This window comes from Peribacillus loiseleuriae (genome assembly GCF_001183985.1).
Lineage (GTDB): Bacteria > Bacillota > Bacilli > Bacillales > DSM-1321 > Peribacillus > Peribacillus loiseleuriae.
On the sequence record NZ_LFZW01000002.1, the window covers coordinates 115,343 to 173,013 of the forward strand.

General features: G+C 35.4%; 47 protein-coding genes and 2 pseudogenes (1 of these 49 cut by a window edge). 30 read left to right on the plus strand and 19 right to left on the minus strand.

The window, feature by feature from the left end:
* Positions 1-590: 590 nt before the first annotated feature.
* Positions 591-803 (plus strand): hypothetical protein, encoded by a 213-nt coding sequence (locus AC625_RS24230; protein ID WP_049683984.1) that lies wholly within the window; start codon positions 591-593, stop codon positions 801-803.
* 220 nt (positions 804-1,023) lie between these two features.
* On the opposite strand, the gene AC625_RS24235 is transcribed toward AC625_RS24230, so the two are convergent.
* Positions 1,024-2,400, minus strand: a complete 1,377-nt coding sequence (locus AC625_RS24235; RefSeq protein WP_049683985.1) for an amino acid permease — start codon at positions 2,398-2,400, stop codon at positions 1,024-1,026.
* Between the two features lie 339 nt (positions 2,401-2,739).
* Between AC625_RS24235 and yppF (AC625_RS24240) the strand changes: the two genes are divergently transcribed.
* Positions 2,740-2,937 carry a YppF family protein gene (gene yppF, locus AC625_RS24240; protein WP_049683986.1) on the plus strand — a complete coding sequence of 66 codons (198 nt, stop codon included), beginning with the start codon at positions 2,740-2,742 and terminating at the stop codon, positions 2,935-2,937.
* Positions 2,938-3,191: 254 nt separating this feature from the next.
* Here the strand turns inward: yppF (AC625_RS24240) and AC625_RS24245 are convergent, their stop codons facing one another.
* The 6 genes from AC625_RS24245 to AC625_RS24270 form a co-directional block, all read right to left on the minus strand.
* Entirely contained in the window at positions 3,192-4,121 is a 930-nt protein-coding gene (locus AC625_RS24245) for a nucleoside hydrolase (protein WP_049683987.1), read from the minus strand.
* A 23-nt stretch (positions 4,122-4,144) separates the two neighbouring features.
* The gene (locus AC625_RS24250) at positions 4,145-5,326 is read right to left on the minus strand and encodes a NupC/NupG family nucleoside CNT transporter (protein ID WP_049683988.1); all 1,182 of its coding nucleotides are present in this window, start codon (positions 5,324-5,326) and stop codon (positions 4,145-4,147) included.
* A 128-nt stretch (positions 5,327-5,454) separates the two neighbouring features.
* Entirely contained in the window at positions 5,455-6,384 is a 930-nt protein-coding gene (locus AC625_RS24255) for a pseudouridine-5'-phosphate glycosidase (protein ID WP_049683989.1), read from the minus strand.
* The gene (locus AC625_RS24260) at positions 6,368-7,342 is read right to left on the minus strand and encodes a carbohydrate kinase family protein (RefSeq protein WP_049683990.1); all 975 of its coding nucleotides are present in this window, start codon (positions 7,340-7,342) and stop codon (positions 6,368-6,370) included. The genes AC625_RS24255 and AC625_RS24260 overlap by 17 nt, the downstream gene beginning before the upstream one ends.
* A 93-nt stretch (positions 7,343-7,435) precedes the next feature.
* A complete protein-coding gene (locus AC625_RS24265) occupies positions 7,436-8,350 on the minus strand; it encodes an EamA family transporter (RefSeq protein ID WP_049683991.1) in 915 nt (304 codons plus the stop codon).
* 241 nt (positions 8,351-8,591) lie between these two features.
* Positions 8,592-9,701 (minus strand): carbohydrate kinase, encoded by a 1,110-nt coding sequence (locus tag AC625_RS24270; protein WP_053178210.1) that lies wholly within the window; start codon positions 9,699-9,701, stop codon positions 8,592-8,594.
* A 929-nt stretch (positions 9,702-10,630) separates the two neighbouring features.
* Here AC625_RS24270 and AC625_RS24275 point away from each other — a divergent pair.
* Positions 10,631-11,104 (plus strand): hypothetical protein, encoded by a 474-nt coding sequence (locus tag AC625_RS24275; protein ID WP_049683992.1) that lies wholly within the window; start codon positions 10,631-10,633, stop codon positions 11,102-11,104.
* Positions 11,105-11,235: 131 nt separating this feature from the next.
* Positions 11,236-11,697: a hypothetical protein gene (locus AC625_RS24280; RefSeq protein WP_049683993.1), complete on the plus strand. Its 462-nt coding sequence runs from the start codon at positions 11,236-11,238 to the stop codon at positions 11,695-11,697.
* A gap of 482 nt (positions 11,698-12,179) precedes the next feature.
* On the opposite strand, the gene AC625_RS24285 is transcribed toward AC625_RS24280, so the two are convergent.
* Both AC625_RS24285 and AC625_RS24290 read right to left on the minus strand, forming a co-directional pair.
* The gene (locus AC625_RS24285; protein WP_049683994.1) at positions 12,180-13,835 is read right to left on the minus strand and encodes a helix-turn-helix domain-containing protein; all 1,656 of its coding nucleotides are present in this window, start codon (positions 13,833-13,835) and stop codon (positions 12,180-12,182) included.
* Positions 13,835-14,320: a hypothetical protein gene (locus tag AC625_RS24290; RefSeq protein ID WP_049683995.1), complete on the minus strand. Its 486-nt coding sequence runs from the start codon at positions 14,318-14,320 to the stop codon at positions 13,835-13,837. Before AC625_RS24290 ends, AC625_RS24285 begins: the two co-directional genes overlap by 1 nt.
* Positions 14,321-15,611: 1,291 nt before the next feature.
* Here AC625_RS24290 and AC625_RS24295 point away from each other — a divergent pair.
* A complete protein-coding gene (locus AC625_RS24295; RefSeq protein ID WP_049683996.1) occupies positions 15,612-16,733 on the plus strand; it encodes a hypothetical protein in 1,122 nt (373 codons plus the stop codon).
* 993 nt (positions 16,734-17,726) lie between these two features.
* On the opposite strand, the gene AC625_RS24300 is transcribed toward AC625_RS24295, so the two are convergent.
* Entirely contained in the window at positions 17,727-18,629 is a 903-nt protein-coding gene (locus AC625_RS24300; protein WP_049683997.1) for a hypothetical protein, read from the minus strand.
* Positions 18,630-19,129: 500 nt separating this feature from the next.
* Between AC625_RS24300 and AC625_RS24305 the strand changes: the two genes are divergently transcribed.
* The 9 genes from AC625_RS24305 to AC625_RS24345 all read left to right on the plus strand — a co-directional run bounded on the left by AC625_RS24305 (position 19,130) and on the right by AC625_RS24345 (position 28,220).
* On the plus strand, positions 19,130-20,380 hold the full coding sequence (locus AC625_RS24305) for a ParM/StbA family protein (RefSeq protein ID WP_049683998.1): 1,251 nt from the start codon (positions 19,130-19,132) through the stop codon (positions 20,378-20,380).
* A 57-nt stretch (positions 20,381-20,437) separates the two neighbouring features.
* Positions 20,438-20,917: a hypothetical protein gene (locus AC625_RS24310; RefSeq protein WP_049683999.1), complete on the plus strand. Its 480-nt coding sequence runs from the start codon at positions 20,438-20,440 to the stop codon at positions 20,915-20,917.
* A 605-nt stretch (positions 20,918-21,522) separates the two neighbouring features.
* Positions 21,523-21,912 (plus strand): GntR family transcriptional regulator, encoded by a 390-nt coding sequence (locus AC625_RS24315; protein WP_049684000.1) that lies wholly within the window; start codon positions 21,523-21,525, stop codon positions 21,910-21,912.
* Positions 21,905-22,804 carry an ABC transporter ATP-binding protein gene (locus AC625_RS24320; RefSeq protein WP_049684050.1) on the plus strand — a complete coding sequence of 300 codons (900 nt, stop codon included), beginning with the start codon at positions 21,905-21,907 and terminating at the stop codon, positions 22,802-22,804. Before AC625_RS24315 ends, AC625_RS24320 begins: the two co-directional genes overlap by 8 nt.
* On the plus strand, positions 22,779-24,749 hold the full coding sequence (locus AC625_RS24325) for a DUF6449 domain-containing protein (protein WP_049684001.1): 1,971 nt from the start codon (positions 22,779-22,781) through the stop codon (positions 24,747-24,749). Before AC625_RS24320 ends, AC625_RS24325 begins: the two co-directional genes overlap by 26 nt.
* A 21-nt stretch (positions 24,750-24,770) precedes the next feature.
* Positions 24,771-25,292 carry an RNA polymerase sigma factor gene (locus AC625_RS24330; RefSeq protein ID WP_049684002.1) on the plus strand — a complete coding sequence of 174 codons (522 nt, stop codon included), beginning with the start codon at positions 24,771-24,773 and terminating at the stop codon, positions 25,290-25,292.
* A 670-nt stretch (positions 25,293-25,962) separates the two neighbouring features.
* Entirely contained in the window at positions 25,963-26,817 is an 855-nt protein-coding gene (locus AC625_RS24335; protein WP_049684003.1) for a carbon-nitrogen hydrolase family protein, read from the plus strand.
* A 39-nt stretch (positions 26,818-26,856) separates the two neighbouring features.
* Positions 26,857-27,546, plus strand: coding sequence for a GNAT family N-acetyltransferase (locus AC625_RS24340; protein WP_049684004.1), 690 nt, complete (start codon positions 26,857-26,859; stop codon positions 27,544-27,546).
* A gap of 2 nt (positions 27,547-27,548) precedes the next feature.
* Entirely contained in the window at positions 27,549-28,220 is a 672-nt protein-coding gene (locus AC625_RS24345; protein WP_049684005.1) for a hypothetical protein, read from the plus strand.
* 326 nt (positions 28,221-28,546) lie between these two features.
* Here the strand turns inward: AC625_RS24345 and AC625_RS27115 are convergent, their stop codons facing one another.
* Both AC625_RS27115 and gnd read right to left on the minus strand, forming a co-directional pair.
* Positions 28,547-28,717, minus strand: a complete 171-nt coding sequence (locus AC625_RS27115; protein ID WP_180320167.1) for a hypothetical protein — start codon at positions 28,715-28,717, stop codon at positions 28,547-28,549.
* A gap of 132 nt (positions 28,718-28,849) precedes the next feature.
* On the minus strand, positions 28,850-29,758 hold the full coding sequence (gnd, locus tag AC625_RS24350; protein ID WP_049684006.1) for a phosphogluconate dehydrogenase (NAD(+)-dependent, decarboxylating): 909 nt from the start codon (positions 29,756-29,758) through the stop codon (positions 28,850-28,852).
* An 823-nt stretch (positions 29,759-30,581) separates the two neighbouring features.
* Here gnd and AC625_RS24355 point away from each other — a divergent pair.
* The 3 genes from AC625_RS24355 to AC625_RS24365 are packed head-to-tail and all read left to right on the plus strand — an operon-like array spanning position 30,582 to position 36,323.
* Entirely contained in the window at positions 30,582-33,338 is a 2,757-nt protein-coding gene (locus AC625_RS24355) for a response regulator (protein WP_049684007.1), read from the plus strand.
* 38 nt (positions 33,339-33,376) lie between these two features.
* The gene (locus AC625_RS24360) at positions 33,377-34,219 is read left to right on the plus strand and encodes a CheR family methyltransferase (RefSeq protein WP_049684008.1); all 843 of its coding nucleotides are present in this window, start codon (positions 33,377-33,379) and stop codon (positions 34,217-34,219) included.
* Entirely contained in the window at positions 34,191-36,323 is a 2,133-nt protein-coding gene (locus AC625_RS24365; protein ID WP_049684009.1) for a PAS domain S-box protein, read from the plus strand. Before AC625_RS24360 ends, AC625_RS24365 begins: the two co-directional genes overlap by 29 nt.
* Before the next feature lie 215 nt (positions 36,324-36,538).
* Here AC625_RS24365 and AC625_RS24370 read toward each other — a convergent pair whose 3' ends face one another.
* Positions 36,539-36,901: a winged helix-turn-helix transcriptional regulator gene (locus AC625_RS24370; RefSeq protein ID WP_049684010.1), complete on the minus strand. Its 363-nt coding sequence runs from the start codon at positions 36,899-36,901 to the stop codon at positions 36,539-36,541.
* 274 nt (positions 36,902-37,175) lie between these two features.
* On the opposite strand from AC625_RS24370, the gene zwf reads away from it, so the two are divergent.
* The 6 genes from zwf to eat all read left to right on the plus strand — a co-directional run bounded on the left by zwf (position 37,176) and on the right by eat (position 44,642).
* Positions 37,176-38,636, plus strand: a complete 1,461-nt coding sequence (zwf, locus tag AC625_RS24375; protein ID WP_049684051.1) for a glucose-6-phosphate dehydrogenase — start codon at positions 37,176-37,178, stop codon at positions 38,634-38,636.
* A 234-nt stretch (positions 38,637-38,870) separates the two neighbouring features.
* Complete coding sequence (locus tag AC625_RS24380) at positions 38,871-39,902, plus strand: glyceraldehyde-3-phosphate dehydrogenase (protein ID WP_049684011.1); 1,032 nt, start codon at positions 38,871-38,873, stop codon at positions 39,900-39,902.
* A 1,078-nt stretch (positions 39,903-40,980) separates the two neighbouring features.
* A complete protein-coding gene (locus AC625_RS26240; RefSeq protein ID WP_082191318.1) occupies positions 40,981-41,112 on the plus strand; it encodes a GapA-binding peptide SR1P in 132 nt (43 codons plus the stop codon).
* 148 nt (positions 41,113-41,260) lie between these two features.
* Positions 41,261-41,908 (plus strand): 3-hexulose-6-phosphate synthase, encoded by a 648-nt coding sequence (gene hxlA, locus AC625_RS24385; RefSeq protein ID WP_049684012.1) that lies wholly within the window; start codon positions 41,261-41,263, stop codon positions 41,906-41,908.
* A 289-nt stretch (positions 41,909-42,197) separates the two neighbouring features.
* Positions 42,198-42,773, plus strand: coding sequence for a hypothetical protein (locus tag AC625_RS24390; protein ID WP_049684013.1), 576 nt, complete (start codon positions 42,198-42,200; stop codon positions 42,771-42,773).
* A gap of 504 nt (positions 42,774-43,277) precedes the next feature.
* Positions 43,278-44,642: an ethanolamine permease gene (eat, locus tag AC625_RS24395; RefSeq protein ID WP_049684014.1), complete on the plus strand. Its 1,365-nt coding sequence runs from the start codon at positions 43,278-43,280 to the stop codon at positions 44,640-44,642.
* 431 nt (positions 44,643-45,073) lie between these two features.
* Here eat and AC625_RS24400 read toward each other — a convergent pair whose 3' ends face one another.
* Positions 45,074-45,661 carry an IS200/IS605 family accessory protein TnpB-related protein gene (locus AC625_RS24400; protein ID WP_053178212.1) on the minus strand — a complete coding sequence of 196 codons (588 nt, stop codon included), beginning with the start codon at positions 45,659-45,661 and terminating at the stop codon, positions 45,074-45,076.
* An 829-nt stretch (positions 45,662-46,490) separates the two neighbouring features.
* On the opposite strand from AC625_RS24400, the gene AC625_RS24405 reads away from it, so the two are divergent.
* Positions 46,491-46,670, plus strand: a complete 180-nt coding sequence (locus AC625_RS24405) for an IDEAL domain-containing protein (RefSeq protein WP_049684015.1) — start codon at positions 46,491-46,493, stop codon at positions 46,668-46,670.
* 750 nt (positions 46,671-47,420) lie between these two features.
* On the opposite strand, the gene AC625_RS24415 is transcribed toward AC625_RS24405, so the two are convergent.
* Positions 47,421-47,873, minus strand: coding sequence for an OsmC family protein (locus AC625_RS24415; RefSeq protein ID WP_049684017.1), 453 nt, complete (start codon positions 47,871-47,873; stop codon positions 47,421-47,423).
* Positions 47,874-48,740: 867 nt separating this feature from the next.
* Here AC625_RS24415 and AC625_RS24420 point away from each other — a divergent pair.
* Positions 48,741-49,013 (plus strand): HU family DNA-binding protein, encoded by a 273-nt coding sequence (locus AC625_RS24420; protein ID WP_049684018.1) that lies wholly within the window; start codon positions 48,741-48,743, stop codon positions 49,011-49,013.
* Between the two features lie 88 nt (positions 49,014-49,101).
* On the opposite strand, the gene AC625_RS24425 is transcribed toward AC625_RS24420, so the two are convergent.
* Complete coding sequence (locus tag AC625_RS24425) at positions 49,102-49,974, minus strand: hypothetical protein (protein WP_049684019.1); 873 nt, start codon at positions 49,972-49,974, stop codon at positions 49,102-49,104.
* A gap of 193 nt (positions 49,975-50,167) precedes the next feature.
* On the opposite strand from AC625_RS24425, the pseudogene AC625_RS28700 reads away from it, so the two are divergent.
* Both AC625_RS28700 and AC625_RS24435 read left to right on the plus strand, forming a co-directional pair.
* Positions 50,168-50,788: pseudogene (locus AC625_RS28700) on the plus strand (divergent polysaccharide deacetylase family protein).
* A gap of 234 nt (positions 50,789-51,022) precedes the next feature.
* Positions 51,023-51,799 (plus strand): polysaccharide deacetylase family protein, encoded by a 777-nt coding sequence (locus tag AC625_RS24435; protein WP_049684020.1) that lies wholly within the window; start codon positions 51,023-51,025, stop codon positions 51,797-51,799.
* Between the two features lie 1,112 nt (positions 51,800-52,911).
* Here the strand turns inward: AC625_RS24435 and AC625_RS24440 are convergent.
* Both AC625_RS24440 and AC625_RS28705 read right to left on the minus strand, forming a co-directional pair.
* Complete coding sequence (locus tag AC625_RS24440) at positions 52,912-53,964, minus strand: copper amine oxidase N-terminal domain-containing protein (protein WP_049684021.1); 1,053 nt, start codon at positions 53,962-53,964, stop codon at positions 52,912-52,914.
* A gap of 311 nt (positions 53,965-54,275) precedes the next feature.
* Positions 54,276-54,830: pseudogene (locus AC625_RS28705) on the minus strand (site-specific integrase).
* A 301-nt stretch (positions 54,831-55,131) separates the two neighbouring features.
* On the opposite strand from AC625_RS28705, the gene yppF (AC625_RS24450) reads away from it, so the two are divergent.
* Together yppF (AC625_RS24450) and AC625_RS24455 are read left to right on the plus strand one after the other, a co-directional pair.
* The gene (gene yppF, locus AC625_RS24450) at positions 55,132-55,353 is read left to right on the plus strand and encodes a YppF family protein (RefSeq protein ID WP_049684022.1); all 222 of its coding nucleotides are present in this window, start codon (positions 55,132-55,134) and stop codon (positions 55,351-55,353) included.
* A 367-nt stretch (positions 55,354-55,720) separates the two neighbouring features.
* Entirely contained in the window at positions 55,721-56,113 is a 393-nt protein-coding gene (locus tag AC625_RS24455) for a hypothetical protein (RefSeq protein WP_082191320.1), read from the plus strand.
* 419 nt (positions 56,114-56,532) lie between these two features.
* Here AC625_RS24455 and AC625_RS26245 read toward each other — a convergent pair whose 3' ends face one another.
* Positions 56,533-56,643 (minus strand): YjcZ family sporulation protein, encoded by a 111-nt coding sequence (locus AC625_RS26245; RefSeq protein ID WP_082191321.1) that lies wholly within the window; start codon positions 56,641-56,643, stop codon positions 56,533-56,535.
* A 611-nt stretch (positions 56,644-57,254) separates the two neighbouring features.
* Here AC625_RS26245 and AC625_RS24465 point away from each other — a divergent pair.
* Positions 57,255-57,671, plus strand: partial view of a class I SAM-dependent methyltransferase gene (locus tag AC625_RS24465; protein ID WP_049684054.1) — the 5' portion only. Its footprint extends 327 nt past the window's final position; the window shows 417 of its 744 coding nt (coding positions 1-417); its start codon is at positions 57,255-57,257; its stop codon lies beyond the right edge, outside the window.

A 57,671-nucleotide genomic window follows, 5' to 3' on the forward strand; every position in this document is an offset into this window, starting at 1 on the left:
AAGAATTGAGTAAAAATAAAGTTTGTTATTAATCCTGCAGCGGTCTAGATCATGGCTAGAAAAAACGGTAAGGCCATCAGACTAAAACAAGCACAGTTAGAGCGGAATCAATAATTATCGCTAATACAGAAACGAACAATCCAAGTAATAACATTGTGGCTTAGAACGCTTTGCATCCTTTTTCTACTTGTTATGTACACATTTTCAAAAAATAGCGCTTCTATCTAGCATTCAGCAAAAAATTGGGAGGACCCATTTTTTTTAAAACCTTCTAGAGAAGCATCACTAATGAATATAAAGAAAAATATATTGTTATAGAGCAAGGTAATTTAGTTAGTCACAACTAAGATTGCCTTTCACCAGGGAACCTTGCTCCTATTTTTAGCTGGGGAATGACAATTAGAATGAATAATTATGTCTTGTGTCACTCAAGTTTCAAGAGCGGATGCCATTGGATTTAAATGGGTATGTGCAGATTCTTGTTCATGACAAAAAACTTTTCTTATCTGTTTAATCAGATATAATATATTCATAGAATCATTACGTTTAACTTGTCTAATTTTCTAAGAGTATATACAAGGAGAGCTGCAATGAATAAAAATAAACTATTACAAAATCTTCTTCATACCAATCGAGGTAATTTATTTTCAATAGAAATTCCTAAGGCAACTGAAATGGATCAAAAAATGATTGAGGAATGGATTATAGAATTAGAAAGAGAAGGAAAAATTAAATTGAGAGAGCTTGTACAGCAAGAGTCCTCCATTTATTTGCATGGAATCCTTAAGTATGCATCCGATTAATTAACTGTTCTCTTTTGTCCTCATATGCTCGGATAGGAGCTTTTGTTATGGTGGTAGATGGGGATACTTTCGTTGATATATTAACGATTTTCTCAGATTGTTAGAGTCTCTGTTTCCTAATATATCTGAAAACGGACACCGTTCTATTTTTTAGAACGGTGTCTACTCTTTTATTTAACTATTTAAAATTACATGGGCGTGAATTTTTTTCCGTTGCCTTTTATCCTATTATCTTTCCCTGATCCACATGATTCACCTTCGTTTTCCGCATCTTATAAATTGCAATCAGCAAAATAAACCAAACAGGAGTTATGAACAATGCAACTCGAGTATCTTCCGCCAATGCAAGCACGACAAGAACGAACGCTAGAAAAGTAAGAATCAAGTAATTGGAAAATGGGTAAAGTGGCAATTTAAATTTGTTTACTTTCGCTAAATCTGGTCTTGTTTTGCGGTACTTCAAATGGCTAATGACAGTAATTCCCCAAATGAAGATGAAACATACCGTAGAAATACTTGTAATCAACGTAAATACGCCTTCTGGCATTACATAGTTCAAAACAACAGCTATCAGAATGACAACAGTTGAAAAGAATAATGCATTGGAAGGTACTTTACGGGAAGTAAGTTTTGTAAATGGTATAGGTGCATTTTTATCATTGGCAAGTGAGTATACCATCCGGCTTGTACTGAAGATAGCGCTGTTACATGCTGAAGCTGCGGATGTTAGAACGACAAAATTGACAATACCAGCAGCTGCAGCGATACCAACCGCCACGAAGACTTGGACGAATGGGCTTTCCATTGGATTAATGGCATTCCACGGATAAATACTCATTATGACAATAAGTGCGCCAATGTAGAAAATGATAATCCGAATGGGGATATTATTGATTGCTTTTGGTATCACCTTTTCTGGGTTTTCTGTTTCACCTGCTGTAAGTCCTACAAGTTCAATGCCAACAAACGCAAACACTACCATCTGGAATGAGAGGATAAAGCCATTTATACCATTTGGAAACATGCCTCCGTGGCTCCATAGATTCGTGAAACTGGATGCCCCTGAATTAGTAGAAAAGCCTTTAATAATCATGAAAATACCGATCACAATTAGTGCTAAAATCGCGATGACTTTAATTAATGCGAACCAGAATTCCATTTCGCCAAAAAGTTTGACGGTTGCAAGGTTCATCATTAGCAAAATGACAAGTGCAATTAATCCTGGCATCCACTGTGGGACATCGGGAAGCCAATACTGGGTATAGAGACCAACTGCTGTTAAGTCGGCCATTGCGATTGAAATCCAGCAAAACCAATAGGTCCAGCCCGTGATAAATGCGGCCATATTACCTAAATAGTCATTTACAAAGTCAACGAAAGAGTTATATTCCAAATTGGATAAGAGTAATTCGCCTAGTGCGCGCATAATTAAAAAGCAAATGACGCCTGTAATCATGTAAGCAAATAAAATCGATGGCCCTGCTAAATGAATAGATTTTCCTGCTCCAAGAAATAATCCCGTTCCGATTGCCCCGCCAATCGCGATTAGTTGTACGTGCCTATTTTTTAGACCTCTCTCCAATTTTTGTTCCTGCATACGATTCCCCACTCTCTTTTTTAGGTTGTTTGCAATTTTACCATATTAATGCCTCAATAAAAGTTTACCATATTATCAGTCAATTCGACACTTATTAGAAAACGCTTACATTTTCATGAACAGAATATTCAAAAAATATTTAGAAGATATTCTTTAGCCAAAACTATTCCCAGTTCTATTACCCTCGTTAGAGTAATCGTTAATGAACTTTGTTAAAATATTGTAAAAAAATGTCGTAAGTTTGAATTTTCAAAAAAGAAAAGATACAACAATCTACATGTTATACTTTTCAAGAATGAATACATGTTTTAAAAACAAAGATGAAATGAGTGGATTACTATGTTAGTAGAAGACTTAATACATCGTTTTGAACTTGTAAAGAAAAGAAACCCCTTACATGCCAATGAATTATTAGACTATATTCAAAAAGGGTATATTTATGGGGAATTATCTATTGTTGAATACAAAAAACTTTTTTTTGAACTAGACAAGCTGGAAGCAGAAAAGCCAATGTCATTCTTTATAAAAACAATATAATTATGAAAAAGCTACAGTATATTTAATAATCTAACAAATGACTCTTTTAATTATTCCTGGTCCTGATAAACATTATTAGAAAACAGGAACATCTTTATAAGACGCATTAAACAATCTATAAAATAGGTTTTGTCTATCGCTTCACAATTGTAAGATATCGTTAATAGCCTTTACTCTCGTTGAGTAAAGGCTATTTTTTCGAGTTTCTACTATTGAAAAAGCAATACTCAAATTACTACCTTCTCCATTGGGCTCTAGTATTTTTTAAGTGCTTCAATCATTAGTTTCCAAAAACCTTCTACATCAAGTTCTAATCCAAACTTAGCATTTACTGGTCTGCCAGTGACCCCGTGTAGATCAATTAACGTGGTTCCTGCCGTAAACTCTCCTTTCGTTTCTACGGTAACGTTTACATCTTTCGTCTTAAACAATTCTGGTGCAACACAATAAGCTACAGTTAATACATCGTGTACGGGTGCTCCATCAAAATCGAACATCTCTTTATATGTGGATGCAAAGAACACTAATAATTCACCCACAATTTTTGCAACATGGTTATCAATTTTATTGACTTGATCGATCACTTCTTTCGTTGCTAAAGCTTGATGGGTGATATCTAACCCCATAACGACGATTGGCATTCCACTATCAAATACTTTTTTTGCGGCTTCTGGATCCGCCCAAATGTTGAATTCAGCAGTCGGTGTCCAGTTACCAAATGTTCCACCACCCATAAGAACGATTTCTTCAATATTGTCCTTAATTTCTGGCGCTTTTGTTAAAGCTAAAGCAATATTTGTTAATGGTCCTGTTGGAAGAAGCGTAACAGGCTCTTTTGATTCTTTTACCAGTCTTATGATTGTATCAGCCCCATGCTCCTCGCTCCAGCTACGAGAAGGTTCGGGCAATTCTGGACCGTCCAACCCTGAATCGCCATGAATACCAGGTGCGGTTTCTCTGATTCGAATCAATGGTTCGCTTGCCCCTTTTGAAACCATAACATCCGGTCGTGAAACTAAATCACAAACTTTTAATGCATTCATCGTCGTTTTTTCAATCTCTGCATTTCCGGAAACCGTTGTAATCGCCAAAATTTCCAATTCCGGTCGTGCAGCAGCTAAAATAATCGCAATTGCGTCATCATGTCCTGGATCACAATCCATAATAATTTTTCTTGTCGTCATAATCATTCACTCCTATTTTAAATTTACATGACAATACCCATAATTGTTCCCGAAATAACGGATGCTAATGTCGCACCTAACAATAATTTTAAAGAAAATTTTGCAACATGGCTTCCTTGTTTTTCACTGATTGATTTGATTGAACCTGCCACAATACCTACAGTTCCAAAATTCGCAAAACTTACTAAGTAAACGGATACAATGGCAATGGTTTTATCGGAAAGATGGTTTGAAATTTCACCAAAATTCAACATGGCAACAAATTCATTGGTTATAAGTTTTGTAGCCATAATTCCACCTGCTTGTACAGCTTCTGCCCATGGAACACCCATTAAGAAAGCGATGGGTGCAAAAATATACCCAATAACCGTTTGGAAAGAGACTTGAAATACGCCTACAAAAACCACATTAATCAATTCCATCAAGGAAATAAATCCTAATAGCATCGCAGCAACAATTATAACAATTTTAAAGCCATCCATTACACTTTCTCCAATCATTTGGAAGAATGGAAGTCTTTCTTTTTCTTCAATTTCAATTAAATCTTCATCCTCGTCTAAATCATATGGGTTAATAATATTAGCAATGATGAGTGCACTAAAAATATTCAATACAACAGCCGTTACAACATATTTTGGCTCTAACATGGTCATATAAGACCCAACCATCGCCATACTGATTGCACTCATTGCTGACGTACAAATCGTATAAAGTCTTTTTGGTGATAAGAGTGGAATTTGCTTGATAATGGTTAAGAACACTTCTGGTTGTCCAAGTGCAGCTGTAGATACAGCAAAATAGCTTTCTAGTTTACCCATGCCTGTTATTTTACTTAAAATTAAACCGATATATTTGATGAAGAATGGTAATACTTTTATATAATTTAGTATCCCTATTAAAACGGATATGAAAACAAGCGGTAATAACACGGAAAGGAAAAACGTAAATCCACCTTCATTCACCATATCACCAAATACAAATTGGATTCCTGAATTAGCAATTTTCATTAATTTTTCAAAAAATACGCCTACTTTAGTAATCGCAATTAAACCGATACTCGTATTCATCATGAAGTAAACTGCAAGGATTTGCACAGCCAACATAATCAGAATACGCTTATATTTTATTTGTTTTCTATTGTTACTGACTAAAAAAGCAACACCAAAAACAAGTAAAATTCCTGTTAGTAAGAATATAAAATTCATATTCAAGCCTCCTTCTAAATGGAAACGTTTACAATAGTTTCTAAAAAACAACTTCTATAAAGTCTAGTTGTTAACAAGAATCGAAGACAGCTAACTTTATAGAAGTTGAGTTTATGCTAATGACGAACTTAGTTTAGTACTAATTTAGTTTTGTTGTTAAAACTAACTGCTATTTCGGCTCCTACTTTAGCATTATGTTTGACTAATTCGATATTGGCATCAAGGCTTTTACCGTTAGTTAATTCTTTTATTTTTCCTAGCAAGAATGGTGTACTATCTTTACCAATAATATGATTTTCTTCTGCTTGTTTGATTGCTTCACCGATAATTCCATTAATATACTCTTCATCCATCGCAAATTCTTCAGGAATCGGGTTCGCGATTACTGCTCCACCATTAAGATTTAATTCCCATTTCGCTTTTAATGTTTCAGCAATGACATCGATTGAATCCGTAGAGAAGTTTAATTGATATTCACTATTTCTAGTGTAGAATGCTGGCAGGCACTCTGTTTCATAGCCAATGACAGGTACCCCTTTTGTTTCAAGGTATTCTAGTGTAAGCGATAAATCTAGGATTGATTTAGCACCTGCACAAATGACAGCTACATCTGTTTGAGCTAATTCTTCAAGGTCAGCTGAGATATCCATCGTCGTTTCTGCCCCTTTATGAACTCCGCCAATACCACCTGTTACAAAGATTTTGATGTCTGCTAAATCCGCGCAAATCATCGTTGTCGCAACAGTCGTTGCTCCTAGTTTTTTTGTAGCAATGATTTGAGCTAAATCACGTCTTGATACTTTCGCAACACCTGAGCTTTTACCAAATAACTCTAATTCATCATCTGTTAACCCAATTTTAATTTTCCCATCAATGATCGCAATTGTTGCTGGAACAGCCCCGTTATCACGGACAATTTGTTCCACTTCGCGAGCCATTTTTACGTTTTGAGGATAAGGCATACCATGAGAAATAATGGTAGATTCTAAAGCAACGATTGCTTTTCCTTCCTCTTTTGCTTGTAATACCTCTGCTGATAATTCAATATACTCTTTCATTTAAAAATTCCTCCATATCCAAAATAAATTGTTTTTTTGATAATTCTTGTCTAACCGTATGTTTTGACATAATTGTTTTATGTGCATTAACCAAACCCGAGTTTATAATGCAAGCCAATTCTTTCTTTTGTAACCAGGAATAAATCACCCCTGAACAAAATGAATCTCCTGCACCTGTAACATCAATAACCATAGGTGTTTCGACAGCTGGGTAATAATGAATCTCTCCATTTTCAACTCCTGCCATCACACCTTTTGATCCGTTTGTTACAATCACATTTTTTACCCCTAACTCTAACCAACTCATTACTGCGTTTTCCCAATCTTTCTTATCGTTGATTTTGATATTCATATAAGTTTCTGTTTCATCTTTATTTACGATGAGCCAACTCACTGCACTCAAAGTTTTTGGAAGCCTATTCATTTTCGGCGACGAAACAGGGATAATAACTAATGGAATACTATGGATTGATGTGAAGTCACAAAGAAATTCAATGGTTTCCACAGGACAATTTAAATCCACCAGAATACATTTAGCTTTGATAAAAATATCGGTGTTTTTCATAAGCAGCTCAGGTGTAATGTGATCAAAAATATCCATATCTGCCAAGGCAATCGATAAATCACCATGCTCATCTAAAACGGCTGTGTAGGAACCTGTTGACGAATTTTCAAACTTAGTGACATGATTTAAATTCATAAAAGGTGAAGATAACTGGTAAATATCCAGCCAATCTGGATCATCCCCTCTTACCGAAAACAAAACAACATCTTCGCCTAATCGCCCTAAATTTTCAGCAATATTTCTTGCTACCCCACCAACTGCCCTTGAGGATTTTACTGGATTAGACGTTTGGTAAACCCTTTCATTTTTGATATATAATTTTTTATCAACATTTGCTCCCCCTATACAGATGATCGGGGACCTTCGTTTTTCTTCATGAAAAGTATTCGTCAAGCTCAACACCTCCCTCTTAAAAACATATGTTTATATCGTAAACATATGTTTAGTATACGCTTACAAATTGAATTGTCAATATCTTTTTAAAAATTAGTTTAGAATACTATTCTTTTCATTTTTATTTTTCCCCACCCACACATTTTCAGTTATTGTAGGTATACATACCCCAATAAGAATGATGAGCACTCCCACCATTTGCACAAATGTAACCGTTTCATTTAACAATAGGACGGATACAATCATTGCGATTGGCAATTCTACAGCACTTAATATGGATGAGACGCCTAACCCCACTTTTGGAATAGCTATACTAAATAAGAAAACTGGAACAACCATTCCAAAAAGACCCAAAGCTAACCCAAACATCCAAAGCCCTTCACTAAACAACGTCCCATCCCAAATGATTTGTGGAGACTGGAAAACAGATGTTGTGATCAAAGCAAAGAAAGAAACCAATACTAAACGATTAGAAGTCGTCATCTTTGCACTTGATTTGCCATTAAAAAATAAGAATAGTGAATAACAAAGGGCTGCTCCTAATCCCCACAACCAACCTTGGATAGGGATTGTCGATAAATCGACATCTACTAAACCAGCTGCTGGTATCGTTCCGACAAACAATAAAATGAGAGAAAAAGACTCCATCCGACTAGGAAATTTCCGGCTTGCAATACACGAGATGAACATACCTATCCAGGTAAATTGGAATAAAAGAACAACTGCTAAAGATGCTGGTAAATAATTCAAGGACGCGCCGTACAAAATATTAGTTAGCCCTGTTAAAATACCAGCAGGAATAATACTTTTCATCCCTCTCAGATTCACTTTTTTCCCTTGACTAACAAATATACAAACAGCGATAGCAAAGCCAATCACAAATTGACTTGTAACTGCTTCCGAGGCTGAAAACCCCTCACGCATTGCCAGCTTTATGATGGTTGAAACGATGCCATAACTACAAGCCCCCGTAACTACCAACAAGGGATACAAATAGCTCTTTCTCATTGATTTTCTCCCCTTTCATGTCTTAAGTAGATCTATCTAAGTAACACCTCAATTCTTAGAAAACAAAAGTTTATCACACAGACATTTGTTAGTAAATGCTCTATCCCCATTTTTCACGCACAAAAAAAGCCGATACTTCCCTTGACATAAGGAAATATCAGCTTATTCTAAATTCTTTCGCTTCACTTTTTCTTTTCTTTTGCCAAAAAATCAAACAACTAAATCACCTTAACATAGTGAATCAAGGGGTGTAATTATTATTAATGCTATTTTCCACAAGCGAATATAGTTGATCTGCTGTCAAATCCGCATTTGTGTCCCAAGTCTGTAATGTGATAGCTGAAGCTGCCATACCTAAACGTACAGCTTGTTCAAAAGTTTCATCATGACTCATACCGAATAGAACACCGCCTATTAACGATTCCTCTGCTCCAGCAAAATTCAAAATATCTGTTTGTATTGGAGGAAGATGCTCTTGTTTTCTATCATGATCCGCCCAAAATACACCCTGCCTGTCCAATATGACAATAACTTGCTTGACGCCTCTTTGTAGTATTTTCTCACTTGCTTTTTTACAGTCTTCAATCGTCTCAATCTCCATTTGGGACAAGGCAGCTGCTTCTTCACGATTCGCAATCAGCAAATCTATGCCATGTAAATTATAAGGCAGCCGCAACGCCTTTGGTGCTGAAACGGGATTCACCCATAAAGTCAGCTGTTCTTTTTCGCACCTTTTAATAAGATAGGTCAAAGTTTCTTCTGGAAGATTGGAGTCAGCAAATATTATATGAGAGGATGCCAGATGCGACCACCGAGCTTCAATAAATTCAATGCTAAACTGGTCATAAATTTGCATATCAGCTACAGCAAGAATCTTTTCACCCGTATCAGTAAGAATCGAGGTATAACTCCCTGTTTTCTCCATATTTATCGCCAAACATTGGCTAACATCTACTCCATAGCGCTTTGTTTCTTCCAAAAGCCATCTTCCTTCTTGATCATCTCCAATTAAAGTGATCAATGACACTTGGCAACCTAGCCTGCCCAAGTTCTCTGCTACATTTCGAGAAATCCCCCCACAAGACTGTCTAACCGTTGCAGGGTTGGAAGTACCATACTGAATTGGCTTCAAAGTTTGTGACTTCCGATCTATATTGGCCCCACCGATACAAGTAATTCGTGATTCTTCCCGTACAATGTAAGCACGTCCAAGTATTTCTCCTTTTTTCGTTAAGGTGGATATATATCCAGCCACCGCTGATCTGGAAAGCCCAAGTTTTACTGATAATTCTTGCTGAGAAATAAATGGGTTTTCTTTAATTAAAGACAAAATGTGCTGATCCTTGACCATGTATTCCCCTTCCCTTTATACAACATCTATTGTTAATATTGAGTATAATACTTATCATTCTTCGCATGCAACAGATTAAAGGGACTACTTATTCAAAATTATTATTTCATAGTTCGAAAATACTATATAACAAAGCTCAAAAATAAACAGTAAAAAAGCAACAATTGAATTAATTTGTAGCTTTTTTACTGTTTATTTTACTTGGTAGAATACGATTGATTATAGGTACATTTTTCAAGATTCTCCTTCTCCTCTTTCTATTCTATTAAGCATGGAAAAGTGACCATTAGATACATAGAAAAATAGTCTAGAGGAAGGCAAAGTGGGAGGAAATAAGATGAAAGATCCTATCCACCCATGTCATTTAAACGACTTCAAAAAAATTAGAAGATCCATAAACACAACAGTGAACACCATTCTAAAATGTCATCACCTGTTTTGGTCATGAGTATGGGTTTTCTAGTACTCCTCTTTTATCCATTTAATATTGCCTATTTCCTTAATATCAAGATAATCGTTGATCTATAGAAAGAGTAAACCGCAATTGTAAACTAAACTAGTTTAATCTAGACTAAATTAAACTAGTTTATATATGTAAATTTTCCGAACGTATGACGATAGTCCTGTTTTTAAAAGGAACTCCCTTACCCGTTTTGTATGTACCTTGTTATCGCACTTCTACCTTAATTAGTTTCACTCCTGCTTTTTTCAACTGTTTTGTAACATCGTCATTCTTCTTTTTATTCGCCATCATCTTCTCTTCCTCTCTTCTGTAAATTCGTATTAGCCATTATGCCATTATTCTAGGAAAATATACAAAAGAGGTTTAAAATCCCTCCTTCTTCTCTATATATCTTATAAAACATGGATAAGTGGAAATGTGACCATAAATAAGCTAGATTCGAAATGTACGAGAGGGAGGATGGGAAGTGAAGAACTTAAACTCAAGATTTCAGGATAAGTCATTTAAAAAAACTATTTCAACAAAGGATGAATCGGAAAGTCCGCATAAGAGAAAGCGGCAAACACATTCAGATAAATGCCATAACATCAAATTCCCAGTAACAACTGTCATGCAGATGAAGCTGCGTACTTATTGTAAGCAAATGGGCAGAATTTATTATACCCAAGATGGACAAGCCTTAAGTCAGACCGTTTTTAATACCTCACTTTTACAGTTCGGGTTGCATCACATCGAAATTGTAGATTGGAACCAACACTATAAAGATACTAAAACGTATATGCATACCATGCTTAAGGAACAGGTACACCAGACAATCGGGGGGCCATATGGTCTAGCCATTCAAAAACAAGTATCTGAACGAAAGGTTGTTGTTTTTATTATGGCAAGCGTCTTACTCTGGATTGAAAAGGGTGGTTCTCTTGAAAAAATCTTACAGTAGCCTAAATCTTTTGCAGTAAAAATTAACAGGAACGTCTTCTCCAAAAGGTTTCTTTGAATATATCTTTAACAACCGAAAGTACCTAACCCTTGTCATTGGGTATTATGATTATTTAAGAGGAAAAGTGTTCATTGAAGACAGCTGGATATGTACGAAGATGTGCCACTAGGTTTCGAGTTAGCTGTCTTGATTCACTTACTCTATCGGACTTCATAACCCACATCAAAAAAGGAACGCAATTTAAGCAAGTAGCAAGATTCCTTCTGTCAGGAAAAGTGAATTATTTAGGAAAGAAAAGAACGGAGAAACGAGTCATGAAGGCATTGATGGAGCATGTGTTTTCCTATGAATCCATTGAAGAAGAGATTATCGATGTAAAACCAGAGAAAGAAAAGGAAGCCCATCTCACGATTCGAATAAAAGACTCCGAAATATTAAGAGGTGAAATCTTCTTACATGACCTCTCCCCTTTCCTAAATGAGCAACATATAACGATTGAGGACTTATTGACGATCCTTTATTTAGACTTCATTAAACAAATAAAGGAACATGGGAATTCGATGATAGTTCAAAAAACATCCTGTTTCACCTGAAGTCTCACCAGTGAACGACGGCATAATGATAATGCGTCGGTGGTGGATGAAAGAGGAAGATGGAGAAAGTTCTCATGCAAGCCAAAAAGAAAAAGAATTAATTATTTTCGGAGCTATGAATGCACCAACAAGAGGTCATTAACAATCCATCGATCGGCTCAAAATTAAGAGAGGACTTGAAGGAATTTCGTTCTTTTTTGACAGCGGAACAAATACAAAAGGAATGACGTATTACTAGAATTGATGTCCAGATAAAAGCTTGTAATCTCCGATCACGTTAAACGATAAGAGACTACAAACCTTAGTTTTTTATATGTTTGACAGAAAAAGAGGTGCCTCTTTTGGGCGTTGCTCTGCACAAAATTGAAATGGGAGTCTTCTCGCCTGGAATGATAAAACATACTCAGACAATAGAAATCAAAAAAAGTAATAATTTTTTCATCTAAACTGGCTATAAACAAAAAATAAGCACCGTTAAATGCTTATTTTCCATGTAGCCATTCCTTCATTTTTTCTAAACTACCTGTGTAAGGACGTTTAATCAAGTTTCTTTCATATCGAGACAAGGTACTATGGGAAATACCCATTTCCTTAGCCGCCTCTAAAATGCTTAGCCCTCGGTCTGCTCTTTCCTTATTGATGGTTTCAGGAGTCACCTGCTTTTTTTCATTCATTTCTATAGTTACTGCAGCCTCACTCTCTGTCATGCCCTTCAACATCGTCGATAAATTCACGGTATCATGGTCCGCGCTCTCCATCAACAATAAATTCCTGTCGTCAACCAACCCACTGATATCAGTGGGCGGAATGATTTGGACGCGCGCCTTCAACCAGGTAGTAGCGAACCAGTTTCGTTCTTGCTCAATTTGCTGCTCAATCCCTTTGTCCTTGTAGCTCCACCCCTTAATAATGCCGTCATGCTGCAAGGTGTCTAGTATTTCTTCAAATTGCTCTTTGATTCTTGAACCATATCGTGGATTCACGTCCAAGTCCATCACTTTTAGCAGACCTTTTTCTCCACCGATATAATAGGCCCTTAGATAGTCCGCGCTCTTTTGACGAATTCTCCATTGCCAGGATAGATAACGTGATAACCGTTTATGGTACCTTTGCTTCGTAGGATGGTATTCGAGAGTCTTCAATGCCAGTAACCCGCTACTCTTTTGAGATCCGTACAGAAAGTTTGCAAGCAATTCCCCTGGACGAATGCTACATTCATAAATACCAATCGGGTTGTCTCCACGGTAAGCCACTGTCACGCTATCTACCAAAAATAAAGGATTAAACTGCACTTGCCCGATTTCCTCAAAGTTCCCCTGATCCTCATTGATAAATCTCAAATTCTCTCGCTCAATCCTAATCCATATCGTACTGAGAGCTGCCAGCCTTTTCATAATGTCATCCCGTTCTTTTTTTCGGTAAGAGGTTTGGTAGCCGTCAGGGTCTTCGTTCCTTCCTTGCAACCTTCTTAAATTCAAAGCATCATCTGTGTGAAAATGAATCATTTGGTCTTTGTGAGTAGCCTGCTGCATCCACAAAATCGAGACGATATCAAAAATATCTGCCGTTAAATCATCCATCGACGTGATAGCTTGAGAGGTAAGGTTTTTCCATTGTTCAATCGCGGCATTCGATTTTATCTTCAAATAGTCATTTTCTGCCCTTACTTGGGCCGTTGCTTCTAGTGCTTTTTCTGAAATTCTAGCAGTGGGAATAGCCGTAGCGATGTCAAATTCATTTTTACTAATGGTATCCCTCAACTTATGGAACAATAAAGCTGATCCGGACTCGGCAAAACTTTGATTTAACATGGAATTTATTACTTCCCTATTATTGGATTTTGGAGCATAGGGGGCATTCTCTTCATCGGTAAACCGAATGTATGGAAGAACAAAATTTCTAATTTCCTCTAAATAATCATAAGCCCATTGTTCCATGCTCTCGAATTCCAAGTCATGTTCTTTCACTAATCGTTCCATAATCACAAAAAATGCCTTTAAGGATTGAGATGGCTGAGAATTCTCTTCACTTGCCATCAAATTTTTTATATCAATGTTCCATCCGACATAGAGTTGAGGATAATCTGGGAATATGATGTTAGTGACATTCAATATTCTCCTTTGCAAAATATTAACCATTATTCTTCACCTCGCCCTTCTTTAGTCGGCTCTATGTATTCATATAGGTACTGTTGAATATATTCATGAAAAACATCCGTTTCTATGATACCGTAATCATAAAGAAAACTAATGGTTTCAAATGATAGGAACTGGGCAATCGGATTTTTCTCCAAGATGGCTTTTTTTAGCTGTTGGACGTCTTTTTCCTTATACATGATATACTTTCCCTTATGTTCCTTAAATTCTTCAGGTGAATAGCAAGTTTCTATGAAAGTATGATTATGCTTACATTCATATATAACTCGATGATCGCTATAATAAGTCGTTACACCAGATTCCTTTCCGGCTTTATAAGATACAATCTGTTTTCTAAGCCATATAGGACCACTCGATAAACTCACTAGTGGTTTAGGCAATACTCCACGGAGATGATAGGTGGAGACCTTTCTACGATCCCACCCTAAAATTTCCCCTGCTTCTTTAACGCCTACCAAAAAACTCATACCTATTCCCCTTCAATTTTAATGTTAAAATAATTATGAGTGAGGCTTGTTGCATTTGTCAACATGATTAACCATTGTTTTATATGTCAAATATGGCTGCTACATGTCTAAACATACGCAATATTAGATTGTGCAACTTTTTTCAGTTTGACGTTTCCTCTCACAATGCGCACATTCATTTTCTAGATCCTTTTTTGAAAAATTAACCACTGCTCCCACACGACTCGAACTTATTCTTAATTAACTCCAATCTTGCACACCTTTTGCAGGAAGTGCAACTTTCCTCCAATTTGACGTTTCCTCTCACAATGCGCACATCCCGTTATTTCTTAGGCTAGATCTTATCCGTTGACTTGTTCAACCTTAAAACTATCAACACTTCTATATAAGTAAAAAGGTAATTCCCTTTGACGTTTCCTTTCACATTATGCACAATGACAGACCTTTGAAAATCAAGACGAGGTTTTTCTCTACCTATACAATTCCCCAGAAAGCATCGTGCCTTCTTTCACTGGAAACTTCACCAATCATCATATGTGCAACTTTTCTCATACTTGACGTTTCCTCTCACAATGTGCACAATGAATGGCGATTGAAAATCAAAATGAGACCTTTTCTACTCATACAATTACCTAGAAAGTATAGCCCCTCCTTTCAATGAAAATTTCACCAATGATCATATGTGCAACTTTTCTCACACCTGACGTTTCCTCTCACAATGTGCACATAACACTCAATGAGGCTCGGCTAACCTCTTCTTTGTCTACATAATTGACGCTGATGATTGAAATAAAACTTGAATCATACGATCCATAGAAGGGATAATGCACTAAATAATTATTAAATCCATTCGCATTTTATCAAAATTTAAGCAAGAATTCCCCATTTTCATGTATAAATAGCGAATATTGAACATTATTTCTCACTTTTTGTTTAAAAACGATGGATAATGACGTTTCCTCTCACAGTAACTTGCACAGAATTCTATGTAGATTTCATTATTTTGATTTTTGTATCCATCTATTTTTTTATAGAAACGTTGCTATATCAACGTTTCTATTCATTTTTTTAAGAATCAAATCATGACGTTTCCTTTCACATCGTGCACAAATCGATTATCAAAATGACGTTTCCTCTCACACAAAAAATTTTCGTCTTTTTTCAAACCCTTGTGGCGCAAGGGTTTGGCGGCTATTGTGCAACTTTAAAATCCCTTAATAAAGGGCTTCGTTTCCTCGTTTTCCATTTTGCTATAATCAACTTAAGATCATAGTCGAAAGGAGGGCCAAAAATGACAGAATCCAAAATAAGTATCGAAGGTTTTAGAATGCACCAAGCTATCTTGGATGAGTTCCGTTTTATTCGTGATCAATCATTTGAGCGCCCTCCTGCTTCTGCCTATGTTGTATATATGACCATGTTAAAGCAAATGCATATAGAACAGAATCAACGTGGCATGCTTAAAGAGTACAACCTTTCTGCCTGGTCAAAGAAATTAGGAATCTCTTACTCCACTCTTTGGGGAGGAAAGCGTTTTTTAGAAGATCATCATTTTGTTAAAGAGGAAATCCGCGAAGGGTTGCCTGTTTTGATGTTAAAAGATGTTGAAAAATATAATACACCTGAACATAATGGTGGGGTTCTTAATTATCTCATCATTCCTCATGCTCTTTTTGAAACCAATATCTTAGCTGAATTCGTACGTACGTCCAACCCTGAAGGAATCGAGCTACTTTTATCCTTGCTTAACCAGTTCCGTACCGGCATGTCTTTTAGCAAGACTAGTGAAATTGAAAAAATAAAACAAGAACGGACGATGAAAACACTCAAACTTCAACTAAACAAAAATGCAAAAGGAGTTCGTAAAACATTAAGCGTTTTAGAGGCTCTTTTTTCCATTGAATTTACAGGGGTTGAACTTCGCAAAAAGCAAATATGGATTAAGAAAGTCTCCTTTTCCTTGAAATCGGAATGCGTGGAAGAGAGTACGGATGAATTCAATGTGAGCCCACTTTTGGCGAAATTATCGAAAGAACTTACTTATTTCTTCGAGGGACATCAAATTAAATATAAACCAAGAGACCAAATTGATGTCATGATTTCCTTTAAACAGGAAGTAATAAAAAAATTGAATTATCTTAAAGATGAAGATGAAGTACACTACACCGTAAGAGATCAATTCATAAAAAATTTCTTTTTGGAAACAATTGATCAGATCGGAGCTCATATACATACGGAAAAAAATCGAAAAGGATCCTTCCATTTTTACTCGATTGGTGCCTTTTTCAGAATGGCCTTTAGAAAGTATCTTCCTGGAGCATTAAACAATATTCCTTATGGCTTGATCTCTAATGCCAAAATCAGGGAGCACACCATAACCGGCCAAATTCCAGAGCTCGATGGTGTAATTTAATAGAATAGCTTAGCCATGTGAAAAAAATTGACATTCACATGGCTGTTCGAATTAATTAAAAATAAAAAATAAAAGTCTTCCCTTTAAAAAAAGTCTTCCCTCCTTTTTTCTTTCACTGATTTTAGTAGACTTTCCAAGGGGGATCTTTTTTTACGCTCAAAGCATTCCGAATATATACTTGTGGATTAGTGGATATAGTAGATGTAGTCTTGTGAATATGTAAATTATCCAAATAAAAACTTGTGTAAATGTGAATTCTTTATTATTCTATTTGTGGAAACCTGGAAATTCTGTTATTCTCTTTCACCTTAAACGACTAGAACCCTTCTCTAACAAAGGATTTGCAATACAGTATTAAAAATGCTTATTAATACTGTATTTTTTATTAAATATGTTCTTTTTACTAAATATGATTTTTTTACTAAAAATATCTTTTACGATAGAAACCTCATATAAACAATTCAAATTAATAATTTATTGTTTTATAAAGGTAAATAAATGTGAATTTATAGTTTTAAAATAATGAGTATATTAATTTGTTCCTGTACAGTTCCTTATTTTTAATACAATATTGAAAATCCTCTCTTTCATAGAATTCACGATTATGCAGCTAAAGATTCTCTATATCTTATCTCTACTATGCATCAATAAAAAAAGAGTAAAGCATATAAGACTTTACTCTTCACACTCAAATGAATATTCAAATTTAGGACTTCCCTTTTACAATTGAATAAATATCTTTCCATACCGCTGAAAAATATTGAAAATTCTCAAAGTTTTTTTCAATTTCCACACTCTAGAAAAACGTAAAAACGAAAGAAACATCAATATCTTTAATCACAATGTACAAAAGGACACTATCTCTATGACGGTTTCTTATTAAATGTGCATAGCGTAGGTAATTTGCACAGAATTACAACTTAGAGAGCAGATTGTAGTCAGTTGAGTAAAATCCCTTCTAAATGTACAAAAAGTGGGTATAGGAAATGTCGATTAATCCTCAATAGTTTGTAGAAGTAATTTCCTTTCATTTGTTAAACGAGTTGTCTCAACTTCTAACCTTTTTTCCAAAGCAATTACTTCTGTTTGGATTTCGCTAATCTCCTGTTTTAATATATCGATTTGCATAGTAAGTTCCACTTCTAAATTATCAGCTTTAATGAGCTTTTCATCTACTAGAATCTCTGTTTCTATTTGTTCTGGATCATATGCAGCTTTTTTTGAAAAAAGTGAGAAAAGACCAGTTTTTTTATTAAGTTCAAAACTTTTCCGTAAAATATTACCTGCTTGTCGATCCATTTTTCGATATAACCGATGATTTTTTATCTTTTCATCTATTATTTCAATTTGTCTCTCTCGATCGGCTTTTGATGTAGTCCCTTTTAGCAGGTCCACTTCAATTTGACTAATCGTATTTTGAAGTGCGTGGGTTTTCATAATCACATTCTGTCTTCTTTCAAATTCAGAAAATAATTGATCCAGAATCTCATCATTATATTTGTTTCCTTTTGCACGCCCGCTATTTTGCTGCGGGATAGATTTTAGCGCTAATTTAACTTGAATATCGGAAATAGACTCTCCTCTTTCAATTGCTAACAAAACCATATGGATTTTAAATACACTAAGGTATGGTAATCTTTTCTTTCTGCCTTCTACATAGATCTCCAAATACCCTTCCAGCATTCTTACATAATATCTTAGCGTTGAATTAGCGATGTGAAAAAATTTATCGGAGCAATCTGTCGTTGAATACATCGTATTAGGATCCAATGCTAAAAGCTCTTCATCGTATAGTTTCGAATTGTACACTTTGTCCAAATGTAATGAAGCAAATAAAGCATCGGAATGAAGTGCTTCAGTAACAAAGTTTTTATTACTATTGAGTCTATTTGACACGGAACCCCTCCTTTTAACGCTAGTTTAACTTTATCTTATTATTATCTATAAAACATAATCTAATATTAAGCGTTAAAGTATCGTTAAATACAGTTTACCTATTATACAAGGGTTAAGCAACTATATCTGTAATAGCAATGAAAAAAGAAGTAAACTAGTTTAGACTAGTTTACACAGGAAAAATTTAATTTGGGTGTTTTATTTAGAAAATCGAAATATAGACAACGTTAAGTAAACGGTAGAAAAAAGAAATTAGCGTTGATCATCTTTAAACACGCGTCATAAAATGACTGCAATTTACCGCTAACGTCAATTTATCGGTAGTTTAAATAATGATAAAACTGTAAGGGTGTATTTAATTTAGATTATATTTGGTGTGATTCGCGTTAAAATAGCGGCAACGTCAACTTATCGCCAAAAAAACATTGACTTTGAGTGAGGGGGTAGATATATTGGATAATAAAGTAGACTAGACTAGATTAGTCCAGGGGAGGAAGACCATGACAAAACTTGATTTCTTATTTAAGAAGGATTATTTAATAGCAGGAGTAGATAGTGGAAACATTTCTAATAAAATTACGTACATCGATCAAAAAGGAAACGTTGTTTCTTTAAATATAGCGAGCATCATAGGGGAAAACGCGGAGACCACAGCTGAAGATATGCCAGATGAAACCAGGGATAAATTGTTTCCCGATGATATGATTCTTCATTTACATATCAAAAGTAATGCCTTGCCTAAAAATCGAACGAATGCCTATTACACAGTTGGGGAATATGCACAAATTGCTACGAATAACAAAGATAACTTAAGAGAAACAAACAGTGATGCCAGAGATAAACTTGGAAATGAAATCCATGTCGTGACAACTTTAGCAGGATTAGCTTTAGCTGCTTGGAAATCTGGTAAAGGAAATAAAGTTGAGGTTCCTTTGAGTTTTGGGCTTCCAATCGAAGAAGCTAAACAAGCATCTGCTGAAAAAATCAACCTTTACAAAGGTACGCATGAAATTACTGCAGTAAAAGGACCTTATAAAGGGGAAACCATAACGATCAATATTACCGATGTCCAACTTAACGTTGAGGGGGTAACAAGCTATTTGGCTTTGGCTTTCGACCTAGTAGATGGCGAAGTGGTAGAAACTGAGTTCTCATCGCAAATTCAAAATGAGTTTGCGATAGCAGACCTAGGAGCTGGAACATTGGATTTAGCTTTGTATGATGAAAACGGCCTAAACTCAACCAAATCCACAAATTATTCAATTGGTACAAATAAATATATTGATTCAATCATGAAAGAGGCGGCAAGCCTTAAAGAATTTGACAGCATACGAGCCCGTTTTGAAAGAGTTGGCAAAACACCTAAAATTTCATTTACACGTGAAGAATTCATGAGAAAATTTATTAAGCCTGAAATTGAAAAAATGATTAAAAAGCCTAAATATACTCCTGTATTTAAAGCAACTTGGCAATCTAAAACAGGAGATATCACGAAAATCGTTGAAAAATATACACAAGAATATGCGGAAGAAGTAAAAGATAAAATCATTCGATATTTCGTCGATACAAATGTGGGACAGATGATCATTGTCGGCGGCGGACTTCTATTTGCCCATCAATATTTAGAAGAGCTTAAAGATGAAGATTGTCTATTTCCTCCTAATATTGAGGAAGCTAGTTTCTTTACCAGTAAAGCGTATCTCTTAAAAAATATCATTGCCGAAATTGAAAAACAAACAATAGAGGCATAAGAATTCTGAGAAAAGGAATGGCACACTCTTCGGCATTCCTACAAGGTGGTGGTAACATTGTCCAAGGGGAAAATGGTTCCAGGTAAAGGATTTCAATATACCCCTAAAACTACGATTGAGTGGGCTGATGAGTTTAATGAGTTATTAAATAATTATAGCAGCCGAAATGAACTTATGAGTACACTTTTAGAAGATGGATTAAGGGTTAGGAATGGATTGTATAAGGAAAACGGTATTTTTATTCCCATGGGAACCTTTACTAATGATCAATTAGCCCTACTTAAAACGGAAGAAGGGAAGAGAATCCTATATAATGTCGTTTCTTTAATGTTGGGGAATCCTGAAAGTGCGACTTTTGTACATCAAATGGTGCAGCCGACTTCTTCTGAAATTAAGCCTGTTTCTCGGCAAATTAAGTCAACGGACGTGATAAAGGACGGCGAAATCGCTGAGGAGGCTAATAAAGGTGTAACAGAAACAAATGAGGCTCTTTCTAAATTGTTGAAATTGGGTAGAATGACGAATTTAAAAGGTTGAAACATTAGTCTATTTCTTTCTTAAAGCTTTGCAATATTGGAGACCAACAATATGTTGGTCTTTTATTTATGGTTATTCATCGATATGGCCTATATTAATTCTTTTTTTCAGGATTATTTAAAGTTCAGTCTTGACGACCACTGTTATTTCAGTTTATATACATTTCTGGATTAAGAAAAAGAGACTTGGTGTCAAGGCATGGAATACCCTATCTTTAGGCATGTATCTAAATTATTATTTAATTTAGATAGTAGCAAAATTAGATAAAACGTAACGGAATTAAATGATGAATAGAAGACAGCTCTCTTTTGTTAAAGGGGGCTGTTATTTTTTTTTTAGAATTGAAAGGAAGTTGGTCAGATTCCCTTCAGAAAGTATGAACGGATTAGATATTTGTTCAAAAGAAGGTCAGTATAGCATCATTCTTGTGAGTTATTTGTAAGATTACCATATCGCATGTGAAATTCCGTCTTTTAAACTTCAAGTATCATTTAGTTAAATCACTAAAAAAAGTAAATAATACTTGTTACTTCCAAAAAAATGATGTAAAATCTAACTGTACTAATACTCGCAGTACAGTTGGTGCGGAATGAGGGTGATTATGATTGTTTGAATTAGACATGAGAAGCAGACAGCCAATCTACGAACAGTTGGTTGATAAATTGAAGGAACTCATTATTAGTGAAGTGTTGAAACCTGATGAGCAGCTTCCGTCCGTTCGTACTTTGGCAGGACAGTTAACCATTAATCCTAACACGATCCAGAAAGCGTATCGGGAGCTAGAAACACAAGGGTATATCTACTCAGTGAAGGGAAAGGGAAGCTTTGTGAATCCAATTAGTCTTGTTGAAAATTCTGATAAATTAGTAAGCGTAATAAAGGAACTAAAAAAACTACTTTCTGAAGCTATGTATCTTGGATTGAAGCCGGCGGAGCTAATCGAGCTTATTCATGATTTGGAGTCGTCGATAGGGGGAGGGAAAAATGATGATTGAATGTAAGGAGGCATATAAAAAATATGAAGGAAATGAAGCTGTTCAGTCAGTTGATTTACTGGTGAAACAAGGTTCAATCTATGGTCTGTTAGGTTCGAATGGTGCTGGAAAAACAACACTATTAAAAATAGTAGCTGGCATACTTAAACAAGATAAGGGGGATGTTTTGATTGATGGAACGCCTGTATTTGAGAACGTTGATATGAAGAAAAAAATTATATTCCTTCCAGATACTCCATACTTTTTTTCTCAATATACGTTAAGGACCATGGCTAATTTTTATTCATCCATTTATCCTGATTGGAATGAGGATCGATTCCAAAATCTTCAGGGTATTTTTGAAATCGAGATGGATAAGAAGCTTCATAAATTTTCGAAAGGGATGAGGCGTCAAGCTGCATTTTGGCTGGCATTCTCGGCTATGCCGGATGTACTGATTATGGATGAGCCATTTGATGGCCTGGATCCAGTCATAAGGAAAAAAATAAAAAATCTTATGGTACAGGATGTCGCTGAAAGAGAGATGACCGTTTTAATCTCCTCACATAATTTGCGTGAAGTAGAAGATATTTGTGACCATGTTGGTATTCTACATAAGGGGAGTGTTCTACTTGAAAAAGATTTGGATGATTTAAAATCAGACGTCCATAAAATACAGGTTGCTTTTAAAAATGAACCAAGAGAAGAATGGCATCAAGAAATGAAAATCCTTCAATATGAACGTAGAGGGAGCGTGTGGCTATGTGTGGTGCGTGGCAAAGAGTTAGAGGTAAAATCATACTTTGAGAAGTATAATCCGGTCATCTTTGACATGCTTCCGCTCACATTGGAAGAAATTTTTATTTACGAAATGGGGGAAGTCGGCTATGCCATCGAAAACATCTTGGTTTAATAAAGAAATTTGTATGCAAATCTTCCGAAATATGGGCTGGGTCGGCATCGTTTATTTTCTAGGGTTAGTTTTTGCACTTCCATTAAAAATGCTGATGATGCATACAAATGACGAATACATATATTATCAGGAAATAAAAAATCCATTTTCTTATCTTTTTGAAATTCAATATGGACTAATGTTGATTATTCCTGTGCTTCTAGCAATCTTTTTATTTTTGTACGTACATTTGAAAGATTCAGCTGATTTTCTACATAGTCTACCCATTAGTAGAAAAGTTTTATTTAATCATTATGTAGGAATGGGAGTCGCATTTTTAACAATCCCTGTTCTTGTGATATCTTGCACTGTTTTCATTTTAAGAAGTGTACTTGATGTAGGGATGTTTATTTCAATAGAAGAAATTCTAATTTGGACAGGAATTACCTGGTTATTTCCTTTATTTATTTTCTTTTGTGCGGTTTTTGTGGGAATGATTACTGGTATGGCCATTCTTCAAGGTGTCCTCACATATCTTTTATTGTTGTTTCCAACGGGTATATTGGTGTTAGCGGCCTTTAACTTTAAGTATTTTTTACATGGCTTCTCTTATGAGTATTATCTCACCTCAAAGGTAGAAACCTATTCACCAATCCTCTATGGAGCGTCTTTTGAAAACCGCGCGATGAGTGTCCCTGCTGCCCTTCTGTTCAGTGGATTAATCGTCGTCCTTTATTTTGCTTCACTATGGTTGTATAAAAAGCGACATATAGAAGCAGCCTCAAGTGCAATGGCGTTTCGTGCTATTAAACCAATTTTTATCTATGGTGTGGCATTATGTGTGATGCTTTTCTGTGGAATGTATTTTGGTGAAACGCAAAATAGTACAGGATGGCTTATTTTTGGATATATTGCTGGCTCTTTGCTCGGGTATTTCGGAGCGAAAATGATTATCGAGAAAACATGGAGGGTTTTTGGTGAATATAAAAGATATCTCTACTTCGCAGGATCAGTCGGATTAGTATTAGTATTGTTTCAATTCGATTTTACTGGATTTGAAAAGAAAACTCCAGAATTTAGTGAGATTAAACAAGTGTATATAGGTAATAGTGTTTATGGATATGCAAATAGTGACGAGTTAGGTCAAGCAAAATATTTAAAGAAAAGAGAAAATATTCAAAATGTCCTTGCTCTACACAAAACGCTTATTAATGAAGAGGGGAAGACCAGGAAAGGAAATAGGTATGACGATAATCTGTTTTTCTTTTACGAGTTGGAGAATGGCAAGAGATTAGTTCGCCAATACAGTGTGCCTAAGAATCATTCTCTAACGCATCTTTTAAAACCAGTCTATGAATCAACTGAATATAAAGAATTGATTTATCCAATATTGAGCTTAGATGAGACAAAGATTGATAAAATTGCCATTTCTTCAAATGCACCGGTAAATAAAGGGACCTCCATAACGGAGCAAAAACAAATTCTTGATAGTATAGCTGCATTAAGAGAGGATTTACGAGCTGAAACATATGAAGAAATGATGGATAAATCAAGAGCTTATTCGAGTATAGAACTATTACTTAATAATGATAAACGTCTTTATATGGAATGGATGCCTGACTATGAAAATTTTGAAAGATGGCTTAAACAAAATAATATGCTAGAAAACTCAAGAGTTACAGCGGATGATCTTTACCAAGTTTGGATAGCTCCGCGTAAAGATATTGATCAGAATTTGTTACATGCTTATAGCAACGACGAACTAATAAAAGAGTTTAAATCAAAAGAATCAGTGTTAAAAGTCGAAGATAAGCAGGAAATAGAAATGGTTTTGGAAAACAGTAAATGGCCTAGTGACGGAGAATATGTCATATTGTTTGTTTATGAAAAAGGTAACTCTGTTGAAGTCATGGATTTTATTCATAATAAGATGCCTGACTTTATCATGGACTATTTTGAAAAATAACGAAAAGATTGGATGAGGAAGATGACGAATTGTGAGCTGCTAGATGAAATTTTTGCTGAAATGTATCAGCGATATTCTAAAAAGCTCTATAAAATGATCTTTAATATGACGAAAGATGCTTTTCTTGCAGAAGACATTGTACAAGAAACGTTTATTAAAGCTTTTTGTAAAATGGAAACAATCATAGATTCTGAAAAAATAGGTGCGTGGCTGACTGTCATTGCTAAAAGAACGGCCATTGATTATTTGAGGAAAGAAAATCGATATTTGATTTCACCACTTGAGGATGGTCAGCTTTTCGTTGAAACGATTAATAATTCTGTAGAACAGGCTGCAGAATTCATGGAGATAATGGAGGCTGTCCAATTGCAAATAAGCGGGTGGGATTCGGCTAAAAGAAACGTGTTTCTATTAAAATCCTTTTATGGCTTAAAAGAAGAAGAAATATCCCAACAAATGAATATAAAAACGGGTACGATTAAAACATGGATTTTTCGTTCAAGGAAATGCTTGAAGGAACAACTAAGGGGGAAGTTGTATTAAATGCAATTCATGAACTTGCAGCAAGCTTAAAACGATCATTTTGAATGATAGTAGGAATGCTACTAAATGGTATGTCCATTTGGGGAATTGCTTTATTAATTAAAGAGGGGATGAAAGCAATAAGAGAGGGAAAGTATGTTGTTGATTCAATGGAAAATCTCTTAGAAAATTAGCTCGAAAGTGATGATAAATGAATAGAAGAGATTATAAAAATAAATTACTGCATCAGAAAAACCCTCTTTTTACTGAAGTGGTTTTTTCTGATGCAATAAGATTCCTGATTGTAGCCAAGAAATGTAGAAAAGACCTTATAAAATGTAATTTTGGGAGTTCAAGCTCCTATCATATGTTTTCAAGGTACATCGGTCAAAAACAGTTTTTGAAACGATAAAGGTCATTTGATGGTAGTAGATCGTGTCATACATCCTTTCAAGAAAGGATTGTTTGTATCTAATTTTCCGAAATTTCGTATCTGATAAATTTCATTTAGAGTAAAATGGATAATCATTTTAGTTTATATCTGTAAAGTATACTTTTTATCACTATATAACATTAAAGTGTGTACTTGTTAAAAATCATAATGTGTCTAATAATAACAATAGCAACCATCAATGTAGCATCATGGGCGGACAGTAGCGTCTATAGAGTGATGTTAAGATAGGAGGAAATGATGAAATTAAGAGTCTCAGCGGTGCAATACCATCTACATACAATAAGCTCGTTTGAAGAGTTCGCCAAGCAAGTAGAACATTATATTAAAACAGCTGAAGAATTTGACACTGACTTTATTTTGTTCCCAGAATTCTTCACTACTCAATTAATGTCTATTGGGAATAAACAAGGACAATCTTTGACGATTCAAGACCTTCCAGATTTTACAGAACAATATCTATCTTTATTTAAAAAGTTAGCGATGCAAACAAATATGCATATTATTGGGGGAACCCATGTCATCCGTAAAGGAGGCAAATTATATAACGTTGCTCATTTATTTTATCCAGATGGAAGAGTGGCAGAACAGGCAAAGCTGCATCTTACACCAACGGAAATCAAAGAATGGAATATGGCTCCAGGCGAAAAATTAGAGGTATTTGAGACGGATAAAGGTACCATTGCCATGTTGACTTGCTACGATATTGAATTTCCAGAAATCGTTCGAATGGCGAAGGCTAAAGGCGCAGACATTATTTTCAGTCCTTCTTGTACCGATGACCGACACGGATTCCATCGTGTTCGTTACACCAGCCATGCAAGGACAATCGAAAATCAAGTCTATGTCGTAACGACAGGCACTGTAGGAGCGCTTCCTACGGTTGACTTTATGCGAGCGAATTTTGGCCAAGCGGCAGTGCTTACGCCAAATGATATTCCTTTTCCACCACGTGGCATTCTAGTAGAAGGGGAAATCAATCAAGATATGATCGTAACAGCGGATTTAGATCTGGAAATATTATATCGCGTTCGTGAAAGTGGCTCGGTTACTACATGGCGCGATCGCCGAACCGATTTGTATCCAGATTGGTAAACTAAAAATCTCACTTCACAAATAGTAGGGGTGAATCGCGTGTATCGTAAAGAATTTTTTGTCTTCAATCAGAATCAGCCAATCCGAGCTGTGATCCGAAATTATCAAGAAAAAGATTTTTCAGGTTTAATTGCTGTTCAACAAGAATGTTTTCCGCCACCATTTCCATCTGATTTATGGTGGAATAAGGAGCAATTGCAAAATCATGTTACATTATTTCCTGAAGGGGCCCTATGTATTGAGATTGAAGGCAAAGTTGTTGGTTCAATGACTGGCCTGTTGGTTGATTTCGATTCCAAGCATCCAGAACATACATGGGAAACCATTACGGATAATGGGTATATTCGGAACCATGATTCAGAGGGGAATACGCTCTATGTCGTAGATATTAGTGTGAGTCCCACCTATCGAAAGCTAGGATTAGGAAAATGGCTGATGCTATCGATGTATGAAGTCGTCGTTTATAAAGGATTAGAGCGATTACTAGGCGGAGGAAGAATGCCTGGTTATCATAAAAAAGAGAATGAAATGACGCCAGAGCAATACCTGGAATCTGTCGTAAAAGGGGAACTAAAAGATCCTGTTATCACTTTCCTTCTCCAATGTGGTCGAACCCCTGTTCAAGTCGTCGCGAATTATTTAAAAGATGAAGAATCATGTGATTTTGGGGCATTAATGGAGTGGAAAAACCCCTTTTTCTTACCAATATCGGAACAAGGAGAGTGCTGAAAATGGAATATTACAGAATTACAAATATACAAGATCCTTACTTCACACAATTACACGAATTAATGCAAAAGGTATTCCCTTCAGATGAAGTGTTAGAATTTGATTTGTGGAAAGAGCCTTTGGAAGACCCAGATATTCGTGTTTTTGTTGCTGTTGACGGCAACAAAGTAGTAGGTGCAACAGAGTATCGCTATTATAAAGAATTTAATGTGGCGATGACAGATTTTACAATCATCGGTCAGGATGGGCAAGGGATTGGTCCCTTTTTAGCGAATAGAAGATTAGATGATTTGAACGCTTTAGCAGCGGCTAATGATAAGGAGTTATTTGGGATGTTTGCTGAAATCTACGATCCTTATCAAGTTGATCATTATGAATTTGGGATGATTAAATCCATGAATCCATATGTCCGCCGTGAAGTCTTATCTCATCTTGGATATAAGCGTCTTGAATTTCCTTATGTTCATCCATCTTGGAGCAATGACGGAGAAGCTGTAACTGGACTCGATCTTTGTTTTCTGCCAATGAATGAAAGTACTAATGAACTTCAAACAGATCTTATCGTAACGTTTTTGAAACAATATTATTCTATTTTATCAAATAAACCAAAATCATGGCATGCAATGGTTGATAGCTTGGAAACTAAGCAAGAGGTAAAACTTTTACCCATTTAGGAGATCGCAAATATCTTAGGTTTTATATAGTGAAATTGGAAATACTATTATTTTCTTGAACGATACCCCCACCTCTAAAGAGGTGGGGGTATCCGCATGACTATAGTTAAAACCGCAGAACTAAGTACTGCGGTAGAGTGATATTTAATTACTGAATCCAATATTTCTGTTCGCTTGAAGCAATTCAAAGGATGAAAGGTAGACAACTTCATGATCGGAAAAGTCCTTTAAAATAAGCTTTACGTGCATCTACATATCGATACTAAGTGACTGAATGAATCTAAATGCGAACAAAATCGTATCCTTCGATGTTTCTAGTGATTATTTCACACCAAAAAGATGCTTTTCCCTTTGATTTGTTCAACTAACATTTCAAGCTCATAATCATCCAAATCAAACACTTTTCCACTTAATTCAGGCCAGACATTAAGCACATCATTCTCATAACTTGCTCGTTCTATTTCGCTCAAAAAAAATTGCTGGAACAGTATAGCCATGATTGTCACCTTTCTATTAAAGGAGCATTTCACATTCCTTAAATTGAATCAGTATTCGCTTATTCCTTTAAACGTTACACCATTGAAGTGAGTCTTTTTTTCTAAATGTAAGAGAACTTTATATAAATCCTTCTATACAGTGGTTTTCTTCCCTTTTTCTACAGAGTGCCCGCCAAATTCGTTTCGTAGTGCGGCTACTACTTTTCCTGTAAATGTATCATTATCTAATGAGCGATACCGCATCAATAGTGACATAGCAATAACGGGTGTCGCGGTTTGTAAATCGAGAGCTGTTTCGACCGTCCATTTCCCTTCACCAGAAGAATGCATCGTTCCTTTGATTTCCTCGAGTTTTGAATCTTTAGAAAATGCATGTTCGGTTAACTCCATCAGCCATGAACGAATAACGGACCCATTATTCCATACTTTTGCTACTTTTTCAAAATCATAATCAAATTCGCTTTTTTCTAATAGCTCGAATCCTTCTCCTATGGCAGCCATCATTCCATATTCAATCCCATTGTGTATCATTTTTAAAAAGTGACCACTACCGGCTTCCCCTGCATATAAATAGCCGTTATCTACAGCTGTATCGCGAAAGATAGGTTCCACGATGTCCCAGGCATCTAGATCTCCTCCAACCATGTAACATGCTCCATTCCGAGCACCTTCCATCCCACCAGAGGTTCCAACATCTAAAAATCTTACCCCGAATTTCTTTAAATTATTGTATCGACGAATGGAATCTTTATAATGGGAATTACCAGCTTCAATGACGATATCACCATCATATAAAAATGGGGTTATTTCACTAAGCACAGAATCAACAACCGAATGGGGAACCATTATCCAAAGAACTCTTGGTGATTCTAGTGATTTAACGAGTTCGATAATGCTAGATGCACCTACAGATCCATATTCCTCCATTTCCCTAACCGAATTTGGATTTAAATCGAATGCAACTACTTCGTGATTGTGCTCCAATAGATTTTGACCAATGTTTAACCCCATTTTCCCTAAACCGATTAAGCCAACTTTCATGTTAATTACCTCCTGAAATTTCTTTGTATTTGGGGAAATAATCCATTTACTCTATCATTTGAATTCATCATATGATTTTAAAGAACAATCAACGCTTCTTCAGATCTATCTGCCACATCCAACGCATTTTAGTGAAATGCTCAGAGGAGTTCTTTCAAATATGCAACTTCTTTTTTCAACAATCTAGAAAATGTTTTGTCAGAAATTCAATCTGCCTAATCCATCATCGTAAAGGCAAATGAAATAAGAAAGGAGACCTTCCATGATTCAAACAAAAACAAGTTCGCTAAATTCAAATCCAATAGTTATAAGGTTAGAAACCCCTCTCGTTACATATTTCGTGGAACGGTCACACCACTAATGCTATATCTCCTCCTGTTATTAGGTGATCCTATTGTATGGACCTTTTTATCTAGATTTTTTATTTAGAATTGTCTTATTAGTAGTATAATAGTGATAAATCTAAATTGTAAGTACGCACTTTTTTATTATATAGTATAGAAAAATATACTAGAATTTAGATTATTCAGATTCCTGAAGTGTAAGATGTACAATTTGTTTACTTCCGTTTTGAAAAATCGAATGCTTGGTCTAGTTGACGATTTGACTTGCAAAATATAATGAAAAGTTGTTTTAAGATCATTAATTAGAAAGTCTTAGTGATTTTGAATTATTTGATATATCCAAAATAATAGTTTGAATATTATTATAATTCGCTTTATTATATTGATTACTAGGCAATAAGCAAACCTATTTTCTATCATTTAGCAAATGGCATTTAAGTAGTGAAATATAAATAAATAGATTAGAAATGGGGGTTTATATGAAATTCAAAACGCAGGTAATTACTTGTTTTGGTATGATTTATGGAATATACGCTATATTTAGCGTTTATCACTGGACAAGTATGGATAATTATGAACATGATATTGAAGGATATATAAAAAGTTACAGCATGCTTAATTTGGCTTACTCTATACATGAATGGGTGAATGTTTACAGCAAAGAATCAAGAGAGCTATTTGCTAATCCACCTAACAAATATATAGAACAATTTACAAAAAATCAGGATAAATCCCTCCAAAATGTAAATGAAGCATTAGATGCGTATCAAAAGGTAGACAGAAGCAAAGAATCGCAAGAAATCGTGAAGAAATTAAAAACAATAGTTAAAAATTATTCTGAAATAGATAAAGAAATGGATGTCCTGCTAAAAGAAGGTAAAAAAGAGGAAGTATCTCAACTGTACTGGAATCAGGGTCGAGCAGTTAGCGATAAAATGATCGAACTATCTAATCAACTTCAAACTATACAAAATGAAATTACCAATGAAAAGCTAAACCAATCTTTAAAGAAATATATTCAAACTACTAAAATTACTAAAATATATATGCTTCTAGATTATTTGATGGGCGGCACATTGTTTAGTTGGATTTTGTGGAATGTCACTAGAAGACTAAACAAGGTTAGTTCTGTCATGGCAGAAGTTAATTTTGATAGCTTGGAAAAATTGCCGCGCATCAATATGAAAACAAAAGATGAAATTGGAAAAATTGCGTTGTCATTTAATGAAATGGCTCAAGCGCTTGAAGAGCATACGCTTCATGAAAAAGAGTTGAAAAATGCTACTGAAGAACAGAGCTGGTTAAAAACAAAAGTGGCTGAATTCGCTACCATGTACTCTGGAATAGACGACCTAGAGACTTTAGGACATCTGTTCATTACAAAACTCACTCCAATTATAGGGGCAAATTACGGTCTTTTCTATATAAAACGGAGCATAGGGGATGAGGATGTTTTTCAAAAAATTGCTACCTATGCTTATAATCAGCAGAAAATAGGAACAGATCACTTTCGTTTTGGGGAGGGACTTGTTGGACAGTGCGCATTAGAGAACCGAATGATCGTGCTCAACCAAGTTCCTAATAATTATATTAAGATTACCTCTGGTACGGGTATGGCATCACCATCAGAAATACTCATTATACCAGTGGAATATCAAGGAGAGGTATTGTCCGTTATTGAATTAGCATCCTTTCAATCTTTTAGTCATTTAGAACAACTGTTGCTAAAAGAGATCATAAGGAATCTTGGTATCAACATTCAAAGTATTATAAGGCATATGCAGGTAGAAAGGCTTCTTCAAGAGTCACAGGCATTGACGGAAGAATTACAGAGTCAATCTGAAGAGCTTCAATCACAGCAAGAGGAATTAAGAATTGTTAATGAACAAATCGAAACGCAATATGAAAATGCTGAAAAGAAAACGAGAGAATTGGAAAATGTACAAAGTATTCTAGAAGAAAAAGCACAACAGTTATCCCTTAGTTCACAATATAAATCAGAATTTCTTGCCAATATGTCCCATGAGCTGAGAACGCCACTTAATAGTTTGCTAATTCTAGCTCAAATGCTAGCAGAAAATGTCGATGGAAATCTTACAGCAAAACAGATGAATTATGCGGATACGATCTTTTCGTCTGGGAATGATTTACTACATTTAATCAATGACATTTTAGATATATCAAAAGTGGAAGCAGGAAAAATGGAAATAACGATGAATGAGGTAAAACTTAGTGACGTGAAGAAATTTGTTGATTCACAATTTACGCCCGTCGCACGTAAGAAAAATATTCAATTCAACATTCAACTCGCTTCTAATTTGCCAACATATATTCATACTGATACACATCGTTTGCAGCAAATTTTGAATAATTTATTATCAAATGCTTTCAAATTTACCAATCATGGTACGGTTTCCTTAACCATTCAAAAAGTTGAAAAAGGAATGTATGCAAAACAAAGCGCTTTCCTTCATTCAGATATAGAATTTGCATTTTCTGTTAAGGACACTGGAATTGGGATTCCAGCAGAAAATCACGCCATTATTTTTGATGCTTTTAAACAAGCAGATGGAACAATCAACCGCAAATATGGAGGAACAGGGTTAGGACTTTCCATTAGTCAGGAAATTTCCCGTTTATTAGGTGGCTTCATTGAAGTTGAAAGTATAGAAGGCAATGGCAGCACATTTACTTTATATTTGCCTAATAATAAAAACTTGAACAGCTCGGTCATATCTCTTTCTGAAGCAGAGGTAGCTACTGGTCTTTTGGAGGCTTCCGGATCCGGACCTATCACTCCTGTTGTGTCTTCAGTACGTTCCGAAGAAGTACGTAAACAGCTACATGAAAGAAAGGCGTTGCTAGAAGGTAAGAAAGTACTAGTCGTGGATGACGATATGCGTAATATATTTGCCTTAACAACGGCTCTGGAGAGTTATCATGTTGAGGTAATGTTTGCGGAAAATGGCAGAGAAGGGATTACAATTTTACAAAAAAATCCAGAAGTTGACTTGATTCTAATGGATATTATGATGCCTGAGATGGATGGATTTGAAGCCATTCAATTTATCCGTAAAATACCCAAATTTCAAAGTCTTCCTATTATTGCCCTTACAGCAAAGGCCATGAAATATGACCGAAATCAATGTATTGAGGCTGGGGCTTCTGATTATATTAGTAAACCGGTAAATTTAGAGCAACTTATTTCAATCATGCGAGTATGGCTATACAGATAGGTGGGAGCTTACTATGATGTACGGAGCAAGGACAAAAGATGAATAATAATAGACCTAAGGATCATAATGAATTGGAAGAAATTGAGATTAATTTATTGCTTGAAGGGATTTTCCGCTACTATGGATTCGATTTTAGAAACTATACCTTTCCGTTTTTAAATCGTAGAATTTGGAATCGCATGCGTGAAGAGAAAATAGCAAGCATATCAGGTTTACAGGAGAAAATTTTTCACGATCCATTCGTGATGAATCGATTACTTGATGATTTTTCCATTAATGTGACAGAGATGTTTCGAGATCCAAGCTTTTTTTTATCATTTCGAAAAAAAATAGTCCCTTTTCTAAGGGACTCCCCTTATATTCGCATTTGGCATGCAGGTTGTTCGACTGGAGAAGAAGTATATTCGATGGCCATTCTTTTACATGAGGAAGGATTATATGAAAAAACAAGGATTTACGCTACAGATATGAATGAAAGCGTTCTAAGGGTGGGGAAGGAAGGGAAATTTCCGTTACATAAAATGCAATTATATACGAAGAATTATCTTGCGTCAGGAGGGAAGAAAGCTTTTTCAGAATATTATAAAGTGCAAAATGAAAATGCCTCCTTCCACTCGTTCCTAACGAAAAACGTTGTCTTTGCGCAACATAATTTGGTGACTGACCGATCATTTAATGAATTCCATGTGATTATTTGTCGGAATGTAATGATTTATTTTGACAAAGTACTTCAAAATCGAGTATACAATCTCCTTCATGAAAGTCTAGGCTTATCTGGAATTCTTGGTTTAGGTAGTAAAGAAGGGATTAAATTTACGAGCATTGCAGATGATTATGAGGAGGTTGATACGTTTGAAAAACTATACCGGAGGATCCAATAAATTTTTTTCAAATCAAGTTCATACCTTAGATATTTGCGAAATTGAAACGACAAGTAACGAGACAACGAGTCCAAAAGTAAATATTTTAATGGTTGATGATTATCCAAAAAATTTATTAGCCTTGGAAGCTGTGCTTAACTCCTCTGAATATAATCTAGTCAGTGCAAGGTCTGGTGAGGAAGCATTAAAATGTGTGCTTAAACAGGACTTCGCTGTTATTTTATTAGATGTACAGATGCCAGGATTAGATGGCTTTGAAACCGCTAAGCTGATTAAAGAAAGAGAAAAATCGAAGTATATCTCGATTATTTTTATTACGGCAATTAGTCAAACGACGGAGCATGTCCTACGCGGTTACAGCCTTGGTGCGGTTGATTATATCTTTAAACCTTTTCATCCTGAAACTTTAAAAATGAAAGTGCAAGAGTTTGTAAAGATTTATCAAAATCATGACAGAATGAAACTTCAAAGTGATTTACGTCGTCAGTCTGAGCTTCAAGTCGTGAATGAACAGCTAGAACGCACGACTTTTGATTTACGAAAAAATGAAGCACTAGCTAGAGTGATTGGTGAAACATTATTAGATACGATTATTACGTTTGATGTACATGGCTATATTTTATCAGTCAATCCTGCTGTAAAAGATATGTTTGGTTATTCTATGGAGGAATTACTAGGGCAATATGTCATCAATCTTTTACCTGAAGTGAAGTATAATAATGAGGAATCTACCCCTTTGCAAATGAAAGCACTTCGGGATAGTGAAGGGAAACTTCTTGAAGCCATTGCATTTCACAAAAATGAAGGGGCGTTTCCCGTTGATATTCAAATTGGTGAAGCAACAATAGATGACGAGCATATTTATGTCCTATCGATTCGTGATATCACGACACGGAAAAAAGCGGATAGTGAAAAAAAACAACAGTATACGATTCTTGAAAAATTGGTAGAAAAAAGAACGCAGAAACTAATGATTGCCAATGAGCAGCTCCGAAAAGAAATTGAAGAGCGAAAAAAAATCGAAGAAGATCTCCGCCTCTCACAGGAACATTTTTATAAAATTTTTGAATCAAGTCCTTGTTTGATTGAGATTCGCTCATTAACAGATGGGAGATATATAAATGTAAACCCAATTTGGTTAAACAATACTGGCTATAACTATAAAGAAGTGATGCATCAAAACAGCCCAATCTTACATCTTACAGCAGATTCCATTAATGAAGAGATTCATAGTTTGGAAACCCAAAAGAGTATCAAAAATGCAAAAATCCAATATCAGACAAAGTCTGGTGAAGTTCGTGAAGGGTTGTTATCAACCGAGATTATTGAAATTCAAGGAGAAACTTGTATTCTTAGAGTGATTACAGATATTACGGAGAGCGTCCGACTTGAAAATGAGATGGCTCGTTTAGATCGTTTGAATTTAATTGGAGTTATGGCTGCTGGTATTGCTCATGAAATTAGAAATCCGATGACTACAGTCCGAGGGTTTTTAGAATTGTCAAAAGACGATCCTGAACATTTAAGCATTAAATATATTGATTTAATGTTGGCAGAATTAAATCGAGCCAATTCGATTATCACTGAATACCTTAATTTAGCTAAAAATAAGGTAAGTTATAAAACACCTCAGCTTCTTAATCCTATTATTGAAGCACTCTATCCCTTGATACAGGCAGAGGCTTTACGAACGGGTAAGACGATCCTGCTTCAGTTGAACGAATGTCCTGAATTATTTCTAGATGAAAAGGAAATAAGCCAGTTAATCTTGAATTTATCTTTAAATGGTCTAGATGCAATGGAATCAGGAGGAATCCTAATAATAAAAACGTATATGGAAGATCAAGAGGTTGTTTTGGAAGTGCATGATGAAGGATGTGGAATAAAGACGGAATTACTTCAAGAAATCGGAACTCCTTTCTTTACAACGAAAGACACGGGAACAGGACTGGGATTAGCAATCTGTTATAGTATTGCTAATCGTCATAATGCGGTCATTGATTTAAAAACAAGTGAGCAAGGAACCGCCTTTTTTATACGATTCAACCAACAGGAAAAAATTAGTTTGATTAACCAGCAGACGGGTAATTCTAGATCAAAATGATGAAAATATTGGTTGTTATACGATGGCGCTTTTCATATAAGCTATGGTCAGATCATTTAAGATGATTAGCTAAGAGAAAAAATGAACGAGGGATCGTTCATTTTTTCTCTTAAGTAGCCCGTTTTAGTAAAATCTTTCAATTTCTTTTTTAGCTTAATCATGTCAACTATTATTAAGAGGGAGTGAACGTTTGAAAACCCTTACATTTAGTGTTTTTATATGGATTTAGTTTTCTTAGGTTGGTTTGTCAAAAATGTCTCTATATAATCTTTCCCCCATTCATACATAGAATCAAGGATAGGCAAGAGACTTTCTCCTCTTTCTGTTAGTGAATATTCTACTTTCGGTGGAACTACGGGAAATACTTCACGGTTCACGACGAGATCATCTTCAAGATCCCGTAGTTGACTTACAAGCATTCGTTGGGTAATGCCTGGCATCATAGATTTTAATTCACCAAACCGCTTCGTTCCTTCTTTCCCCAGGTGCCACATAATTAGCATTTTCCATTTACCGCTAATGATTGATAGTGTTAATTCCTTCTCGCAGTTAAACGTCTTGTCAATAGGATGTCTCAATTGTTTTCCCTCCATTTAATAGGATTGAATAATCTGAACAATAGTGTGCTTTTCTATACTATATAATAAAAAAGTGCGTACTTACAATTAAAATATTCGAATATTATAATAATTTTAGGAGGATTCTCAATAAATTTATAGTCGGTACATTTAATCATATGTAAAAATATAAGAGTTTTGCTAAAAATCAGGAGGGGATAGCATGAATGGTGTAGCGGTTCCGCGTGATATCAATATAGATGAAAATGCTTTTAAAACTTTAAATCCATTGGAATTGGATTCGTTGACATTTGTTTTGTTTGGAGCAACAGGAGATTTAGCTAAACGAAAAATTTTCCCTTCTTTATTTCATTTATTTTTAGATGGAAAAATGCCCAAATCATTTACAATTATAGGCTTAGGAAGAAGAGAGTGGTCTGATCAAACATTTCAAATGCATGTAGAAAAATCATTACAAACATTTTCTAAGAGGTCAGAAAATGGGGACGCTTCCAAAGTGAGGGAATTTCTAAGTGCATTTCGTTATAGTTCGTTGGATGTTACGGATCATGATGGGTATAAGCAGGTACTTGGCATGGTTCAGAAACGTGAAGAAGAGTTGGGGATCCCTGAAAATCGGCTGTTTTATTTATCTGTCGCACCAGAGTTCTTTGATGTGATTTCTCAGAACATAAAAGAAAGTGGATTAGGGTCCATTAAAGGATGGAAGCGTCTTGTCATTGAGAAACCATTTGGACACGATTTGAAATCGGCCCAAGAATTAATTGCAAAGCTAAGCAACGCATTTGAAGTAGATGAAATTTATCTTATTGATCATTATCTTGGAAAGCCAATGGTACAAAATATGGAGTCAATCAAGTTTGCAAATCCTATGTTTCAATCGTTATGGAACAATAAACATATTGCTAATGTACAAATCACAGCAAGTGAAACTGTTGGTGTAGAAGAGCGAGCCGGATACTATGACCAAGTAGGTGCGATTCGTGATATGGTCCAGAATCATATGCTGCAACTCGTCATGATGACGGCCATGCAGCAACCAACACGGATCGGCGCAAATGAAATTCGTAATAAGAAGATAAAAGTCATGGAATTCCTTAGGCCATTACAGAAGGACGAAGTAGTTAGAGATGTGGTCCGCGGCCAATATGAAAAAGGGTATATGAACGGAGAACTAGTTCCAGCCTACACAGATGAACCTAGCATTGAGGGTACCTCAATGAATGATACATTTATTGCTGCTCGATTATGGATAGATGATCCTTTTTGGAGTGGAGTTCCATTTTATATACGAACAGGCAAAAGGATGAAGGAGAAGTCTACAAGAATCGTGATTGAATTTAAAAATCCGATAAAAGATTTATATCAGGAAAAAAACGAAGAAACAGCTCCGAATCTCCTAATTATTGAAATCGGTCCGAACGAAGGAATTTCCATACAATTCAATAGTAAAAATCCATTAAACCATGGGAAAAATGAGCCTGTTACAGGGAGGTTTTTGGCTAACAAAAAAAGTATGCCAGAAGCTTACGAACTTCTGTTATCTGATGCTCTGCATGGGGATTCCACTTTTTTTGTTCAATGGAAAGAGGTTGAGTTATCTTGGAAATGGGCAGAACCTATCTTAGAGGCATTTGAGGAAAATAATCTTCCGCTTCATTTATACCAGTCAGGTTCCATGGGTCCAGAAGCATCTGAACAATTATTACAAGAGGACGGATTCAAATGGTGGTAGATAACCAACGCTGTTAGAAAAAACACAAAAAATAAATTACCGACGGAGTGAACTCCGATTACAAGTACAACATAGAAGAAATACAACTTGAAAGTATATGTTGTGATATCCCTTAGATATACAATGGAAGTTTTTCAGGCTAATGGGTATGTAACAGTAATTAGGGATAGTATGTATGTTTGTGTTAAGTGTGATGGATATTTGAAGATATTTGATGTCGGGAGGAAACGAGAAATGAAGGCAAGAATAGCCATCAATGGTTTTGGGAGAATCGGTAGACTCGTGTTCCGTAAAGCAATCTTGGATGAAACTCTTGATGTAGTAGCAATTAACGCCAACTATCCTGCTGAAACCTTAGCTCATTTGATAAAATATGATACTAGCCATGGTAAATTTGAGGGAGATGTCGTTCCTTGCGATCAAGCCTTAATTGTAAATGGGCACCGTATTCAGTTATTAAGCAGTATGGATCCGAGAAATCTTCCTTGGGAACAACTTGATATAGATATCGTTGTTGAAGCTACAGGAAAATTTAATTCGAGGGAGAAAGCCGCTTTTCATCTGGATGCTGGGGCTAAGAAAGTCATTTTAACGGCTCCTGGGGAAAATGCAGATGTGACCTTAGTTATGGGTGTTAACGAGCATGATTTAGAAATTGATAAGCATTTTATCATCTCAAATGCTTCATGTACTACGAATTGCCTTGCACCTGTAGTAAAGGTACTGGATGAAAAATTTGGTATTGAAAATGGGTTAATGACGACTGTTCATTCGTATACAAATGACCAAAAAAATCTTGATAATCCTCATAAAGATTTACGTCGAGCCCGTGCCTGTGGCCAGAGCATTATCCCAACTACGACGGGTGCCGCAAAAGCACTATCTCTTGTGTTGCCGCAATTAAAAGGAAAAATGCATGGTATCGCGCTTCGTGTCCCTACTCCTAATGTGTCACTTGTGGATATCGTCGTCGACCTGAGGCAGGACGTAACGATTGATGATATCAATGATGCCTTTCGATCGGCTGCAAATGGCTCCTTACATGGGATTTTGGAGTACACGACCGAACCGCTGGTGTCTATTGATTATAATTCAAATCCCCATTCAGCTATTATTGATGGGCTATCTACGATGGTGATCGGAGATAGAAAAGTGAAGGTGCTAGCATGGTACGATAATGAATGGGGATATTCAAACAGAGTAGTGGAGCTTGTAAAAATTGTTGCGGAGGAATTGCAAATCTTAACACAAATTAAGGTCGGGTAGGATAAAAGAAAAGAGTGATATTATTGTCAGTTCTTGCCCCAACGAGGACTGACTTGTCATTTATTATACGTTAATTTGCGCATGGAATTAGAGTATAAGAAAGTGGGTAAAATATCCAATTATTAACCAGTGCCAATAATAGCCAGTCCCTTTGCCGTATTATCAATATGCCCCATCAAATTTCTTTCCTACACTATAACTTTAGATACTATATGATAATAAAGTGCGTACTTACCTCTTAATATGATACGAGCTATAATGAAGAACACACCGATTATGATGAATATTAAATGTGCTAGAGCTTGAATAAATGAACTGGTACAGAAATCATGTTCAATCGAATAAATCTTAATGATTTGAGTGAACAGATTTTTGTGAATGGGAAATGGAAAATGCACCTACGCTGTATAGTGATGAGGAGCAAAGAATGGAAAAAAACCAAAGTGGATATCGCAGTCGATCCCCTTTGTGAAACAATTTTGGAAATATGATATTAGCCACTAAAGTAGGAGCGAAGAAGCAGATACAACATAGCCTATACTATATGAAGAAATTAGAAGCTTTGTCCGATCCGCTTAATTGACCCTTTTTGTAGTATATAGGGATCGAATTATAGTAAGCGCTTTCTTTTCGTTTCAATCATTTAAATATAGAATAGGAGAATGCTACCATGGAGAAGAAATATTGTATTCATTGTAAAACTCTTTATACGAAGGTGACAATATGCTATGTGTGTGGAAAAAGTGAATTCCAGGAAATAAAAATTGATGTTCAACGTCAATCGCAGTCAGAAATAAAGGGATGAACTCGATTACTAGTCATTTCACAAATATCTGGAGAAGGATTACAAATTAGCTAACCTGTCTTTTAATTAGCAATGATGGAGCTAGCTGCTAGGAATATGAGGCTTAAGATAATGGCCATTTTTATGAAACAATGGAATAATCGAAGGGCTTTCAAGTATTCAAATACAATATCCGAGAAAGTATATTATGGTGAATAATGGTTTTGTGCTGTTTAAATAGAATGAAAGTAAGCATTTTATTTAAAAAATTTGTTATTGGAAGGAGCCAGGTATATGGGAACAATTATTTGTAAAAACTGCAATGAAATCATTGAAAACTATGAGGATGAAAAGGTAAGCATTCATTATTCACAATGTGGAACATGTCTAGAAGATGCCCCTAAAAGAGTAGATGGTGGACAATAGCGATAGATAAGATACTTTCTCTTTTAAAGTATATTTTATATACTATATGATAAAAAAGTGCATACTTCATTTTCAGAAAATTAAGAACTATAATAAATCATAGATCAATTGACTCATAAAAAATAATAAGGGGGGGGGGGAAGAATTCATGGAACTTCAATTAGCATTAGACCTTGTCAACATTCCAGAAGCAATCAAGTTAGTGAGGGAAATAGAGAAATCTATTGATGTTGTAGAAATCGGGACACCGGTTATTATCAATGAAGGCTTACGAGCTGTAAAAGAAATGAAAGAGGCATTTCCTAACCTGACGGTATTAGCAGACTTAAAGATTATGGATGCAGGTGGGTATGAAGTCATGAAAGCATCTGAGGCTGGTGCTGATATCATCACGGTTCTCGGTGCGACGGATGATGCCACAATTATAGGCGCAGTAGAAGAAGCTAAAAAACATGGGACAAAAATCCTTGTGGATATGATTAATGTAAAAGATATTAAAAAACGAACATATGAAATTGATGCTCTTGGTGTAGATTATATTTGTGTACACACCGGTTACGATCTTCAAGCGGTCGGTGAAAACTCATTTGAACAACTACAAATTATTAAACGGATTGTGAAAAATGCGAAGACAGCAGTAGCTGGAGGCATTAAATTAAAGACATTGCCAGAAGTCATTCAAGCAGAACCTGATCTTGTCATAGTAGGTGGTGGCATTACTGGACAAGAAGATAAGAAAGATGTTGCAGCTCAGATGCAAAGATTAGTGAAACAAGGCTTAGTTAGCCAAGGGTAATGCCAGCGTAGATGATTCAATCTGCAGCTGAATGTGTGAAAGAGATTAACTGAATGACTGTCTACGTGGCGGCAAAATTGGTAGAGTGGTACTTTGGGGTCTAGAGAAAAAGTTCGTACATTCTGATGAGGCTAATAAAATGTATGCGTTATCAAAAAAATGACCACTTGATAAATTAGAACATTTCAAATTGCATGATTTATCCTGTTGATTTGGAAATGAAGATATCTTTTGTTTGGTAGATTTTTTAAGAAATTAGCAGTCCGATTCGCATTAGGGGGGAAGGCTTATGTTACTAGTGATCAGTACGTTACTAGTAATCATCTATACAATTATTTGTATAATAAATATTTACAAGCATAAAGACAAGTTGAAAAATATGACAGGCATGACGGTTGTCATGGTATTAGTGATGGCTAGTGGTTTAGTGATCGGCTTAATTGCAGGAATCACATTAAAGGGGGATTTAACACTTTCTACAATTATAGCGATTAGTTTCAGTATTTTCATAGGGATCATAGCAGGAAGAGCAATCAACCTTTTAACTATGGTGGAAGGAACTGCAGCTGGATTAATGGGTGGAATGATGGGGGCGATGTTGGGAGAGATGCTGCCGTCCGATCATTTTATACTTATGTTGGTATTCACAGATGTTCTTTTTATTATAAGTGTTCTATTCATCATACTCTTAATCAATTCTGAATTAAAGCGTGTTGAAGAATGGATTTCTTTTTATCCCCGCACCGTTTCTTGGATTGTAACATTAGTCATCTCTACTGTGATTATACTTACTTTTGCACAATTAGAAACAAAGCCGGTACTCAGCGATTCCAATGTTCAAGAAGAACACCACCACCATAAATGAATAAGGTTTAATGGGGGTAGAGCCGAGTGAAGGCAATGAAATTTATTAATGTTAAATCGAAACCATTGTAATTAAATGTTCATAATGAGGCGGAAATTGTAATTATATATATGTTTCCTTTTAGAGTCTCATTACAAATATAAAACACAGAATAATAAGTTAGTTATAAAGAACCAAGTTAATTTTGGGGGATGAATGATTAATCCATTGCTAGAATCGATGAAAAATGCAATTTGTTTTAAACGGAAATTTGTTCAACCGGTTTCAATTATGTGTAATTTTTAGGAATTATTCTATTTATTCCAATTCGACTAAACTTCATATAATTGTGATAATTTAAAGACTAATTGATATCATAAACGATTATTTTATAAGCTGTTTTCCGGTACCACTATAAATCTTCATCTTAATTGAACACATCCAAGTGTTAAGTAAAAAGCTTTTAATCTTGGATATGCTCATTTAGGAAAATTCGTAGTAACAAATATATGGGGGGGTTTGAGCATGAGTGATAATTTGGAATTAAAAAAAGTTTTGGGACCGATACAAATATGGGGATTAGGAGTAGGTATCGTAATTTCAGGTTCATATTTTGGGTGGAATTATGGCTTAGCTGAATCTGGCTATGTCGGAATGTTAATTGCTACTGCCATAATCGGTGTGATGTATGTGACGTTGTGTTTATCACTTTCGGAGTTATCTACATCGATGCCACACGCAGGGGGGGCTTACGCCTTTACACGCAGAGCAATGGGGCCATTAGCCGGATTTATAACGGGTGTAGGTGTTACTTTGGAGTTTGCTGTAGGTACAGCGGTGTTTACCTCGGGTGCCGGTTATTATGTAAATTTTCTAATTCCTGAAATCCATCCTATTCTTGCTGCTGCTGTTCTATATGTATTTTTCTTTATCGTGCATATATTGGGCGTGAATGAATATGCCACAATTGAAATGATTCTTGTTACGATCTCTGTTGGCGTGGTCCTCCTTTTCTCTTTTTATGGAATGCCACACATTAGTGCAGAGAAGCTATTTGGGGGAAGCCTCATTCCTGGGGGGATTTCCGGCATTTGGGCAGCTCTTCCTTATGCAATGTGGTTATACATCTGCATGGAGATGTTACCGATGTTATCAGAAGAATGTCGTGATCCCGTTAAAGATATGCCTAAAGGTATTATGAGGGCTATTTTTACACTTGTGATCCTTGCCGTCCTCGTAGTAACAGTCACTGTTGGTCTTGGAGGAGCTATGGGTACATCTACAGAAGCCAATCCGCTCTCTTATGCAATCGCTAACGGTGTTAATGAAAATTCATGGTTAATTAGTGTTCTTTCTGTAGTCGGTCTATTCGGTATGCTATCGAGTTTAGCTGGAGCAATCTTAGCATATTCTAGACAAACTTTTGCTTTGGCAAGAGCTGGCTACTTCCCTAAATTTTTATCTAAATTAAGTGAAAAACGCCGTACTCCTTATATGGCGATTCTTGTTCCTGGAGTAGTAGGATTCGTCTTTGTTCTGATGTTTAATCCAGATCGATTAATATTAATTGCCACTTTTGGGGCATTAGTATCGTACATTATGATGAATATATCACTCATGATCCTGCGCAAAAAAGAACCAAATCTTGCGCGCCCCTATAAAGCGCCATTTTATCCAGTAGTACCAATTATCTCTATTATCATAAGTATCATTGCTTTGTTTTCCAGCATCTTTAAAGATCCTACCTTCTTCTTTATTAACGTAGCCATTTTCGCAGCGGCCGTGATTTATTACTTTGTATGGGCAAGGTATCGTATCAATAAAAATGCTCCAGAAGAACGATTTGCTATGGAAGAAGTAGCAGTAGATGTAGAGGCAGAGGCTAAGTGAAAAGTTAATGAAGAAGTTACAGTATAACTTTTAAAAAGTTAACGTACTCATTGAGTTTGAAGGCTAACCTCCTCCCTAATTTAAAGGAGCGGAATTTGAATTAGGAGGGCGGATAGTTCCTCCCTGAATCCTTAATATTTTTGAACAAAGTTGAGATTGTTTCAATCGGGTTTAGCCCTTTCTATATGGTACAGCTTCTTCTTAGATTGTAGAGAAAGTATGTCTTTCTCTACAATCTTTTTTATTTCCAACTCCATATCCAATTTTATTTTTACCTACAGAGGTATTTTTCACGGGTCACTCGATGATACTTTAATTGTTTTATAGCGTTTCCTGATGTATTCTCGTTTTTCCATCAGGGACCATTACTAACCCTGAATCGGCTATTCATATTGATGTGAATTATGAAGCAGGCTAAAGGTGAGATTAACCTAACCTTGCAATCTTTTGACCTCTCCCACGGCTAAAGCCGCAAGCCTCATATCTTGCGGTATTTCGGTGGGATTCTGTACAAGAAGTTTGATCAAATGACCCCCTATTCTTGGTGGGCGAGCCAATCTCCCTCTAGCTTGTAGGGTTTTGCAATCCAGCAAGTTCTTTTTACGTAAAATATTTAACGCACCATTCATATCAGCATTGAATTCATACCCAGTCGATGCACGGTACAACCCACGTTTAATCCGTTTACCGCTAAAAACATGTTCTGTTTTGTCTGCTGGATTCCATTTTGGCAAATCCTCATTGTCGAAAAACGATGCATTACTTGTGTAGGTTTCTTCTTGTTCTTTGTAAATAACCCCATATTGTTCACACAGATTCGAAAGCTGTTCTCGAAGTGTTCCAAAAGGGATTTGCGCAAACTGTTGGTTTCTCCTTTTACCTATGTTGATATTTCTTGTGAAATCTTCATTATAGCCAACGATGATAGTTCCTATTTGATTTTCAAGAAAGTGATTAATGATGATTCTTACACTCTTTTTCATGTAGTCATTGACTTGATTATTTCGCTTTAGTGTCATTGAATCCATTTGTTTGGTGTAGGTTTTCGAACAATTAAGGTAGCAAGCCCTTGGTGGGGTTTCTCGTTTGAAAAAGCTATAATTTAATGATATGTAAAATACGAAAGATACTCTAGAATTAGCTAGATGTCTTTAGAAAAATATATAAGCATATTGATAGTTTTTAGGTATAAAAGAGCGATCACTTGGAGAACATGAGGATAAGAAAAAAATAAGGGAGGAAAATAAACAATGAGTATAAAAAATTGTATTTTCTACGTTTATTCATGAAAGTCACATTGAACTAAATACCTAACTTAAGAATTTATTCAAACCATTTCATTGCAACTATTCATATTCGTCTGAATAGTTGATTGAACATTAGAATGTGGTTAATTAAGTATCCCAATGGCAAGTGAATTTCCTGTCAGCAACCCCTAAAGAATTAAAAAATTAATATTCTGTGAGTTATTCAATATACTAGAAAAAAAGGTGAAGGAGTTGGTTGTATATGGAGAAGCAATTACCTGGAACACCACTAAACCTTGAAGTGATGCTCGAAAGAGGAGAAAGTGGAAAATACGATTGACATCGCTACGACGATATTTCTCCAAATGAGACGATGAATCTAACAAGACTTTTCCCCTCGATTGATCACCTAATAGAAAAAGAACCGAATTTTAGTTTGATATAATAAATTAAGTTGAAAATTTATAAGCTAGTTATTTGTAAAATATTATTGTAAACGTTATCATTAAATTAAAAGAAGTAATATTACGGGTAAATTAGAAGGTTCCAAAGTTTAATCGGCAGATATTAATGAAGAAAAAGGTGAAGGAGCTGGTTGCATATGGAGAAGCAATTGCCTAGAACACCATTAAACCCCGAAGTGATTGCTGAAATGGTTCTAGATAAAGCCATTCGTGATTTCCGAAAAGAGAAAATAGAAAAGGCAATCGATCACTCATTGAAAATCAGAAATAAGGAAGAATTTATGCGATTAACGGAAGAATTAAAAAATATAAATTAAAACTGTTGAAACGACTCAGTCTGACTACTCTCATGGTTAAAGCCGATGGGGTTCTTACTCACAAACACCCCACTTACAATCTTCCATAAGAAGTGGCAGGGGGCGATACTTGGGTGAGCAACTCTTGAAAGAATCTCTCTCAAGGGGCAAGGTCGGTGCCAACTACGCCATCCGTATGGCGATCCTTTTTCTAGGGTTGTTATTTGAGATGAATCCAACAGTTAAATAAATGATTAAGAGGTAAGATATATGGAAAATGCAGTGAGGAAGTCAATCCTTACTGCATTTTTTTACGTGAATAGAAGAAACACGTCAAAAAAGGAGCATTTGCCGATAAGCCGATGTCTTTTCAATAATTTAAAAGTACCATATACAAATATAATAGAAAATAAAGAAACAAGCACGTGGTTTAGGGGGAAGCAATATGAATAATTTTATTGTTATGCAAGGGCACACTTACCAGGAAGAAAAAGATCTAGGTATTGTTATTGTTTAAATGGCTCAATAGAAGAAGCCAAAGGAAATCCTTTACATGGGATAAATTCAGTCTATTTCTTAATAAATATTCACTTCCATCACCAAGAATTAAAATGAATATATATGATTTAAGGCCGGATATATTTACTAAATTTATGAAACGCTAGTGAGTCCAAGATAGTTATAAAAATAGAAAAAGCCCTTCTTCTGGTTATTTGTAAACTACAAAATAAAGAAAGACTCATAAGTATTGAACATTATTAGATTCTCATCCTATTTTTTATACCATTTCGATTGGATCCTCACACCTGCATCTTTAATTAAATTATAAACAGGACATCTTTTTTCTACTTCTTCTTTTAATTCTTCTATCAGAGAATCACTTTCATCTGTTGTAAAGATAGCCTCAAAGTTCACACTTTGGAAATGAGGTGAAACACCTTCAACACCCATCAAGCCTCGTAGATCTAATGTCGCATTATTTTTGAACTCAACACCTTGAAAAGTGAAATTTTTTTCCTTGGCTATTAAGCCAATCATAACTGAAGTACACCCAGTCAATCCACCTAACACATATTCAACAGGATTGGGGCCATCATTTGTGCCACCCAAATTTCTCGGCTCGTCTACTATAAAAGGTGAAAAATCTCTAGCAGAAATGGAAGTTTTTAAGCCTTCTACCCACTCTCCACTCGTCTCAAACTTTATCAATTGTTTTGTTGTCATACTACCTCTCCTAATTCCAAGTTATTTTATAAGTTTAATTATATAATCAATAATCTGAATTGTAAATCTTTTTTAAATCTTAATCCATTGTCCATAAATACAAGAATTTTGCATTCAACTAGTAGAGCTTTTAAAATACTGTTCGTCATAAAACATCAATATGTAATGCACCATTTGTCTATCTATCCATTCCAGGACCTGTGAATAATGCAATTCAATATGAAGAACAGCTGCAAGATTATGTCGAAACCATTTTCCATACAATCGTGGAAATTGGGAATCAACCAAGCTTTAAAAGGATTCATTTGATCAATTTCCAGTCGAAGCTCTCTTCCTTTTGAATTAGGGAAACAACTGACAACGGAATTCTATATGAAGGAAATCATTAATTATCATTATGTAAATGGTCCGACTTCTCTAATAAACCCACCAACATCCAATGTTGTTGTACACATGTAGAGTATGGGAATAAATGCTGATGAACCTGTTCTAAACACTACTGCTTTCAGCTCGATCGGTGTTAAGGACGAATAAAATCTATCATACTTTGTCAAATCTAAATTGTTATAACTTGATTAACATTTCTGCCTTTAGAGAAGAATATTTATCCGGTGAAAGGTGGGATAATCCTAGTGTATCAACTTAATTTATTTTAGTATGTCCTCGTCCAATATGTTGTTCCCACTTGAATACCAGTTTACATAATACTCCTTATCGGTTTTTCGCAAAGTACTACTCTTAGCAATAATGACAGTAATATAACTTTTTATTTTCTAGCCTTACAAGTGACAGACATACCGAACATATGTTATGTTGATGTTGTCATTACTACATACTAATGAAGAATAAAGGACGAGGTGTTTGACTATGAATAAAAGGGAACTAGTGAATACGGTAGCCGTACAAGCTGAACTAACAAAAGAAGACGCCAAAAAGGCTGTTGATGCATTGATTGAAACGATCTCTGCTACGCTTGCTAAAGAAGAAAAAATCCAATTGGTTGGATTTGGAACGTTTGAAGTGCGCGACCGAGCAGCTCGAACGGGTAGAAACCCACAAACAGGAGAAGAAATACAAATTGCAGCTTCTAAAGTTCCTGCTTTTAAACCAGGTAAGGAATTAAAAGAAGCTGTTAAATAAGATTAAAATATATTTATAATAGTGTGAAAATACTCTGGGGATGAGATATTCTTCAGAGTATTTTCTATTTAAACAAGTATCCTTTTCCTTAATAATTGCTCCAAAATGTGTTTTCTTTCCTATTTTTAAATTCCTTTAGAATACGACTATCTTTTAAAAACCGGATACTATCTATTTTCCATGCATCTGCGGGGGAAAAACGGAATAAGTAAATATTCCCTTTGAAATATTTTATTTCTGAATTATTACTTACCCATTGTATTTCAACTGGCACTTCAAGACTTATTTTATTTACTAGGTCTTCAACAGGAAAAACAGACATACGTTTCAAATTTATATTTTCAACCGATTGAATATGCTCTTTCCAGTCAATTTGCTGAAGGGAAATGGTTGAGATTATCCGGGAATCCTGCTGCTTAAATCCAGCTACATATGCATTAATTAGTTCAAACGGGTCAGCGCTGGTAACATACTCTTGAAGTTTGCCTGCTGCTTTTAAAATCATTAGTTTATGTGATAAATCTATGGAGTTTGTGCGGTGGGTCTTACTTCCATAAAAATGGATGCAAAAGTGACCAGGAAAATCATTTTCTAATGCACCAGCACCATGTGGCATCCCATGCATTGAAGCCGCAATCCATTGATCATATTGAATGACAATAATAGCTCTTCGTTTCCAGCTCCATTTCCCGCCATATATCTCTTTCATTATTTTCGTATCTTTCGAAGTCAAGGGCTGAACGTCCGCATGGCGGTTTCCTGCCCGTCTCTGCACCTTAAACATTTTCCCTGTTTCCACATCCAACACTGTAAACTCGCTGTACTTCGGCAAAACCCCATCCACTTTCCCCCAAGGGAGCATATCAATCCGAATGCCCACACTTTCATCTTTTGCTAAAACATTGGAACAGTTAATGAACAGGGTAATTGATAAAAGAATGACCGTAATAACAAATCGCATTTATTCCACTCAATTTCATTATATTTTGAAAAAGCTTTAGACTACATACAAAAAGTTTTCCTAAAATAGTCTGGATGTATTCATCACTTACTGTAATTTAAAGAACAATGGAAAATGCTAATAAAAAACGAGGAGTGATGAGATGAAACTATGAATTAGCAGTGTCTTTCTTCTTTTTTCTTTATCTCAGCCAATGTTAGCTGAATCTCTTTCTTCACCGAAGAGTTATTTAGCCATAGTTATTGATGATTTAGGTAATAATATGAAGGGAACGGAGGAGATGATTAAGCTCCCGGTAAAGCTGACCGTTGCAATTATTCCCTTTATGCCATCAACGAAAGAAGATGCGGAGCTCGCTAGCCAATATGGGCATGAAGTTATTGTTCATTTACCAATGGAGTCGAAAAAAGGGAAGAAAAGCTGGCTTGATCCAGGCGCAATTACTGCTGATTTAAGCAATAAGGAAATACGTAAGCGTGTAGAAGCTGCAGTTAAAGATGTACCTCACGCTGTCGGAATGATTCATTCATATGGGTTCAAAAGCAACACAGGATGAAAGAGTGATGAAAATTGTTTTCGAGGTGTGTAAGGAGAACGGTCTTTTTTGATAATGTATATACAACCCAACATATTACAAAACAAGGCAAAAAACTGGCGGGGAAATTAACCGAATATGAACAGCTAATTGCTATTGGTTAAATGTTAATCTATGGATAAGAATGGTTGATGTTTCAAAAGAATATATTCCCATATACGAAAAAAGGCGAACGTTGTTTCATTGTCAGAATTAATTTCAGAATATAAATTTTTTTGAATAAAGTACCGATTAATAAGAGTAGATTTACTGACACTTAATTCCTTTGCGATCTGCTAATAAGGTACTTTTTCGCTCTCGATGGGGTTCTGCTGACAAACCCATATATTATACACTAAGATACTTATTGGAATGTATAGCTGGCTTCCCTATGTTGAGGCTATCTTGATCAAAAATAATAGCAAATAAATAGTTGGTAGTATACTACTTATATTTCATAGGAGTGTATTATTCGTGAAAAAAATTTGGATGTTACCCATTCTTCTATTCATTTCTTTTTGTTCCACAAAAACACCCGCATACGCTTTCACAGATAGTCGTGAGGCGTATGAAAAAACAGGTCACGTAATTTGGGAAGTAAATACTAGGGAAAAAATGGTCGCAATCACATTTGATGATGGACCTCATCCCATTTTCACTCCTCAAATACTTGATATATTAGCTAAATACAATGCAAAAGCAACCTTTTTTGTAACAGGTAATAAAGTTAAAAGATTTCCTGCTATTTTAAAAAGGCAAGTAAAAGAAGGACACGAAATTGCTAATCACACTTATAATCATATTTATGACAGAAATATTACAGCTGCTAAATTAACAGAAGAATTAGATCAAACAGATAAGATTATAAAGCTTTTCACAGGTTATAAACCAACTCTTTATCGCCCAGTTGGAGGCCTTTACAATGATTTAATTATTAATTCATCTGTAAAAAATGGAAAACTTGTTATTTTGTGGTCGTGGCATCAGGATCCACAAGATTGGAAAAGCCCAGCAGCCAGCCAAATTTCTAGACATATAACAAAAGGTGTTAGACCTGGTAATATCATTCTATTCCATGATTGGACTGGTAGCGAATTTTCTCAAACATCTCAGACAGTTAAAGCATTAGAAAATATCATGGAATATTTATACAAAAAAGATTATGAATGTGTAACAGTATCTGAAATACTCTATCGTACAACAACAATCATTCCATACCCCTTTGATTCTTTTCATGTAGGGAGCGATTAAGATAAGATATAAGGCTGATTTTATTTTTTATGAGGTTTGCTAAAGCTAATATCTTGGTATAAACGAAAAACATTAAAAAAGTCATAAAATCATTTTTGGTATTCTCGGAATTCAGCTTGCTCTGACCATTGTACCTGCCAAACCGCCAGTGCTTCCGATCTTCGTGTGGATTATCAGCTTTATTTTTTTACGCCATACAGGGGCTAGCCTCTCTTGCTACCGCAATTCATCCCAGCCAACCTCACACCTCAAAATAAGGGGGAATAAAACCTATCCATCATGCCGACAAGAGAAAAAGGGTTCTTTTCCGCATCTTATAAAGAAAAGCCTTTTAGCGTTTCGCCAATTTCCTCTTGTGTAATCCGATATTCAAATAAAGCATAGGATTACACAATTTATCCAATCTAAGTCTAAATGTTTTTTAGCAGAACCTGAATAACCAAACTGGTAAACTTTATCTTCTACTCGATACGATAGCATTAGGTTCATCTAAAAAAACGACTTTGATCGAATATCCTGAAACTGAATCAGAATCTTTCAGTTCTCTTGAAGATTCGATCTCCAATATATCCTTTTTGCGGTAACCTTTTTCGTTTATTAAAAAGTTAGTAACTTTTTCTTCTGTATAAGAAATAATCTCTGGAGAAGATTCAGGAGCTTTGTTAAGAGAATAAACTACATGAAACCCCTAGATATTGCCAATGTAACCACTACAAATACTGCAATCATAATATTTTTCATGTTTATAACCTCCTTTTTTTAAAAAAATACTATATTGGTAATATTTTGTATTTTATTCTATCATTTTAAAAATCTGTAATTTTAGTCTTGAAGGAAAATTTTTTAACGTCAAAAATATAAAAATAGGGGTTGCTAATTCGTGGACCAATTGCTATTAAATATAGAGTGAGAAGAGAGAAATATAAGAATGTAGATATATCAAGGGTTTATAAGAGGTGAGGTGTTAAATAAATTTAACACCTTATTTTTGACAGAAAAAAATCCGCACTCAAGAAGTACGGATAAATATTTAAAAACGATAGATAGGTAATAGGTAAATTGTGTTTTTTCTTATCATCTTTAACTCTAAAGTTCCGAAGGAACTTTTTGTCCTATTTTAATTCCGTATATTCCACTTTCTCGGCTACAAATTGGTCTCCTTGGACTCCATAGATAATTTTCAGTTCACCAACATAAGTTGCCGGACTTATATAACCAGATGCTGTTGCTATTAGCCTACCGTTCTCAATCTTGTAATAAATAACTGCTCCAAATCCAACATTGTCAAAGTAATAGTTCTTATTTTTGGTATCATCAGCAATCTTATTTACTGATTCAAAACCATTATCAACCGTTACTTTAACTTCTACTCGATCATCATATTTCTCTACTTTAGATTGAATATGTTTTTTTATAATTTCATCTAATGATTCAATTTTTAATTCTTTAAAGTTTGTTGGATTTATAATATGAACTTTCCCTAAATGCATTTCTGTCCCTGTTGCTTCTGTATAAAGTACTACTACTTCCTTTTTCCCATCGTTTGTAAGATCTATATACTGAATAACAGGCTTATATCTAGAATCGACACTTCTCCAATCATTAAATTGTTGTTTTTTCCCTTCTATTTCTACTATCATTCCTATATATGCTCCGTACTTATTTACCTTCATAGGATATAATTTTACATTTTTATTTTCGGGAGCAATGGAAATATTTTGTTCTGGCGAGTTAATATATACCGTACTGTCTGATTTGTTCCAGTTTACTTCTGCCCCAGAAAATTCAGCTAAAAATCGGATTGGCACCATAACACGCGATTGGATAAGTTGTGCAGGCTCATTTAGTTTATATGTTCTATTGCTACTAGTAGCTACTGTAGATCCAATTTTTAAGTTGATTTTTTCATTATTATTACTTACGAGTATCGTTTTACTTTTATTGTCCCATATTAAGCCAATATTCTGGAGATTGTTCACTATAGTACTTATTGGCACTAGGGTTGTTCCGTTGACAATGATCGGTTTTACATCAGTAGAAACAATCCGGTTATCTAGATTAATTTGAATTGCTTTGTCAGATGCTTCCACAGAGGAAAAATTATAAGTTATTAACGCTGCCATCACACCACTTGACAATAAACCTACCCATTTCTTTTTTTTCATAACTTTATATCTCCTTATTAATTAGATTATTGCGATGCAATCTGTTCGATTTGTCAATTTAAATTCCGAATATTAGGTCTATTATACAATAATTTCTATAAATTGGTTGCCTTAATGGCAACCTTATAACCTTTAGGGCAATGGTTTTTATAACGTAAAAATTATGAAAATAGGGGCTGCCAAATAAGAGTCGAATTGCTATTTAATATAGAGTGAGAAGGGACAACTTTTTAAATATTGGATAAACCCTTGATATTACTAGTTTTCTTCATAGTTTCGTAGTAATGATTTAAATCATCTATAACCGAGTTTTATAAAGAAAAATCCTTCAGGGTTTCATCTATTTCGTCTTGCGTAATCCCGATATACCGTTTGGTGATCGACGGGGCGGAATGGTTAAAGATATTTTGCAGGAACGCTAGGTCTTTCGTTCTCCGATAATACGCATATCCGAAGGTCTTACGCATCGTATGCGTACCGATATCATCATCCCGTCCTAGCACGTCTCCGGCCTTCACAAGCGCTCTGTAGGCTTGAGTGGTGGTAATAGGTCCATTTTCTCTTCCGACTGGCAAACAAGTACTCTCCGTCGCTCATATGAGCCGTATAATCTTCAATTTCCTCCCGTAGCTTCATAGGCAACATAAGTCGCTTCGTTTTATTCGTTTTTTTCTCTCGAATCCCGACATGCGTTTTTCCTTGTACATCGCCAACGGTCAACGGCACCATATCGCTTACCCGCAAACCCGTGTTAATGCCAAAACAAATAAAAAATAGTCCCGTTCGGAACCATATCGCCGTAGCGCCCATTTCATATCCTCGATTTCATTAGCCGTTCGCAACGGCTGCACGTTCTTTTCTTTCATGATTTTCCTCCACTATCGTACATTCAACGTGTGATATTAATAGATTATCAAAAGGGCCCAGTGGTATCAACGATTTGAATGTATGAAAATATCTAATATCATACATTCAAAAAATACATAAGCCGTTTCATGAAAAAAAGATTCATCAGCTTTTCAGAAAAATTTCCAAGTAGATTTAAAATACTGCAAAAAATGTAATAAATTTGAATTTTCAGAAAAAAATAATTCGAAACATCCATGTGCTACACTAATTGCAAACGCATACATTTCAAAAAAACAAAAATGAAATGAGTGGATTACTATGTTAGTAGAAGGTTTAATACATCATTTTCAACTAGTAAAAAAACGAACCCCATTAAATGTCAATGAATTACTAGATTATATTCAAAAAAGTTATATTTATGGGGAATTATCTATTGTTGAATACAAAAAACATTTTTTTGAATTGAACAAACTTGGAGCAGAAAAGCCAATATCATTTTTTGAAAATATAAGATCTTTGGATTTTGAAAATGCAAATTAAATTTTACAGGTGCATAACCGATAAAAACCGATGACGTTAAACCCCTTGGCTCCCAAGGGGTTTTTGTAAGGCGTATTCCTGGTAAATAACATTATGTTAATGGCTTTAAGGCCGTATTACGTGGCTTAAGCTACTCTTTCCAATGTACGAAAATATACTAAATCATATATTCAATGAAATCCTCAAAAACGCCCTTGTTCCACTAACATGGCAGGAGAGAAGTTGATCCGGCATTATCAAGGCTGTTTCAGCGTGATTTTATTGCCGTTGCGGAGTCTATTTCCGGATCTAGTTCAATACCCAAGAATTCACACGAAGTCTAACATATTATTTATTAGTGTGTTTAAAAAATAGAGGAGGGATTATGTTGTATACAGAATTACAATACCAATGGAATCAACCTCAACAAATAGAAAATGATGAAAGAATTATATTTGGAGGATTTGGCAGACCTGGCATGGGATTTGGCAGACCTGGTATGGGATTTGGAGGATTCGGCCCTGGCATGGGATTTGGAGGATTTGGCCCCGGCATGGGATTTGGAGGATTTGGCCCCGGCATGGGATTTGGAGGATTTGGCCCCGGCATGGGATTTGGAGGATTTGGCCCCGGCATGGGATTTGGAGGATTTGGCCCCGGCATGGGATTTGGAGGATTCGGCCCTGGCATGGGATCTGGAGGATTCGGCCCTGGCATGGGATCTGGAGGATTCGGCCCTGGCATGGGATCTGGAGGATTTGGCCCTGGCATGGGATTTTGAGGAATTGGTTTCCCCGGCATGGGTATTGAGAAAGTCAGTTAACATTAAAATTAACGAATTATATCTAGATGATGCTGTCCAAAAGAAAATTTTTGGGTAGCGTTTTTGCTTTAGTTTTTTTATCTAGCTTAATAGGCTAACGGGTGGCGTTGGTTCAAGAAGAAGACCCCGTCTTGGAAATTTTTTTAATGTACGAAAATATGTAAAATTATACGTTTGAGCTGTAAGTATACTTAATATAATATCAGAAGTCGTTGGATTCACGACAACCAACGACACAACCTTGATATCATCACTCACACTCCCCATAAAGGTTGCCTTAAATTTTTCATGTTTGATCAGCAATCTTAATTTAATAACCATCTTTAATTTAAAGAAGGACGGCCTATGACGGTCGTCCTTTTGTTACTTATTCATTATCAGAAGCCTCCGGAACAACTACAGCCAACAATGATTAAGAGGATAAACAAAACCACTATAAAGGCAAAGCCGCCACCAAATCCACGACCGCCATCTACACAACCTGACATATTCAAACAGCTCCTTTTGTTTTAAGGAGGAAATTACTACTTTCATGGGCTAATTCATTGTATGTTTAAAATAATGAAATGACACAAATATACGAATGTTTATAGGATGCAGGACTTTTTATTTAATAGTTAATCACCTATTTTGAGTGAAGATAAGCCCGTTCATATGATGCATGGAATGATGCTATTATCCTTATTCAACGGGTGCTTTAGTGAAAGAAGAATTTGCATAAAACACCCCTTTTTTATGCAGCTACCAGGCTTCTTCAGAAGCCGAAAATGTTGATTCATCAACACTGTATAAAATCATGTATAAACGATAAATATAAACAATTCGGAACCCCTTGGTGCTCAAGGGGTTTTATATTTCGGAACTTCCGAAAATTGCGATTATGTTAACTAGTTTTGTATACAGTATTCATCTGGTACTTTGGTATCTTGTTGAACTAAGTAGCAGATTAAATTAACCAAGATTTGTATTATAATAAGAATAGTGATTAATCAAAGATAAAGAGGTGAAAGTAATGGTAAGAAGAAGATAGATAGCCTCCTGAAATAGATGTGGTATTAATTTTAGGAGGCTATTTTAATCTATAGGAGATGTATAAATGATGAAACAAAATAAATATGATGATACAAATTTCTTTTCTGCATATGAGCAAATGCCCCGGTCAATAAAAGGACTTGATGCTGCTGGGGAATGGCATGTATTAAAAGCATTAATACCAGAGTTACGTAATAAAAATGTACTTGATCTGGGATGCGGTTTCGGTTGGCATTGCCGATTTGCTCGTGAGCAACAAGCAAGTTCTGTGGTAGCTGTAGATATATCCGAAAAAATGCTTCAAAAAGCTCGTGAAAAAACAGAGGATCCTTTAATTTCGTATATAAAAATGCCAATTGAAGACATCAATTTTTCAGACTCTCAATTTGATGTGGTAATTAGTTCATTGGCTTTTCACTATATTAAGTCGTTTGAAGCAATCTGCAAAAAAATCTATGATTGTCTAAAGCCTGGGGGTACTTTT

Excerpts from the sequence above, each read along its gene's own strand:
- AC625_RS24420 (WP_049684018.1), top strand. The coding sequence starts at position 48,741 with ATGAATAAAAGGGAACTAGTGAATACGGTAGCCGTACAAGCTGAACTA.
- AC625_RS24440 (WP_049684021.1), bottom strand. The coding sequence starts at position 53,964 with ATGAAAAAAAAGAAATGGGTAGGTTTATTGTCAAGTGGTGTGATGGCA.
- yppF (WP_049683986.1), top strand. The coding sequence starts at position 2,740 with ATGTTAGTAGAAGACTTAATACATCGTTTTGAACTTGTAAAGAAAAGA.
- AC625_RS24355 (WP_049684007.1), top strand. The coding sequence starts at position 30,582 with ATGAAATTCAAAACGCAGGTAATTACTTGTTTTGGTATGATTTATGGA.
- AC625_RS24245 (WP_049683987.1), bottom strand. The coding sequence starts at position 4,121 with ATGACGACAAGAAAAATTATTATGGATTGTGATCCAGGACATGATGAC.
- AC625_RS24285 (WP_049683994.1), bottom strand. The coding sequence starts at position 13,835 with ATGGTTAATATTTTGCAAAGGAGAATATTGAATGTCACTAACATCATA.
- AC625_RS24405 (WP_049684015.1), top strand. The coding sequence starts at position 46,491 with ATGGAGAAGCAATTGCCTAGAACACCATTAAACCCCGAAGTGATTGCT.
- AC625_RS24255 (WP_049683989.1), bottom strand. The coding sequence starts at position 6,384 with ATGAAAGAGTATATTGAATTATCAGCAGAGGTATTACAAGCAAAAGAG.
- AC625_RS24335 (WP_049684003.1), top strand. The coding sequence starts at position 25,963 with ATGAAATTAAGAGTCTCAGCGGTGCAATACCATCTACATACAATAAGC.
- AC625_RS24270 (WP_053178210.1), bottom strand. The coding sequence starts at position 9,701 with ATGGTCAAGGATCAGCACATTTTGTCTTTAATTAAAGAAAACCCATTT.
- AC625_RS24400 (WP_053178212.1), bottom strand. The coding sequence starts at position 45,661 with ATGACACTAAAGCGAAATAATCAAGTCAATGACTACATGAAAAAGAGT.
- AC625_RS24330 (WP_049684002.1), top strand. The coding sequence starts at position 24,771 with ATGACGAATTGTGAGCTGCTAGATGAAATTTTTGCTGAAATGTATCAG.
- AC625_RS24380 (WP_049684011.1), top strand. The coding sequence starts at position 38,871 with ATGAAGGCAAGAATAGCCATCAATGGTTTTGGGAGAATCGGTAGACTC.
- AC625_RS24390 (WP_049684013.1), top strand. The coding sequence starts at position 42,198 with ATGTTACTAGTGATCAGTACGTTACTAGTAATCATCTATACAATTATT.
- AC625_RS24265 (WP_049683991.1), bottom strand. The coding sequence starts at position 8,350 with ATGAGAAAGAGCTATTTGTATCCCTTGTTGGTAGTTACGGGGGCTTGT.
- hxlA (WP_049684012.1), top strand. The coding sequence starts at position 41,261 with ATGGAACTTCAATTAGCATTAGACCTTGTCAACATTCCAGAAGCAATC.
- AC625_RS24250 (WP_049683988.1), bottom strand. The coding sequence starts at position 5,326 with ATGAATTTTATATTCTTACTAACAGGAATTTTACTTGTTTTTGGTGTT.
- gnd (WP_049684006.1), bottom strand. The coding sequence starts at position 29,758 with ATGAAAGTTGGCTTAATCGGTTTAGGGAAAATGGGGTTAAACATTGGT.
- AC625_RS26240 (WP_082191318.1), top strand. The coding sequence starts at position 40,981 with ATGGGAACAATTATTTGTAAAAACTGCAATGAAATCATTGAAAACTAT.
- AC625_RS27115 (WP_180320167.1), bottom strand. The coding sequence starts at position 28,717 with ATGGCTATACTGTTCCAGCAATTTTTTTTGAGCGAAATAGAACGAGCA.
- AC625_RS24345 (WP_049684005.1), top strand. The coding sequence starts at position 27,549 with ATGGAATATTACAGAATTACAAATATACAAGATCCTTACTTCACACAA.
- AC625_RS26245 (WP_082191321.1), bottom strand. The coding sequence starts at position 56,643 with ATGTCAGGTTGTGTAGATGGCGGTCGTGGATTTGGTGGCGGCTTTGCC.
- AC625_RS24320 (WP_049684050.1), top strand. The coding sequence starts at position 21,905 with ATGATTGAATGTAAGGAGGCATATAAAAAATATGAAGGAAATGAAGCT.
- AC625_RS24290 (WP_049683995.1), bottom strand. The coding sequence starts at position 14,320 with ATGAGTTTTTTGGTAGGCGTTAAAGAAGCAGGGGAAATTTTAGGGTGG.
- AC625_RS24305 (WP_049683998.1), top strand. The coding sequence starts at position 19,130 with ATGACAAAACTTGATTTCTTATTTAAGAAGGATTATTTAATAGCAGGA.
- AC625_RS24425 (WP_049684019.1), bottom strand. The coding sequence starts at position 49,974 with ATGCGATTTGTTATTACGGTCATTCTTTTATCAATTACCCTGTTCATT.
- AC625_RS24325 (WP_049684001.1), top strand. The coding sequence starts at position 22,779 with ATGCCATCGAAAACATCTTGGTTTAATAAAGAAATTTGTATGCAAATC.
- AC625_RS24295 (WP_049683996.1), top strand. The coding sequence starts at position 15,612 with ATGACAGAATCCAAAATAAGTATCGAAGGTTTTAGAATGCACCAAGCT.
- AC625_RS24235 (WP_049683985.1), bottom strand. The coding sequence starts at position 2,400 with ATGCAGGAACAAAAATTGGAGAGAGGTCTAAAAAATAGGCACGTACAA.
- AC625_RS24360 (WP_049684008.1), top strand. The coding sequence starts at position 33,377 with ATGAATAATAATAGACCTAAGGATCATAATGAATTGGAAGAAATTGAG.
- AC625_RS24415 (WP_049684017.1), bottom strand. The coding sequence starts at position 47,873 with ATGACAACAAAACAATTGATAAAGTTTGAGACGAGTGGAGAGTGGGTA.
- yppF (WP_049684022.1), top strand. The coding sequence starts at position 55,132 with ATGTTAGTAGAAGGTTTAATACATCATTTTCAACTAGTAAAAAAACGA.
- eat (WP_049684014.1), top strand. The coding sequence starts at position 43,278 with ATGAGTGATAATTTGGAATTAAAAAAAGTTTTGGGACCGATACAAATA.
- AC625_RS24230 (WP_049683984.1), top strand. The coding sequence starts at position 591 with ATGAATAAAAATAAACTATTACAAAATCTTCTTCATACCAATCGAGGT.